The 56,639-nt window shown below is 29.4% G+C and carries 49 protein-coding genes; 17 read left to right on the forward strand and 32 right to left on the reverse strand.

Features of this window, described 5'->3' with window-relative positions:
• Nucleotides 1-600: 600 nt before the first annotated feature.
• From SOR60_RS05875 to SOR60_RS05890, 5 genes are all read right to left on the reverse strand, one after another.
• Complete coding sequence (locus SOR60_RS05875) at nt 601-1,110, reverse strand: stage II sporulation protein M (RefSeq protein ID WP_320595474.1); 510 nt, start codon at nt 1,108-1,110, stop codon at nt 601-603.
• A 76-nt stretch (nt 1,111-1,186) separates the two neighbouring features.
• Nucleotides 1,187-1,450, reverse strand: coding sequence for a class IIc cyclic bacteriocin (locus SOR60_RS05880; protein WP_176269591.1), 264 nt, complete (start codon nt 1,448-1,450; stop codon nt 1,187-1,189).
• Between the two features lie 57 nt (nt 1,451-1,507).
• Nucleotides 1,508-1,678 carry a hypothetical protein gene (locus SOR60_RS05885; RefSeq protein WP_176269592.1) on the reverse strand — a complete coding sequence of 57 codons (171 nt, stop codon included), beginning with the start codon at nt 1,676-1,678 and terminating at the stop codon, nt 1,508-1,510.
• Nucleotides 1,679-2,338: an ABC-2 transporter permease gene (locus tag SOR60_RS10500; protein ID WP_176269593.1), complete on the reverse strand. Its 660-nt coding sequence runs from the start codon at nt 2,336-2,338 to the stop codon at nt 1,679-1,681. It abuts the gene before it with no gap.
• Nucleotides 2,319-3,200 (reverse strand): ABC transporter ATP-binding protein, encoded by an 882-nt coding sequence (locus tag SOR60_RS05890; protein ID WP_320595475.1) that lies wholly within the window; start codon nt 3,198-3,200, stop codon nt 2,319-2,321. Before SOR60_RS05890 ends, SOR60_RS10500 begins: the two co-directional genes overlap by 20 nt.
• Before the next feature lie 234 nt (nt 3,201-3,434).
• Here SOR60_RS05890 and SOR60_RS05895 point away from each other — a divergent pair, with 234 nt between their 5' ends.
• Nucleotides 3,435-5,102: an FAD-dependent oxidoreductase gene (locus SOR60_RS05895; protein ID WP_320595476.1), complete on the forward strand. Its 1,668-nt coding sequence runs from the start codon at nt 3,435-3,437 to the stop codon at nt 5,100-5,102.
• Nucleotides 5,103-5,381: 279 nt separating this feature from the next.
• On the opposite strand, the gene SOR60_RS05900 is transcribed toward SOR60_RS05895, so the two are convergent.
• From SOR60_RS05900 to SOR60_RS05935, 8 genes are all read right to left on the reverse strand, one after another.
• Nucleotides 5,382-6,101, reverse strand: coding sequence for an ATP-binding cassette domain-containing protein (locus tag SOR60_RS05900; RefSeq protein ID WP_154539739.1), 720 nt, complete (start codon nt 6,099-6,101; stop codon nt 5,382-5,384).
• A 29-nt stretch (nt 6,102-6,130) separates the two neighbouring features.
• On the reverse strand, nt 6,131-6,652 hold the full coding sequence (locus SOR60_RS05905) for an ABC transporter ATP-binding protein (RefSeq protein ID WP_154539741.1): 522 nt from the start codon (nt 6,650-6,652) through the stop codon (nt 6,131-6,133).
• 292 nt (nt 6,653-6,944) lie between these two features.
• Entirely contained in the window at nt 6,945-8,132 is a 1,188-nt protein-coding gene (locus SOR60_RS05910) for an iron-containing alcohol dehydrogenase (RefSeq protein WP_320595477.1), read from the reverse strand.
• Nucleotides 8,133-8,792, reverse strand: a complete 660-nt coding sequence (locus SOR60_RS05915) for an L-fuculose-phosphate aldolase (protein ID WP_320595478.1) — start codon at nt 8,790-8,792, stop codon at nt 8,133-8,135.
• Between the two features lie 13 nt (nt 8,793-8,805).
• Nucleotides 8,806-10,233: an FGGY family carbohydrate kinase gene (locus SOR60_RS05920; RefSeq protein ID WP_320595479.1), complete on the reverse strand. Its 1,428-nt coding sequence runs from the start codon at nt 10,231-10,233 to the stop codon at nt 8,806-8,808.
• A complete protein-coding gene (locus SOR60_RS05925; protein ID WP_154539745.1) occupies nt 10,234-11,211 on the reverse strand; it encodes an NAD(P)-dependent oxidoreductase in 978 nt (325 codons plus the stop codon). It abuts the gene before it with no gap.
• Nucleotides 11,212-11,232: 21 nt separating this feature from the next.
• Nucleotides 11,233-12,408: an S-methyl-5-thioribose kinase gene (mtnK, locus tag SOR60_RS05930; protein WP_320595480.1), complete on the reverse strand. Its 1,176-nt coding sequence runs from the start codon at nt 12,406-12,408 to the stop codon at nt 11,233-11,235.
• A gap of 7 nt (nt 12,409-12,415) precedes the next feature.
• Entirely contained in the window at nt 12,416-13,741 is a 1,326-nt protein-coding gene (locus SOR60_RS05935; protein WP_176269602.1) for a Na+/H+ antiporter NhaC family protein, read from the reverse strand.
• A gap of 185 nt (nt 13,742-13,926) precedes the next feature.
• On the opposite strand from SOR60_RS05935, the gene SOR60_RS05940 reads away from it, so the two are divergent.
• Entirely contained in the window at nt 13,927-14,694 is a 768-nt protein-coding gene (locus SOR60_RS05940) for a DeoR/GlpR family DNA-binding transcription regulator (RefSeq protein WP_154539749.1), read from the forward strand.
• Nucleotides 14,695-15,280: 586 nt separating this feature from the next.
• On the opposite strand, the gene megL is transcribed toward SOR60_RS05940, so the two are convergent.
• Nucleotides 15,281-16,477, reverse strand: coding sequence for a methionine gamma-lyase (megL, locus tag SOR60_RS05945; RefSeq protein ID WP_320595481.1), 1,197 nt, complete (start codon nt 16,475-16,477; stop codon nt 15,281-15,283).
• Between the two features lie 74 nt (nt 16,478-16,551).
• On the opposite strand from megL, the gene SOR60_RS05950 reads away from it, so the two are divergent.
• A complete protein-coding gene (locus SOR60_RS05950; RefSeq protein WP_320595482.1) occupies nt 16,552-17,469 on the forward strand; it encodes a LysR family transcriptional regulator in 918 nt (305 codons plus the stop codon).
• On the opposite strand, the gene SOR60_RS05955 is transcribed toward SOR60_RS05950, so the two are convergent.
• Nucleotides 17,432-18,826, reverse strand: coding sequence for a Na+/H+ antiporter NhaC family protein (locus SOR60_RS05955; RefSeq protein ID WP_176269606.1), 1,395 nt, complete (start codon nt 18,824-18,826; stop codon nt 17,432-17,434). The two genes, SOR60_RS05950 and SOR60_RS05955, sit on opposite strands and share 38 nt — an antisense overlap.
• Nucleotides 18,827-19,229: 403 nt before the next feature.
• Here SOR60_RS05955 and SOR60_RS05960 point away from each other — a divergent pair, with 403 nt between their 5' ends.
• Nucleotides 19,230-19,940, forward strand: a complete 711-nt coding sequence (locus SOR60_RS05960) for an ABC transporter ATP-binding protein (protein ID WP_176269607.1) — start codon at nt 19,230-19,232, stop codon at nt 19,938-19,940.
• Nucleotides 19,912-20,820 carry an ABC transporter ATP-binding protein gene (locus tag SOR60_RS05965; RefSeq protein ID WP_320595483.1) on the forward strand — a complete coding sequence of 303 codons (909 nt, stop codon included), beginning with the start codon at nt 19,912-19,914 and terminating at the stop codon, nt 20,818-20,820. The genes SOR60_RS05960 and SOR60_RS05965 overlap by 29 nt, the downstream gene beginning before the upstream one ends.
• A 29-nt stretch (nt 20,821-20,849) precedes the next feature.
• Here the strand turns inward: SOR60_RS05965 and SOR60_RS05970 are convergent, their stop codons facing one another.
• The 11 genes from SOR60_RS05970 to glpX all read right to left on the reverse strand — a co-directional run bounded on the left by SOR60_RS05970 (nt 20,850) and on the right by glpX (nt 32,143).
• Entirely contained in the window at nt 20,850-22,193 is a 1,344-nt protein-coding gene (locus SOR60_RS05970; RefSeq protein WP_320595484.1) for a hemolysin family protein, read from the reverse strand.
• Nucleotides 22,194-22,282: 89 nt separating this feature from the next.
• Nucleotides 22,283-22,927, reverse strand: coding sequence for a V-type ATP synthase subunit D (locus SOR60_RS05975; protein WP_154539763.1), 645 nt, complete (start codon nt 22,925-22,927; stop codon nt 22,283-22,285).
• Nucleotides 22,928-22,930: 3 nt separating this feature from the next.
• Nucleotides 22,931-24,322 (reverse strand): V-type ATP synthase subunit B, encoded by a 1,392-nt coding sequence (locus SOR60_RS05980; RefSeq protein ID WP_154539765.1) that lies wholly within the window; start codon nt 24,320-24,322, stop codon nt 22,931-22,933.
• Nucleotides 24,322-26,088 (reverse strand): V-type ATP synthase subunit A, encoded by a 1,767-nt coding sequence (locus SOR60_RS05985; protein WP_154539767.1) that lies wholly within the window; start codon nt 26,086-26,088, stop codon nt 24,322-24,324. The genes SOR60_RS05980 and SOR60_RS05985 overlap by 1 nt, the downstream gene beginning before the upstream one ends.
• Nucleotides 26,089-26,100: 12 nt before the next feature.
• Entirely contained in the window at nt 26,101-26,412 is a 312-nt protein-coding gene (locus SOR60_RS05990) for a V-type ATP synthase subunit F (protein ID WP_320595485.1), read from the reverse strand.
• Entirely contained in the window at nt 26,405-27,403 is a 999-nt protein-coding gene (locus SOR60_RS05995) for a V-type ATP synthase subunit C (RefSeq protein WP_320595486.1), read from the reverse strand. Before SOR60_RS05995 ends, SOR60_RS05990 begins: the two co-directional genes overlap by 8 nt.
• 9 nt (nt 27,404-27,412) lie before the next feature.
• Nucleotides 27,413-27,964, reverse strand: a complete 552-nt coding sequence (locus SOR60_RS06000; protein ID WP_154539773.1) for a V-type ATP synthase subunit E — start codon at nt 27,962-27,964, stop codon at nt 27,413-27,415.
• 12 nt (nt 27,965-27,976) lie between these two features.
• Nucleotides 27,977-28,441 (reverse strand): V-type ATP synthase subunit K, encoded by a 465-nt coding sequence (locus tag SOR60_RS06005; protein WP_154539775.1) that lies wholly within the window; start codon nt 28,439-28,441, stop codon nt 27,977-27,979.
• Entirely contained in the window at nt 28,434-30,371 is a 1,938-nt protein-coding gene (locus tag SOR60_RS06010) for a V-type ATP synthase subunit I (RefSeq protein ID WP_154539777.1), read from the reverse strand. Before SOR60_RS06010 ends, SOR60_RS06005 begins: the two co-directional genes overlap by 8 nt.
• A complete protein-coding gene (locus SOR60_RS06015) occupies nt 30,358-30,684 on the reverse strand; it encodes a V-type ATP synthase subunit H (RefSeq protein WP_235942760.1) in 327 nt (108 codons plus the stop codon). The genes SOR60_RS06010 and SOR60_RS06015 overlap by 14 nt, the downstream gene beginning before the upstream one ends.
• Before the next feature lie 496 nt (nt 30,685-31,180).
• Entirely contained in the window at nt 31,181-32,143 is a 963-nt protein-coding gene (gene glpX, locus SOR60_RS06020) for a class II fructose-bisphosphatase (RefSeq protein WP_320595487.1), read from the reverse strand.
• A gap of 159 nt (nt 32,144-32,302) precedes the next feature.
• On the opposite strand from glpX, the gene SOR60_RS06025 reads away from it, so the two are divergent.
• Nucleotides 32,303-33,535 (forward strand): hypothetical protein, encoded by a 1,233-nt coding sequence (locus SOR60_RS06025; protein WP_320595488.1) that lies wholly within the window; start codon nt 32,303-32,305, stop codon nt 33,533-33,535.
• Between the two features lie 69 nt (nt 33,536-33,604).
• Here the strand turns inward: SOR60_RS06025 and SOR60_RS06030 are convergent, their stop codons facing one another.
• Nucleotides 33,605-37,285 carry a SpaA isopeptide-forming pilin-related protein gene (locus tag SOR60_RS06030; protein ID WP_320595489.1) on the reverse strand — a complete coding sequence of 1,227 codons (3,681 nt, stop codon included), beginning with the start codon at nt 37,283-37,285 and terminating at the stop codon, nt 33,605-33,607.
• A complete protein-coding gene (locus SOR60_RS06035; RefSeq protein WP_320595490.1) occupies nt 37,278-38,078 on the reverse strand; it encodes a hypothetical protein in 801 nt (266 codons plus the stop codon). Before SOR60_RS06035 ends, SOR60_RS06030 begins: the two co-directional genes overlap by 8 nt.
• Nucleotides 38,079-38,713: 635 nt before the next feature.
• Between SOR60_RS06035 and SOR60_RS06040 the strand changes: the two genes are divergently transcribed.
• The 11 genes from SOR60_RS06040 (at nt 38,714) to SOR60_RS06090 (ending at nt 50,358) form a co-directional block, all read left to right on the forward strand.
• On the forward strand, nt 38,714-39,478 hold the full coding sequence (locus tag SOR60_RS06040; protein WP_320595491.1) for an ABC transporter permease: 765 nt from the start codon (nt 38,714-38,716) through the stop codon (nt 39,476-39,478).
• Nucleotides 39,468-40,154: an ABC transporter ATP-binding protein gene (locus SOR60_RS06045; RefSeq protein WP_320595492.1), complete on the forward strand. Its 687-nt coding sequence runs from the start codon at nt 39,468-39,470 to the stop codon at nt 40,152-40,154. The genes SOR60_RS06040 and SOR60_RS06045 overlap by 11 nt, the downstream gene beginning before the upstream one ends.
• Nucleotides 40,144-41,124, forward strand: coding sequence for an ABC transporter substrate-binding protein (locus tag SOR60_RS06050; protein ID WP_320595493.1), 981 nt, complete (start codon nt 40,144-40,146; stop codon nt 41,122-41,124). The genes SOR60_RS06045 and SOR60_RS06050 overlap by 11 nt, the downstream gene beginning before the upstream one ends.
• Nucleotides 41,125-41,286: 162 nt before the next feature.
• Nucleotides 41,287-42,018, forward strand: a complete 732-nt coding sequence (locus SOR60_RS06055) for an ABC transporter ATP-binding protein (protein ID WP_320595494.1) — start codon at nt 41,287-41,289, stop codon at nt 42,016-42,018.
• On the forward strand, nt 41,993-42,988 hold the full coding sequence (locus SOR60_RS06060) for a COG1361 S-layer family protein (protein ID WP_154539793.1): 996 nt from the start codon (nt 41,993-41,995) through the stop codon (nt 42,986-42,988). Before SOR60_RS06055 ends, SOR60_RS06060 begins: the two co-directional genes overlap by 26 nt.
• Nucleotides 42,978-44,297 (forward strand): ABC transporter permease, encoded by a 1,320-nt coding sequence (locus tag SOR60_RS06065; protein WP_320595495.1) that lies wholly within the window; start codon nt 42,978-42,980, stop codon nt 44,295-44,297. The genes SOR60_RS06060 and SOR60_RS06065 overlap by 11 nt, the downstream gene beginning before the upstream one ends.
• 659 nt (nt 44,298-44,956) lie before the next feature.
• On the forward strand, nt 44,957-45,832 hold the full coding sequence (locus SOR60_RS06070; protein WP_320595496.1) for a metallophosphoesterase: 876 nt from the start codon (nt 44,957-44,959) through the stop codon (nt 45,830-45,832).
• 42 nt (nt 45,833-45,874) lie between these two features.
• Nucleotides 45,875-47,221 carry an MFS transporter gene (locus tag SOR60_RS06075; RefSeq protein WP_216629208.1) on the forward strand — a complete coding sequence of 449 codons (1,347 nt, stop codon included), beginning with the start codon at nt 45,875-45,877 and terminating at the stop codon, nt 47,219-47,221.
• Between the two features lie 7 nt (nt 47,222-47,228).
• On the forward strand, nt 47,229-48,047 hold the full coding sequence (locus SOR60_RS06080; protein WP_176269625.1) for an HAD-IIA family hydrolase: 819 nt from the start codon (nt 47,229-47,231) through the stop codon (nt 48,045-48,047).
• A gap of 807 nt (nt 48,048-48,854) precedes the next feature.
• A complete protein-coding gene (locus tag SOR60_RS06085; protein WP_320595497.1) occupies nt 48,855-49,376 on the forward strand; it encodes a sigma-70 family RNA polymerase sigma factor in 522 nt (173 codons plus the stop codon).
• The gene (locus SOR60_RS06090) at nt 49,369-50,358 is read left to right on the forward strand and encodes a hypothetical protein (RefSeq protein WP_320595498.1); all 990 of its coding nucleotides are present in this window, start codon (nt 49,369-49,371) and stop codon (nt 50,356-50,358) included. The genes SOR60_RS06085 and SOR60_RS06090 overlap by 8 nt, the downstream gene beginning before the upstream one ends.
• A 288-nt stretch (nt 50,359-50,646) precedes the next feature.
• On the opposite strand, the gene SOR60_RS06095 is transcribed toward SOR60_RS06090, so the two are convergent.
• From SOR60_RS06095 to sppA, 4 genes are all read right to left on the reverse strand, one after another.
• Nucleotides 50,647-51,705 carry a ribonucleotide-diphosphate reductase subunit beta gene (locus tag SOR60_RS06095; RefSeq protein WP_176269626.1) on the reverse strand — a complete coding sequence of 353 codons (1,059 nt, stop codon included), beginning with the start codon at nt 51,703-51,705 and terminating at the stop codon, nt 50,647-50,649.
• Nucleotides 51,706-51,999: 294 nt separating this feature from the next.
• Nucleotides 52,000-54,528 (reverse strand): ribonucleoside-diphosphate reductase subunit alpha, encoded by a 2,529-nt coding sequence (locus SOR60_RS06100; RefSeq protein ID WP_154539807.1) that lies wholly within the window; start codon nt 54,526-54,528, stop codon nt 52,000-52,002.
• A gap of 263 nt (nt 54,529-54,791) precedes the next feature.
• Nucleotides 54,792-55,265, reverse strand: a complete 474-nt coding sequence (locus SOR60_RS06105; RefSeq protein WP_154539809.1) for an RDD family protein — start codon at nt 55,263-55,265, stop codon at nt 54,792-54,794.
• 6 nt (nt 55,266-55,271) lie between these two features.
• Nucleotides 55,272-56,273: a signal peptide peptidase SppA gene (gene sppA / locus SOR60_RS06110; RefSeq protein WP_154539811.1), complete on the reverse strand. Its 1,002-nt coding sequence runs from the start codon at nt 56,271-56,273 to the stop codon at nt 55,272-55,274.
• Nucleotides 56,274-56,639: the final 366 nt, after the last annotated feature.

Raw genomic sequence — 56,639 nt, forward strand, 5'->3', positions numbered from 1 at the left:
TTTATTTTTATCTCTTATCATAAGAAAAGCTCTTAAAATCACTATAATTAAAACTATTTCATTTCAAACATTATCAAGAGCATACTTATATCTTCCTTATCTTGATTTGCTTAGTAGAGTTTATACTATAAATTTGAAATTCAGCTGTGGCTGTCATTCTAACTCCACCTCTAATAGACCCTACTTCTGTCCTTTTTTTATATCATCGTATTCCTCGTTATCTATATTGTAGGTCTCCACATACTTGTTTTGCAAATCATAATTATTCAACTCATCCTCTCTAAACTTACCAAACTAAATATTAACTATAGCCTTAGATACAAATATAACTAAAAATAAATTTTAAACTCTATGATTTCTCTTTGTTATACAATTATACCTTTAATATTATAATACTTGCACAATGTATTCGATAAACAAGTATAATATCTATATATTCTTAATTTATAGGCTTATAAATTCTTTTATAAATTTTTATTATCAGGGTAATATATTGTTATATAAATAAAATAATAAGTTTTCAAATGTATAGATTATATACTAAGTTTAAATGAAATATAAATAGATTATTTGCAAAATTATTAACCTAGTATAAATAACCTATAGAAGAAATCTAACTGCTAAAGTTGGTGTTATTAAAACTTCTATTGTTGCAGCTAATATTAACAATATATATAAATAGATGAGTTTCTTTTTATTTTCTTGAAAAAAAACACTTATCTTATTTCCATTATTGTTTTTCCAGCTTGAAATAATAGTACATAAATATATATAAGAAAACATCTCAAATATACCGTGTGGAAGAATAAGAATCATATAAGAAAAATGAGCAAACTTTGATATCAGTGATCCTAATATAATTCCATTTCCAACTAACCAACTATATATAATATATTTATTATTCATTGAACCATAGATTAAAAATAAAAAAGAAAAAGTATTTTTTAGAATTATACTTAATAAAGAATATAAGATATTATAATTTTCCATAGTTTGAATGATATTCTTTTCAACATAAAGACTTGAAATAAAAAATGTAAATATAACAGATCCAACATAAATTAAAGAATATTTTATAAATATTTTTTTTATAGTTCTTGTTTTTTTCATTTAATCTCCATAAAATACGGGGATACTTTAAGCATCCCCATTATATATCTATACCAATTCAACCGAAATAATTACTTTATGCTGAGTAAGTTGATGCACCAGCAACAACACCAACTATCCATGTAGGCATTGTTATTCCCATAATAATAGCAAACGCACTAGCTAATGTTCCACCATTACTTACTACTTCAGCAAGGTCATCTGCTAGAGAATGAGATATATCAAATCCCATTAGTCTACCAGCCCAAATGATTTCATTTCCAAATACTCCAATCACTAGTAAAAGTGAAGCTATAAAAATTACACAATTAATATATTTTTTTGTCTTTTTATTTTCCATTATTTCCTCTTTCTTTATATTAAATCCTTCATTTATTGAATTGATATAGAAACCAAATTAATTATTGTCTTTATACTTTTTTAAGAAATATGAACCTAAAGCAATAGGTATAAATGGTAAAAATGCAAATTCCTTGTTTTTTCCGATTTTTACTAAATAGCTCCACAAAATTATTGCTAAAATAGCTAATATTATACTCAAGTATCTGTATATTTTTTTGTTTGACATTTAACACTCCTGTTTATTTTTATTTAAACATTTTATAGATATAAATATTGATATTATAATCAGTAATATAGTGCTTATAGTTATTAAAAATATCAATAAAATTTTATTACTTATAAATATATTAAAAATATTTTTTATTTTTTTTGAGTCCAATCTTTTAATTAAGTACAAAGTAAAACTAGCAATTACTATAATAATAAACGATACAATTCTTTTATTATTGCTTGATAAGAAAAAGTTTAGTGGATTTACAATCGATAAATATATTAATGATGCTATTAAACCAATTATAGGAAAAATAAGCATATAACTTAACATAACTTTGCTATCTAAATAAAATTTTATTATACTTATTACTGAAGTAAATAAAAAACTAATTGTCAATATTAAAATATTTGATAAATATCTGGATACAACTATATCTTTTGATCTAACAGGTAAAGTCATAATATATTCTCTCCATCTGTCTTTATTATCTTCTTCAAATAATTCTAACGAATAACTTAAGGCAAAAAATTGAATTGATATACTAATTAGAGGAAGAATACTTGTTTCTATAATTATTGAAACTATACAAATAGCTGATATAAATACTAGTAATTTTTTTTTTGTAATTTTACTTAGTAATATTATAAAATCTTTATAAATCAGTCCCTTCATACCTCTTTCCTTTCTTTAACATATAAATTAAATTTTCAATTTCTAAACCATTTTCACTTAACGAATCATCTTCGTCAATGTTTTCGTTCAAATTACATGCTAATATAGTTAATTTATCGTTAGTTTCTAATACTGATAAAGGTCTAAAATTAGGATATCTAGTGTAAAAATTTATGTAACTATCAGTCTTTACAATTCTATATTTGTTTTTAATAATATCTATATTCTCATCTAAAACTATTTTTCCTTTATCCAACAATATTATTCTATCTACATTTTTTTCAAGCTCATTTACTATATGTGATGAGAATAAAACTGTATTATCATTATTAACATAATCTCTTAAAATCAAGTTAAAATCTTTTCTTGCAACGGGATCAAGATTACTAGTTGCTTCATCTAAAATAAGTAACTTTGGTGAATGACTTAATGAAGTTATTAACTCTAGATTAGCTTGCATACCTCTAGAAAACGTGCCTATTTTTTTATAATTAGAAATACCAAGATTATCACATTTAGTAAAGAAATAATTTTCATCCCATGTTGACTTGTAAATATTTTTTAATATTGTATTTATATCTTTTATACACAAATAATCTGAAAAACTTTTTGAATCAAATACAACTGACAAATCTTTCTTTACAGTAATATCATTTTTATATTTTTTTTTATTAAAAAGTTCTATTGTGCCTTCATAATCACTAACTATATTTAAAATCAATTTTATTAAGGTGCTTTTTCCCGATCCATTTTCACCTATTAGACCAACAAACTCACCTTGTTTTAATTCTAAATTATCTATATTTAATTTAAAATCATTATATGATTTTTTTAAATTATTTATTTTTATAAAACTTTTCATTTTAAAAATATGTTTTTCTCCTATTAATTCTTTGTTTATAATAACATATATATATATATCAAATCAAACTAATTTAATTAAATTAAATTAGTTATATATTCGATTAAATAATATCAAATCTGATATTTCACTTTTTACTTTTATAAATTTTATTTTATTGTATATAAAATAAATTTAAACCCATTATTAAATTATATTTAAGTAAATAGGGTATAAATGTGTATGAGGTGACTTATGAAAATAGTTATAATAGGGGCAGTTGCAGCAGGAGCAACTGCTGCAACCAATATAAGAAAAATTTCTAAAGACAGTGAGATAATATTACTTGAAAAAGGAAGAGATACTTCCTTTAAAAACTGTGAGATTCCTTATTATCTTTCAGAAATGGTTAAAGATAGCAAAGATTTAATAGCAAGAAATCCTGAAGCTTTTAAGAAAAAGAATGATATAGATGCAAGAAACTTTAATGAAGCAATCTCTATAGATAGGGATAAAAAGGAAGTTTTAGTAAAAGATATTAAAAATGATAAAACTTATACTGAATCTTACGATAAGCTTATAATTTCAACAGGAGCTTCTCCTTTTATTCCAGATTCTATAAAAGGACTTGATAAGGATAGAGAAAATGTCTTTAAGGTAGAAAATGTAGTAGATGTTGAAAACATAAGAGCTTATATAAAAGAGAAAAATGCCAAAAAAATCATAGTAAATGGGGCAGGTTTTATAGGTATAGAGGCAGCTGAGAACTTAAACGAACTTGATGAAGTAGATATTTACCTTATAGTAAGGTCAAGAGTTCTAGAGGCAAATATTGATGAAGAACTTGCAGGATTTGTAGAAGAGAATATAAGAAAACATATAAACATGATAAAAAATGATGAGATTATAAAGGTAGAAGATGATGAGCTTATTTTAAAAAGTGGCAAAAAATTAGACTACGATGTGCTCATAAATGCTATAGGTATAAAGCCAAATTCAGAAATTGCAAAAAAGGCTGGTCTTAAACTTACCGAGTCTGGAGCTATTGATACTGATCGAAATTTCTTAACAAATGACCCAGATATCTATGCCATAGGTGATGTTATAGAAGTATATAACCCACTTACAAGAAAAAATAGCAAACTAAATCTAGCATGGCCTGCTCACAGAGAAGCTAAATTTGTAGCAAAACATATCTTTAATATGGCAGGAAAGTCTCCTTCATTTATAGGGTCATTTTCCCTAAGGTCTTTTGATATGAACATTGCATCAACTGGTCTTTCAAGAAAAGTTCTTGAAAGTGAAAATATTGCTTTTGAATCAACTCTTATAAGACACAATGACTCAGTAGATATCCTACCTTACTCTAAACCTATGAACATGAAAATACTTTTCGACTCACACACTGGCCTTATCTACGGTATCCAAGCTGTAGGAGAAGGTGATGTAGTTAAAAGAGTAGATATAGTAGCAGGACTTGTTGGAATGGGTGCTGATATTTATGATCTTTATGATACAGAGCTATCATATCAACCAATCTTCTCAACTCCAGAAGATGCCCTAAATACATTAGCAAGTCAGGCTATAGATATATTCGAAGGTGATTTAAAGCATGTGAACTTATATGAACTTAAAGATAAAATTAATGACTTTAGGATTATTGATATAAGAAGTAAAGAAGCTTTTGATAAATCTCACATAAGGGGTGCAGAAAATATTGAAAGTTCAAAAATCAGAGAAAATCTTGATTTAATTAATAAGGATGAAAAGACACTTTTATATTGCAACTCAAGTAATATCGCAAAGTCTTTGACTAAGTTTCTAATAAGCCAAGGTTTTAACAAGGTCTATATGCTTGAAGGCTCCATGGTCTTTTTGGAAAAATATGTGGATGTTTTGGGACTTGATTTATTGGAAAGATAAAAGAAGGACTGTTTCAAGTGTAATTGGAACAGTCCCTTTTATTTTAGACAAAATTAAGATGCATTCTTATCTTATTTTATTTAGAAAGATTTATTACATTATAATTACCATTTTCCTTAAATATATTATCGTGACTTATTACGATTACAATACCATCTTTTTCTAATAAACTTTCTATCAAATTAAGAACATGAATTTTTACTTTTTCATCTAAGAAATTTGTTGGCTCATCAAATATATAAGCACTTCTTCTTGTTTTTGATACTAGCTCTAATTGGGCTAGTTTTTTTGACCAGAAGATCCATTATACACTTTATTTAAAATTCCATATTGGCTTATTATTGGCTCTGAAGGTATGTAAACTATATCTTTATATAATATATCAATTTGTTTATTTAAAATGTTACCATTTATTAATATTTGTCCTTCATATCTATTTGATAGGTTTAAAATTGATTCCGCTAATGTTGTTTTTCCGACACCATTAGAGCCAACTATTAAATTTACTCTATCTTTATCAAATTTAATATTTAAAGGTTTGTGAAGTTTTTTTCCATCACTTCCAAGTCCAACATAATCTTTAAGAATAATTCCTCTTATTTTCTCATTATTAAAATTCATAGAATCAATATTTAAAAATTTATTATATGATTTCAATGCTGGCTTACTACTTACGTATTCTCTTCTTATATTAAATAAATCTAACATAGGACTCCACAGATTGCTTATATATAAAGATACTGCAGTATAATCACCTGCTGTCATTTCTCCTTTAGCAATTAAAATTATTGAAATTATAGTAGTAAGTGTTATGGAAAAATTTAAAGTCCCGTATACAAATATGTTATATATGACACTTTCATACTTAACCTTTCTAATCAAATCATTTCTAAATTTTTCATAAAAAGTTTCTATATTAAGCAGCTGTTTCTCTTCTAAAAACTTCTCCTCTTTACTAATACTTTTTTGATCTATTAAATATCCCTTGATTTTTTTCATATTTCCCAAATGATCTGAAGATGCATTACTTATATTGACCTCACTTTATAGGAAACTATTGCAGAAATAGGTATTATTATAAGAAAAGCCAGCAAAATCCATTTAGATATAAAGTAAACTATAAAGCAAGTAACTATAAACTTACTTATATTTATAATAATCTCTAATATATTTCTATATATAAAAGGCTGAACTATTTCAAAGTTTTGCCCTAACTCTTGTGTCATTCTTGCCTTATCCAAGTTGTTCTTTTTATTATCATAAACTTTAAGTAAATTATTTATTTGAGAAAATTGATTTATATATGCTTCTAAATCATTAATCCCAAAATAATAATCTTCTAACACATAAAAAAAGTGAACGAAAATACTTATTAATAACATTGATAAAATATATATAATAGCATATTTTATGTTTTTATTAATTGCACTATCTATAGCTTTTGATATTATCAAAGGATTTAAAAGAGTTAAAGATATTACTATAACCCTTATTAATAATAGTTTAATAAATTCTTTCTTATTCGTGTATTTCCAAAATTTCAACATCATCGATAAGCTCCATTAACTTAGTATAGTCATTTAATATAATTATTTTTTCTTTAATATAAGGTGAAAATGAGTCAAGTCCAAAATTTTGTGTAAAATTTACTAATCCAATATTTGCTATTTCAACCTAGTATATAATTTAGAAGACATAATCCACTCCTCATTAATATCAATGAGGAGTGTTAAAACTTTCTATATATAATTTATATTAGAGTGTAACAAAATGAGGTATTGTAATAAATAAACCTAAACAATATTATGGTCTTGACTTAATATTTTATGAAATAAATTAAATTCAAATATTATCTAAGTTATTAATAGATGCTATCTTATAAATTTCTCTAATATCATCCTCATTCAGAGAATAAAACCCACCTGTTTTTTTCCCATTTAGATTATTTAAACTTACTAATTCATCTATATCATAATCATTGATACCCAACTCTTTAAAATTAATAGGCATGTTTATTTTCTTAATAAATTTTTTAAACTTTTCAATACCAATATTAGCAGTTTCAAGATAATTTTCATCATTAATTTCAACTTTAAATACTCTATTTGCAAATTGAACAAATTTATCTAATCCATGTCTTGAAACTACATATTGCATCCAAGCAGGAAAGATCACAGCCATTCCAACACCATGATTACAATTATATTTAGCAGACAAAACATGTTCTAAATGATGAGAATTCCAGTCTTGTTCTCTATCACATCCAATAATATTATTATGAGCCATTGTGCCAGCCCACATTATATTTTCTCTCGAACTTAAGTCCTCGCTATTTTGTATAGCCATTGGTCCAATTTCTACTAAAGTTTTCATTATACCCTCTAACAACCTATCAGATAATTGGACACTTTCTGTATTAGTAAAATATCTTTCTAAACAATGTGTAAAAATATCAATTATACCAGAAGCTGTTTGAAATTTATTTAATGTTAATGTAAGCTCTGGATTCATTATTGAAAAAACTGGTCTAATCAAATCAGATTCTATGGCGATTTTTTCAAAAGTTTTCTTGTTAGTTATTATTGCATTTGGTGAACTTTCACTTCCAGAAGAAGCTATGGTTAATATAACACCTACATCGATTGCTTCTTTGATTTCCTTACCACAATAAAAATCCCAGAAATCTCCATCATACTCTACTCCGATAGCGATAGACTTTGCTAAATCTATAGAGCTACCTCCACCTATTGCTAATATAAAATCAGTTTTTGAACTTTTTGCTATATTAATACCCTGATATACTAAGTCTGATGTAGGATTAGGCTCTACCTTATTAAATAAGCTATATTTTAATTCTTCTTTTTTTAAGGATTCTTCTATACTAGCAATTAATCCATTAGATTCAAATATTTCTGGGTAAACTATTAGAACATTATTTTTATTAATTCTTTTTATCTCTTCTCCAACTTTTATATGACTTTCTTTGCCAAAGATATATTTTGTTGGACTATAATATGTGAAATTTTGCACTTACTTATCCTCCTTCTTTGGCTGACCATAATTTTTAAATCCTTCTGCAACTTCCTTCATTTCATCATCAGTCAATAAAATAGGTTTACCTATACTCATTGCTCTATATTGAATTTCAGCAACATATTCCATCTCTTTAGCAAGACTATAAGCAGAACTTATATCTTTTCCACATACAACTATGCCATGATTAGCAAGTAGTACCGCATCGGATTTTCCAGCAGCTTTAACAGCTGCTTTTGCTAATTCCTCTGTACCATATCTTTTATACTCTGCACAAGGTACTTCTATTGAATTAGCATCAGCAATAACATAATGGACTGGCTTTATTGGCATTCTTAAAGCCGAAATAGTTGTACAAAAAACAGAATGAGTGTGAACAACAGCTCTAGCATCCGGTTTATTCTTATAAAACAGTGTGTGTAAATGCCATTCACTTGAAGGTTTTTTATCCCCATCTATTATATTTCCTTCTAAATCCATAACAACTATATCTTTTGAAGTTGTCTTTTGATAATCTACACCTGATGGAGTTATAAATACAAGTCCACTTTCTTTATTAAATATGCTTAAATTACCACTAGTACCAGAGCTTAAACCTTCTGTACTCATTTTTTTTCCATAATTTACTAAAGCTTGTTTTTCCTCATTATAATTCATGTGTTCTCCTTAATTATTTTTTAAAAATATTATGTTCTATCCATTTATTATAATAATTTTTTATTAATTTATAATTACTAGGATTATATTCTTCATTTTCATTATTAAAATTGTTATTACTATGATTGAAATATTCATTGCATATCTCAAGTAAGCCAAATAAAGTTGCATCATTAAAATGTTTTGGTAATATAATTGATTTTCGACTTAAATTTGACAGCATCTTTATTAATAGTTTAGATTTAAATCCATTTCCCATTCCAATAATGTTAATATATTTTCTTTTATTAATTTTTTCCATTTCTATTAAGTTTATATATATAGAACATGCTATATCAGCAAGTATCGCTAATGCGAAATCTATATCTTCTATTTTACTGTCAAGTGGTGTCTTTAATATAAAAGATCCTGATTTCTTCTTTAAACTTCTAATTCTCGAAGTTGATGTTAGATTTGCAATTACTTTTATATCTTTTATATTATCACAAAGTTTTTCAATTTCTTCATATGTTAAACTTTCAAAATATATATCTTTAAAATTCTGATAATTTAACCCTGTTATACCAGGGTTCAATTCTGAAATATAACCATCACCTTTTAAAAAAGAATTTATCCAAGTCTCTTTAGAATCCATATTTGGAAGATTTTTTGAAAAGCTAATAATAGGTGTAGTTGTACCAGAAATTACATACAATGAATTGTATTGATTTGGATAAATCTTCATAGCAACTTGCGTATCAGCTCCTCCTACAATAAATATGGCATCTGATAATTGACTGAATTTTTTTACCCATTCTCTTTTTATTTTTCCTAAACTAAAGCCAGAATTAACTTTTTTAGGTGGTGACAAACTTTCTAATTCAAAAATTTTAGCTATATCATATGAATAATCTAAATCATTTAAATCATATAATTGAGTATCAGTTGCTTGACTAGGTTCTATGGTCAGCTTTCCGGTAAATTCAAATGCTATCCACTCACTAACACTTGTGAAACTATAAATATCATTATACTCAGTTTTATATACATTTTTATAACCTAAGATTTTTGCTGCAGGAAAATCTTCAGTTAACTTTTTCCCAGTTCTTTCATATATATTTTTATATTCAATATTAGATATATATTCCCTACCTCTATTATCAATATTTGGTAAACCGATTACAGCTTTGTTATCATTATTAATCAACACTACAGATTGTCTTGTACTTGAAGAAGAAATGGCTGATATTTTTTTATCAAAATTTGACAATAACTTTAATAATGCTCCCTCAAATTTTTTCATATATTCATTTGGTAAAAAATAGATTGAATCATTGTAATTGTAGTCAATTCGATAATGATTTTTAAACTTTTCAGACTTTACAACTTTACCATCATCTTCTATAATGGACAATTTACTATTTCCAGTTCCTATATCAATTAGAAGATAAAAATTTTTCACTTAAATAATCTCCTTATTATAAATTATTTTTAATAAATCTTCTCCTTTAAACCATTTGAATATTCTTTCATTTAATATTTTAGATTGATGTGATGTAACCTGAAAAGTAGCACCTCCAATATGAGGAGTCAATATTACATTATTATTTTTTAGAAAATCCAGTTCACTATACTTAGGAGGTTCTTTAGGTAAAACATCTAGTATTACAGTTATTTTTTTATTTTTTATAATATTTATTAAATCGTTGTTATTTATTACTTGTGATCTGGAACTATTAATTAAAATGCCTCCTTCTTTTATATAATTTAAGAGCTTATAATCTATCATATTATTTGTTTCTGAATTCACTGGTAAATGTATACTAATTATATCTGACTCTTTAAAAATATCTTCTAAGTTCTTTTCTTTGTATTTTTCTATATCTTTAACATATGGATCATAATAAGAAATATTTGCTCCAAAACTAGTTAATAAATTTGCTAAACTTTTTCCAACCGCTCCAAGTCCAACTATCCCTACTTCTTTGTTATATATTTCTTGACCCATCCAAGTGTAATATGGTGTAGTGCCTTCCTTCCATTCACCATCTTTTATCCATTCTATAGAAGGTAAAATATTTCTATAGCTCATTATTATCATACCTACTATATATTCTGCAACGGCAATAGAGTTTCTACCCGGCGTACATATTACTGGTAGTTTATGCATATTGCATGCATTTATATCAATATTTGCTGGATTTGACCTACAATCTCCTATTAGCTTAAGATTTTTGTATGAGTCTAATACTTTATTTGTAACCCTATCTAATTCTGTTATTAGGACATCTGGATTTACTCTATTTAAATTGTCTATCATTTCATTTTCATAAAATCTCTCTCCAGTGAGTGTCCAGGGTTCATATATAACTTCATCAAAAATATTTTTCAAATCTATTAGATTATTTTCAGAATAAGGTGCTCTAACATAAACTTTCATAATTATATCTCCTTATATCTTTTATAAATTATTTATATAATCAACTACTTCTTTACCATATTTTATTTTGTACCTATTTAATATTAAGTATTTACCAAAATTAATTAGCAATATGTCTAATTTTTTTCTTTTATCTCTATCTTTCAAAGAAGTTATTTCTTCCACTTTAGAATCTCCTATATCCCTTCTAATAATTTCAGTTCCTGCATATCCAAATGAATCTGCTATAACCTCACTAATATAGGTTTGCTTAAATAATTCGTTTTTAAAGTATTCATTTTTAATATACTTATCATATGCATCATATAACTTAAATATGGTCATATCTATTGTTTCTTCTAATAATTTATTCAACGCGTTTTTTCTTTTATCTTTTAGTATCAAACTATTTGCTAAAGCAAAAGAAATATTTCCCCAAACATTTCCAATGTCATAGCCCATAGGTCCGTAGAAAGAAAACTCTGGATCAATAACTTTTATGCCATTTTCATTAACAAATATACTACCAGTATGTAGATCACCATGAATTAAAGCTTGGGAATTACTTTGAAAATTATCCTTAAGTTTCAATACTTCACATATCAATTTTTTATCTTCATAAATATTTTGTTCTACATATTTAATCAAATCCTTATTAATAATATTTCTATCTTTATAATTAAAATAGGGTTCTGTCAATACAAGATCTTCAGTTATATCACATAAATCAGGATTTATAAATTTCTTGACATTTAACTTTTTCTCTTTTCTAGATAAAACATAATCTGTCGTTGGAATTAAAGTTCTTTTTAAAAATTCAGACAAAGAATCTGATAAGTGATTATATATATTTCCCTTTTTTAATTCTTTTCTTAGGTTTTTATAAGAAGAGATATCTTCCATTATTATCACTGATTTTTCTTTATCATAAAAATAAACCTTAGGTACAGATCCTGGATAATTTTTATATTGAGATATTAAAGCATTATATTCTATTTCACTCCTATTTATATCTAGAGGTCTACCTGATGATCTCAAATATACATCAGACTGTTTTACAATTATTGATTTTCCAGAATTATTATCACTTACTTTAAAAACATAATTTATATTCCCATCACCTATTTCTATACATTTTAAGTTATCACTATCTTTAAAAAAGTTATGATTGCGAACATAATCCAATATTTCTAAATTGCTTAATAATTTTGATTTCATAGCTATCTCACTTCCTGTTTATATTATCTCGAGTTTTTATTTTAGGAAAACCTACAAATATAAATGCTATACCAAATATTGCCATCAAAATACTATACCATGAATAAGGCACAATAGATAAAGTTGATATCTCTGCTATTCCTGCTGCTAATAAAATTTGTCCTGCCCATGGAGTAATTCCATTACCTATGCTCGCAAATAAATCAAGAATACTTGCTGTTCTTACTCTATCTACACCAAATTCATCTGAAATATCTCTTGCTATAGGGCCTACAGTTATTATTGCAATCGTATTATTAGTTGTTGCTACATCTACTAAAAATACTAAAAAAGCGATAGCTAGTTCTGCACCACTTCTACCTTTAACATTTCTAGTCAATCTATAAAGCAACCAGTCTATGCCTCCTAAATAATGCATTAACGCAACCAATCCACCTACCATTACAGCAATTACAGCCATGTCCTCCATCGCAATTATTCCTTCTCCTAAAATTCCAAATGCTTCTATCAATGTAAAAGTGCCTTGGAATATCCCAATAATTACTCCAACTAATATTGCAGATCCCATAGCTAACATCACATGAACTCCAATTAATGATAATCCTATAACTAATATGTAAGGCAATAACTGGATAAAATCCCAAGAAAGATTTTCATTAGATATGTTAGATGAACTTGACATAAAACCGAGTAATAGCAGAGTTATAATCACTGCTGGTAATACCATTAGAAAGTTAGCCCTAAATTTATCTTTCATTTCAACTTCTTGAGTTCTTGTTGCTGCTATAGTAGTATCAGAAATAAAAGATAAATTATCTCCAAACATTGCTGAGCCTACTACAGTACCACACATCAATGGCATCGATATCCCTGTAGAGTTTGCTAGTGCAACACCTATTGGCATTAAAGCCGTTACAGTACCCATAGAAGTTCCCATAGAAAAACTTAAGATACAACCTATTATAAATACACCTGGTAAAATCATACTCTGAGGTAACAAACTCAAGCCTAAGTTTGTAACTGATTTAACAGCTCCCATTCTATCAGCAACAAGATAGAACATCCCAGCTTCTAAGAAAATTAGAAACATTAATATTAATGTATCATCACCACCACCTTTACAAAACATGGTTACTAACTCATCAAAACTTAAATTTCCTTTAGATTTTTTTATAGAAAATATAAAAGCAAATATACAAGCTATTAATATTCCTACATTTAGAGGTAAGGAACTAGCACTACCTGTCATTATTGTTATTAATATGTACAAAAATATAAATATTAATAATGGAACTAAACCAAAAAAACTACCTTTTTTTCTTTCTTCTTTCATTTTTTTCTCCTTTCGTTTTTTTTTCTTCATAAAAACGTTTGCTTCTTTCAATCATAATACCACATTATTAAATAAAAGTAAACAATATATTGGAGATTTTTTTGGTATTTTGTGGTTTTTTGTTTGAGATAATTATGATACAATTTATACTATGATAGTTAAAATATAAAAATTTAAGGATTAATATGTTAAAGATAGATAGGCAAAATAAAATTTTAGATTTATTAAAAAGAAATGATAGTGTATTAGTAACTGAATTAAGTGATTTTTTTAATTGCTCTGATGAAACAATTAGAAGAGATTTAAAAGAATTAGAAAAATCTAATTTACTTACAAGGACGCATGGAGGTGCTTTTTTAACTCAAAAGAATGATAAAACATATCCTACGAAAATAAGAAATATCTTATTATTAAAAGAGAAAATTAGAATATGTAAAAAAGCTCTAGAAATTATTGATAATAACGACTTTATTTTTCTAGATTCTAGTACAACCTGTTATCAACTAGCTAAATTCATACTTGAATCTGGTTTAAGTGTAACAATTGCTACAAACTCTTTTATAATATCACAATTATGTACTCAGAAAAAAAACGATATAAATCTTATAGTTTTAGGAGGTTATTTAAGGAATAATAATATGTCTACTGTTGGCGTAGAAGCTGTAGAGCAAATAAATAATTATTTTGCAGACAAGTGTTTTATTTCTCCGCCAAAAGTAAATTTAGAAAAAGGTATTTTTGATAATAATATTTTAGAATCAAAAGTAAGAGAAGCTATGATAACAAATTCAAATAAAAAGATTATTTTAGCTGATAATACAAAATTTCAATCAATAACTAATTACAAAATTACGAATACTAGTAATTTCGATTTATTAATTTCAGATATAGAATTATCAACAAATAAAAATGATATTTTAAAAAAATATAACGTTAAATTTATTCAAGCTTAGTTATTATATTAAAGAATTGTAGATTATTCAATGAATAAATTAAAAAAATTTTTAATTTATTAAAAATAATTAAACCAAGTCTAATTAATTTTAGAATGTGTGAAATCTTGTATACAGTAATAGAATATTTAAAGCTACAAAAAGAACATTTATTTAGTGATAGTAGAGGTAACAAGTGGACAATCCATATATAGTATTACATACTGAAATCAAACGCTATTCTACTTATCAGTATTCTTTAAATAAAGATGATTTGATATTAGAAAAAATTAGAAAATATTAAAATTTATTTAAGTTAATGTGTCTTTTTGTGGAAAAGTTAGGTTTTGTATATAATCAACTTACAAGTTTTTTCAAATATAATACAAAAACATATTGATTTTATTAATAAATATAAAATAGTAAAAATCGAATAATAATAGATAATGTAAATCTAATAAGCCAAGGTTTTAACAAGGTCTATATGCTTGAAGGCTCCATGGTCTTTTTGGAAAAATATGTGGATGTTTTGGGACTTGATTTATTGGAAAGATAAAAGAAAAACTCGATTAAGCCAAATTTGCTATAATCGAGTTTTTTAATATTTTTATTTAATTTTATCTAAGGCTTGTAATAAATCTTCTATTATATCTTCACTATCTTCAAGTCCTACTGAAAGTCTTATAAGTCCTGGTGCAATTCCAGCTTCTTTTAATGCTTCTTCTGTATAGGTTGAATGAGTCATGCTTGCAGGGTGTTCTATTAATGTTTCACAATCTCCAAGACTTACTGCAAGTGAGCATAGTTTAACATTGTTCATAACAATCCTACCAGATTCTATACCTCCCTTTACTTCAAAGGCAATCATAGCACCAAAGTCTTTCATTTGTTTTTTAGCTATGTCATGATTTTTAAAATCAGAAAGTCCTGGATAGTATATTTTTTCTATATTTTTATTTCCTTTTAGAGCTTCTACTATTTTTTTAGCATTCTCCACGTGTTTTTTCATACGAACTTCTAAAGTCTTCATACCTCTAAAGATTAAAAAGGCATCATGAGCTGAAAGTACTGAACCTGTAAAGTCTTTTTGACCAACAAATCTTACTTGGGTCATTAATTCTTTGCTTCCTGCAGAAAATCCCGCAACAACATCTCCATGTCCATTTAGGTATTTGGTGGCGGAGTGAACTACTATATCTGCCCCAAGTTTTAATGGATTTTGTAGGTAAGGGGTTGCGAAAGTATTATCTACTATAACCAAAGTATCAGAACTATTTTGCTTGGCTAAGTTCGCTACAGCTTCTATGTCAATAATATCAAGAGTAGGGTTTGCCGGTGTTTCAAGATAGATTATTCTTGTGTTATCTTTTACAGACTTTTTAAGCTCATTAATGTCTGTCATATCTATAAAATCAACATCTACATTGAATTTTTTTATTTCATTTAAAAAGGCAAAGGTACATCCATAAAGGGTTTTACAAGCTAATATATGATCTCCAGCCTTAATAAATGGCCAAATTGATGATGTTATTGCACCCATTCCTGATGATGTGGATACAGCAGCTTCTGCTCCTTCTAGGGCGGCAAGTTTTTCTTCTAGGGCATTGTTCGTTGGATTTCCAAGTCTTGAGTATATATATCCACCCTCTTCTAGGGCAAATCTTCTTCCTCCTTGTTCGGCATTATCAAATATAAAAGTTGAAGTTTGATATATAGGAAGTCCTAAAGAACCAAACCCATCTTTATATGATCCTTTATGTATTGTATTAGTTGCAAATCCTCTTTCTTTTTTAATATCTGTCATTTTTTTATCCTTTCTTATTTTTACAAAACAAATTACATATAATATAATAAATTCAAAATATATTAGGAGGTATTATGAATTTAACTAAAATTTATTACGCTATTGAAGTTTCTAAAACTGGTTCTATTTCAAAGGCTGCTAAAAAGCTTTACACATCTCAACCTGCAATCTCTATGGCCATAAATGATTTGGAAAGAGAATTGGGATTTAAGATTTTCAAAAGATCTAATGCAGGCACTCAAACTACAGCCAAGGGCCTTGAATATCTGATTAAATGCCAAGACTTAATCAAAAAATACAAGGAAATTCAAAGACAATATGCTCCTATCAATAAAGATGCTAATGAACTTAGTGTTTCAAGCCAACATTTTAACTTTGCAGTATCTGCCTTTATGAAACTAATAAGCCTTCATAAGGAGCAAGTCTTTAAATTCTACCTTAAGGAAACCACCTCTCTCGATGCTATTAGAAATGTTGAAAACGATTATTCTGAAATTGCCTTTATTTATATAAATGACTCATATAAGAAGGCAATATTTGATCTTTTTAGGGAAAAATCCCTAAATTATACTTCTATAGCCCAAGTTATACCTCACGTTTTCTTAAATAAAGACCACCCTCTTGCAAATAAGGAAGTTATAAGTATAGAAAGTCTATATGACTACCCTATGATAATCTATGAACAAGACGAATCCGAGATTTTGCCTGAGGAGTTTATAACTCTTCCAAATCATAAGCAGATAATCTATACCCAGGATAGGGGAACATCTCTTGGACTTATTTCTAACACAAAGGCATTCAATATTGGTACTGGATGCATACACCCTAATAGCGGTTATGATAATATAAAAACTATAAGGCTTGAAAATCCTGATAATCTTTCTATGGATATAGGTTATGTATATAAGGCTCAAAGAAGACTTTCACCTCTTTGTAAACAGTACCTATCTTTGATTAAGAAAGAGCTTGTTCTGTGTCTTCCAGATTTTTAAGATGATTGGCAATCTTTGATTCCGGCATATCATATTCAAAGTTCCACTTATCCTTAGCCTTAGTAAATGGTATATAGATTGATATTATGGAAATTATAGCTAGGATAAATTGATACCAGAAAAATGGTATAAGCTCAAAAGGTGCAACAAGTCCCTTAGTAAAACCTGCTGCTATAAGAACTTGGGCTCCATATGGCACAAAACCTTGAAGTACACATGAAAATGTATCTAAGAGAGAGGCTGATCTTCTTGGATCAATCTTATATTCATTGCACATCTTCTTTGCTATAGGACCTGAAATAATTATGGCTACAGTATTGTTTGCTACTGCAATATCCGCTAAAGATACAAGCGATGCAATCCCCAATTCTCCAGATTTTTCATCCTTGGCAAATTTTCTAATCTTTGCAATTATCCAATTAATTCCTCCCTCTTTGGAAACCATATTAGAAAGACCTCCTATAAGCATGGATAAGAGAAATATCTCAAACATTCCTGTAAAACCTTCCCACATGGTTTGAGATAGGGCCAAAAGATTAAAACCATTGTTTATAAGAAGAACAATGCCTGATAAAACTATGCCACCTGTAAGCACTAAAAATACATTAACACCCATAAGTGCAACTACTAGTACAAATATGTAAGGTATAATCTCAATAATATTATAAGTTAAGTCAGATGCTTGAGCTTGTGTTTCAGGTTTACCGAAGATTAATAACAAGATAAAAGTTATTATTCCAGATGGTAAAGCCATTTTCATATTCATCCTAAACTTATCTTTCATATCACAATTTTGAGTTCTTGTAGCTGCTATGGTCGTATCGGATATAACTGAAAGATTGTCACCAAACATAGACCCACCTACCAAAGAACCCAACATTAAAGCAAGGTTTATTCCTCCTGATGTTGCAAGTCCAACCGCTATTGGACCTAAAGCTGTAATTGTGCCAACCGATGAGCCTGTAGCAATAGAGATAAAACAAGCTATCAAAAATACACCAGCTGTCAAAAACCTAGCGGGTATAAATGATAGTCCCAAACCTACTACTGAATCTACACCACCAGAGGCATTGGCTACAGTAGAAAAGGCTCCAGCCAATAAGTAAATCAAACACATTATAATTATGTTTGAATCTCCACAACCTTCAATCAGATTATCAAACTTTTCATCAATACTTCCCTTAAATAATAAAAATGCACTTATAATACCAACAAAGGCTGCAATTGGTGCTGGTAGTTGGTAAAAAGCCATCTCAACATTATTTAAATGTAGAATGATGCCAGTAGATAGATAGATTAGCACAAAAACTAAAAATGGTATCAAGGCTTTGCCCGATATTTTATCATTGTTTTTCAAAACACATCTCCTTTCTAATGATTACGTTTTCATAAATATGATATATCCGAATTTACTTTTTGTAAAATATATGATTGTTATAAGGTCTATAAGAAAAATTTATATACTAAAAAAATACACCTTTTGTTATATATTATTTTATTGTTATATTTTTTTATCAAAAAATTGACAATTTTTTTAGGCATGATATTATTAAAATATAAATATTATTATATATAATCTTAGAAACAAAAAATCTTCTAATTTAGGAATTAATGAACCTATATTCATTGTCACTAATTGTCTAAGCTATGAGATAATTTATATAGATGAAAATTTTGAAACTATGGAATATGAAGAATTCGAAAATGATAACACCGAAAGATTTTTTGTAGAAGAAAATAATAAAAAGTGGAGTTTTAAAATGAAAAAATACATATACAAATACAAATCAAATCTACTCTTATCTACTTTTTTTGGCATATTAGAAGTATATTTTATCTATCTTTATAGTCTAAAGTCTGCTGAATTTGTTGATATTATAATAAAAAATGATAATCCTAATATAGGAAAAGTTTGTATTACTACAATAATTTATATAGCTTTTTCTTATATTTCATTTTATATTTCAGAATTAAATTGCCAAAAATTTGCTAATAGTATAAGTTTTGAATTAAGACATGATTATTTTGAAGGTTTGTATGAAAATAAAATTTCTTCTTTTTATTTAAGTAAAAAAGAAAATTATATTACGGATATAGACCAAAATATCGATCAACTTAGGCTAGATTATTTAATGAATTTGCCTAATTCTATAAAGGGTATTGGTCAAGTTCTTGTGTATTTGATTGCCTTATATAAGATACATATAATTATTTTGACTCTTACTATAGTATTTGTAATTTTTCCTGCTATGATTAGCAAAATCTTTTCTAAGAAGATTTCAAATTTAAGAATACTAAGATCAAACAAACATTCAATATATCTAAGTAGACTAAATGAATTATTGGATGGTTTTTTGCTTATAAAGGAATCTAATAGCAAAAAGTTTTTTATAAAAAGATTTGATGAATCTAATAAAAATTTGCTAGATGCAAGAAAAAAAATTGAATTTATCAACTTCTATCTTGTATGAATCTATGTTTGCTCTAAATTTATTATCAGCAATGCTTATTATTTTATTTGCATCTATTCTTGTAAGTAAGGGACATATATCTTTAAAAGAACTTATTGCATCTATTACTTTGGTTTCTATTTCAACAAATGCTATAGCTGAAGCTTTTAGATATACAAGCAATGTTTTTTCAACAAAAGAGATAAAAAATTTGGTTTTAGAAAAACTTCCTAAAAAAGATTTTATCAAAAAAGATAAGCTTAAGCCAAAACTTGATTTAAATATTAAAAATCTTGATTTCTCCTATGATAATAATAAGATTTTTTCTAATTTGAGTATTGATATTAAGGAAAATAAATCTTATGCAATAATAGGAAAATCAGGTTCTGGAAAATCATCTCTTGCTAAAATCCTTATGAAAATAAATGAAAATTATAAAGGGGATATTAGTTTTGATAATGGTGATTTTAGAGATTTTAGTGAGTTAGAAATATATTCTCTAATCTACTATATTCCACAAAATCCAATAGTTTTCAATATGAACTTGTTGGAAAATATTGTTTTAGGAAGTAGTGATTATGATAAAAATGAAGTTTTGGATATAATAAAAAAAGTAGATTTAGATTATTTGCTTTCACAAAAAAAAGATGAGAAACTTGATAGTAATTCTCTTTCTGGTGGGGAGAAAAAGAAGTTAGAGATTGCAAGGGCAATTTATAAAAATGCTAAATTAATTATATTTGATGAACCTCAAACAGGTCTTGATCCTAAATCATCCCAAACTATCGACAATCTAATTTTTTCTATGGATAATATAACAAGAATTGTTATAACTCACAAGCAAGATTGTGATTATTTGAATAAGTTTGATAGGATTATCAATATAGAAGATTATAAGTAGATTATTGTAAACAAAAGCACTACCATGTATTATGCGGTAGTGCTTTCTTCTTTTTCTTTATTGATTTTTTTTATTCTTACTATTTTTATTCTAGTTTCTTCAATATAGAGAATTTTAAATTCATATCCCTTATAGATTACTTTTTTATCGCTGCTATCATCATCCGGTATATATCCCAATTTATCGATTAAAAATCCAGCTACCGTATCATATTGATCATCATCTTCATCTATGTCTATATCAAGTATTTCGTTTAAATCTCTTATTGATGTTGAACCTTTTACTATATAAGAGCCCTTTGTTGATGTTCTTATATCAGGTAGGTCCTTATCATAAGTATCATCCATATCTCCTACTATCTCTTCTACCAAGTCCTCCATGGTAACAATTCCTGAAAATCCACCATACTCATCTATAAGAATTGCCATATGTATATGGTCTTTTTGCATCTGTTGGAAGAGTTTGTCAGTTTCTATCTTTTCTGGAACAAAAAAAGCTGGTTTTATAAGTTTTCTTATATCTACGCTTTTTATACCAACATCTATTGCCTCAAGCAGATAGTCTTTGGTATATATTATACCTAATACATTATCAAGATCTTCATCATAGACAGGTATTCTTGAATGTTTAAGTTTTATAAATTCATCTAGATATTTTCTTTGCCTATCTTTTATATCTATCATGAATACTTCAGGTCTTGCTGTCATTATCTCTTCTGCCCATACATCATCAAATTCCATGATTGAGTTAATCATCTTAGACTCTAGGGGTCTTAGGACTCCTTGGTCTTCTCCAACTTGGACAATAGATTTAATTTGTTCAGTTGTAACTTCCTTTTCTATGGCTTTGCTTTCTATGCCAAAAATTGCCATAATTAGGTTAGTTACTTTATTTACAATACCTACAAAGGCTTTGTTTATAAAAAGAATAAAGCTTGCCAATAGCCTAGTGCTTTTAGCTATCTGATATGGGTTTCTTATACCTATCCTTTGTGGAATCATGTTAGCAAATATTCTTTTTATAACTACAAATACAACTACCATTATTAGCATTATGACAATTTGCATAAAGTCTGATTCCCTATTAAGAAATATCTTTAAAGATGTATTGATATTTAATAAAAGATATGCCATAGTTATAATTGATAGTACTGCATCTTGAAAATTTTGGGTTTGCATTAGTCTTTGTTGGTCTTGAGATAATTTTAAGATGTCTTTCGCCTCATCATCTCCATCTTCCGCCATATCTCTTAGTCTTTGGTGGTTTAGACTTGTAAATGCCGAAAACATCATATTAATTGTTGCATTTATAAAAATAAGGGCCAAAACAACTATGAAAATTTTTATATTCGCGTAGGGTCCTTCTGTATCCATTACATTCTCCTTGTTTTATGTATTTTATAAAAGGACGTTTTTAAACGTCCCATTATTCTACTAAACTACGAATTTTCCTATATTCAAGACTAAGCTTGATCTGATATTATATCTTTTACTTTCATAAGCCTTGATATAGTTGCTCTTTCGTTTTCTTCTAGTTTAGCTCTTATATATTTTATAGTTTCTTCAAGATCAGGTATAGTTCTATATTCTAGGGCATTTACCCTTCTTCTTGTTCCTTCTATCTCGTCTGCCATAAGCTGAGTTGTCTTTTCAAGCTCTGCTAATTTCAAAAGCTTATCCATAACCTCATTTAGACCCTCTATAGCCGTATCAAGTTCTGCTGATGTTTGGGCAAGACCATATGGGTAGATGGATGCATTTTCATTGTCACCCTTTTTTATCTTAAATTCCATAGCAGGAATCCTTACGCTCATGACATTTTTTGTCTTTATATCTACCCCCACTTTTTGGGTCGGAAAGCTAACTGCCTCTTCAAGAAATTCTGGACTCATAAGTGATGAGGCTACTAGAAAGTCCTTTGATGAGTTTTTTAAGAGTTTTTCAACTTCTTCACGAAGTTTTTTATTTTCCCTAATCTTTTCTAGGAATTGTCTCATAAGCTCATCTTGCTTGTCTTTTAAAAGCTTGTATCCCCTAGTCGAAGTAGCCAATCTCTTCTTTAAGGTATTTAAGTTCATCCTTGTAGGAGTTACATTAAGCCTAGCCATGATCTAATTCTCCTCTTTTGTCTTATCAGTGTCCAGATATTTTTCGATAAGTTCGTCATCAATTCTCTTAAGTTCAGATTTTGGTATGATTTTGAGAAGTTGCCAACCAAGATCTAAAGTTTCTTCTATTGTTCTATTTGTATAGAAACCTTGGTTTATATACCTATTTTCAAATTCCTTGGCAAATTCTGCAAAGGCTAAGTCTGCCTTTGATAGGGCTGAATCACCTAAGATTTTTTGAAGCTCTCTTGCATCAACACCTGATGCGTATGCCGCATAGATTTGGTTCATAGTATCAGCATGATCTTCACGAGTTTTTCCCTCACCTATACCCTTATCCTTAAGTCTTGATAGGGATGGTAGGATTGATACTGGTGGTTGGATACCCTGATTGTATAACTCATTTGATAAAATGATTTGCCCTTCTGTTATATATCCAGTCAAGTCTGGGATTGGGTGGGTTATATCATTTTCTGGCATAGTTAAGATTGGAATTTGGGTAATGGTACCTGGTTTTCCCTTTAGTTTTCCTGCTCTTTCATATAAAGTTGCAAGGTCTGTATAAAGGTAACCTGGATATCCGCGACGTCCTGGAACTTCTTTTCTTGCTGCTGATACCTCACGAAGAGCTTCTGCATAGTTGGTCATATCTGTCATTATAACTAATACTTGCATATCTTTTTCAAAAGCAAGGTATTCTGCTGCTGTAAGAGCCATCTTTGGTGTAGAAAGACGTTCTATGGCAGGATCGTCTGCAAGGTTTATAAACATTACTGACCTATCTAAGGCACCTGTTTTTTCAAAGTCTTTTCTAAAAAATTGTGCCTCTTCGAAAGTTATACCAATAGCTGCAAATACTACAGCGAAATCTTCACTATCATTTAATACTCTAGCTTGTCTTGCAATTTGGGCTGCAAACTTGTTGTGTGGAAGTCCTGAAGCTGAGAATATTGGAAGCTTTTGTCCACGAACAAGGGTGTTAAGTCCGTCTATGGTTGATACACCTGTTTGAATAAATTCTGATGGATAGTCACGACTTACAGGATTTATTGCTACCCCGTTTACGTCTCTTTTTTCCTCAGGAATTATAGATGGACCGTCATCTATTGGTCTGCCTAAACCATTGAAAGTCCTTCCTATCATATCTTCACTTACTCCAAGTTCAAGTGGCCTACCTAGAAATCTTACTGATGTTGATTTAAGGTTAATTCCAGAAGAGCCTTCAAAAAGTTGAACCATAGCGTTTTTTTCATCAACTTCTATAACCCTTCCTCTTCTTCTTTCTCCTGTTTGAAGTTCTATATCTACTAGTTCTTCGTAGTCAACCCCTTCTACATCTTCTACAAGCATTAGGGGTCCTACAACTTCTGATACACTTTTATATTCTTTAAGCATTATTCATCATCCCCCTTAGCTTCAGCTTCTTTGCATTGTTTATCTATCTCTTCTTTGATTTGGTCAAACTCTTCTAGATTTTCATCTTTTATAAGTTTAAGTCTTGTAATTTTCTCTTTTACATCCAAATTTTCTAATTGTTCAAGATTTGCTCCATTTGATAGAGCTTCTAGAGATTTGTCATAGAAATATAGGATTGTATCAAGCATAAGATCTTGCTTTTGCATAGGACAGAAAGCATCTGTATCATGGAAAGCATTTTGTTGAAGAAAGTCTTCTCTTAGTGATTTTGTTGTATTAAGCTTTAGTTTATCATCATCACTTAATCCATCACGACCTATAAGTCTTACTATCTCTTGAAGAGATGATTCTTGTTGTAGAAGGCTCATAGCCCTCATCCTATTTTTAGAAAATCCTTCATTTATAGTCTTGTCTATATGGTTATCCATCTCATCTTGGTATAGAGAATATGAATTTAGCCAATTGATAGCTGGAAAGTGTCTTTGGTATGAAAGGTCATAGTCAAGTCCCCAGAATACCTTTACTATACGGAGGGTTGCTTGGGTTACTGGCTCTGATAGGTCTCCTCCTGGAGGAGATACAGCTCCTATTACTGATAGAGAGCCCTCAATATCATCTTTTCCATTTATTATAACTTTTCCACTTCTTTCATAAAAGTCTGCTATACGGCTAGCAAGATATGCTGGGAAACCTTCATCTCCTGGCATCTCTTCCAAACGACCACTCATCTCACGAAGTGCCTCAGCCCATCTTGATGTTGAATCTGCCATTAAGGCTACTGAGTAGCCCATATCTCTGTAGTACTCAGCTAGTGTTATACCTGTATAGACACTAGCCTCTCTTGCTGCTACTGGCATGTTTGATGTATTTGCTATAAGTACTGTCCTTTTCATGATAGATTCACCTGTTTTTGGATCCTCTAGTTCTGGAAATTCATCCAATACATCAGTCATCTCATTGCCACGTTCTCCACAACCTACATAAACTACAACATCAGCATCTGCATATTTTGCAATTTGGTGTTGGATTACAGTCTTTCCTGATCCGAATGGTCCAGGTATAGCAGCAGCTCCTCCTTTTGCAACGGGGAAGAAAGTGTCTATAACTCTTTGTCCTGTTATAAGTGGTGTGTCTGGGTCAAGTTTCCTCTTAAATGGTCTAGCTTTTCTTACTGGCCATTTTTGGATCATGTTAAGTTCCTTATCCCCATCTTCAGTTTCAATAATAGCAATGGTGCTATCTACTGTAAATTCACCTTCTTTTATCTCTTTAACTTTTCCAAATACTCCATTTGGAACCATTATCTTGTGTTCTATTACAGTGGTTTCGTCTACTAAGCCTAGGACATAACCTGGTTTAACCTCATCGCCTACTTTTGCTACTGGTCTAAATTCCCATAGTTTTTCCCTATCTAGTGGTGGTGCTGTAACTCCTCTTTTGAGGAATTCTCCTGCCAAAAGCTCAAGTTTTTCTAGAGGTCTTTGGATTCCATCATACATTCTTTCAAGAAGCCCTGGTCCAAGCTCAACTGAAAGGGGTGCTCCAGTAGAAACCACCTCATCTCCTGGTCCTATTCCTGTTGTTTCCTCATAAACTTGGATGTTTGCAACATCTCCCCTCATCTCTATTATTTCTCCGATGAGCTTATCTTTTGAAACCTCGACCACATCATAGATATTGGCATCAGTAAGTCCTTTCGCTTCTATAAGTGGACCTGATACTCTTGTTATTTTACCTTTATTCAAATTGGTCTCCTTCTAGTTCAAAATGTTAGCTCCAACAGCTTTTTCTACACTTTTATTGATATCTGCCAATCCAAGTCCAAGATTTTCCTTGTTGGATGGAATAAGTATAATTGCTGGAGTCATTTCTTCTCTGTACTTATCTATAGTTTCTGGAATTTCTTTTGCAAAGTCTTCTGTTATGAATATAACTCCAACATCTTCTTTGGAAAGTTCATTCACAAGTTTTTTTGCACTATCTCCATCAACTGCTGTATATACATCAACTCCCAATGCTTTAAACATTAGGACTGAATCTTTATCTCCTATAACGGCTACCCTATACATATAAATTACGCAACCTTTCTTCTATAAATTCTCTAGAAAGCATATTTTGCTTAGCCACAAGAATTATCCTAAGATTTTTAATCTCCATTTCACGATTTATCAAATATCCTAGTATAACCTCTGGTCCATAGCTAACTTTCTTAGAGTCTTTGGCAAAGTCTAGTAAATAATCATCTATAGCCTTTTCTATCATTCTTGTAGCCTCTTTTAGATCCTTGCTATCAAGGGCCTTTTTTACTAGAGGATAAGTTTTTTCATTTATAAAAAAGTTTGCTAAAAGACCCATATCTTGGTTAAAGCCAAGAATAAAATTATTCTTATTAATAAATCCACCGTCTATTAAGGCTTTTTTTAATAAGTCTATAGACTGATTTTGACCCTTAATCCTCAAAAGTGACTTAAGATTGACAAGGTCAATTCTTTGTCTAGTAAAGTCTACTAATGAATCAAAAGCTAAATTTTTAGCATCTATAAGAAGCTTTTGATAAAAGTTCCTATCAAGAGATAAGTCTATATCTTGTGGATCTTTTGTATCTTCATATAAGTCTAGGGCATTTTGAGCATATGTTATATACACATCATCAAAAGTCTTAAAATCGCTTTTTATAGCCTTTTTTATAGCTGATAAATCAATTGTACCTATATCCATGTAGGCAGTAGAATAATCGGCATCTTGGATTAGCTCTTTAACTAAGACTTTGAGGTTGTGAAAGTTGTATTTTTCTTCTAAAAATACTATAAGATTTTTATCTGGGCTTATTTTTCTTATTTTTTTGTAAGATTCTTTAAGCATAGATAAAAGTGCCTTCTCATATTCTTCATTCCTATTTATATCCTTCATAAACTCCCCATAACTTGAGTCATTTAAAAGGGAAATTGCTTCAGAAAGATTTGAGCTATCTACTAGTCTTTGAATATTATTTGAAGTAAGGAGATTTTTTTCATATACTCTTGTTGTTACAGAAGCACGGATAAACTGTTCTCTATCCATCTAATCACCTCACTTAAATATTCTATCTGCTATAATTTTTTCCAAATTATCCCTATCATAGTTAAGTAGGGAAGAATACCTATTGTCATAAGATATTTTTCCACTTCTCACTACAAAGCCTTCATCTACGCTTTCTTTAGATAATTTTAAACCATTAAAGCTATTTTCATCAAAGTGATATTTCATATCCTTTTGTAGGAGAATTTCTCCATTATTAACATCAATTTCTTTAAGCCTATTTTCTACAAATTTTTTGTAGTCATTAGGACCAAGTTTTCTAAGTTTTTCTAAAAGCTTATCTAAAATATCATCTACTAGCTCATTTTTAGCCCTGATTTTTATATCACGAGCCTCTCTTTCACTAGTTACCTTTGAGTTTTCTATAATTCTTTTTGCATCTTTTTCGGCATTATCTATTATTTTTTTAACTTCTTTATCAGAATCAGCTTTTGATTCTTTTTTTATTTCTTCACTTCTTTTATTAGCGTTAGCTAGTATATGATCTGCTTCCTTTTTGGAATCCTCTCTTATACCATCTAATAATAAATCAAGCTTACTCATAATAAACCCTTACTATTTATTTATTAGAAGTAGTGAAATTACGAAACCTAAAATTGCATATAACTCTACCATTACGGCGTATACTATACCTTGTACGAAGTTGTCCTCATTCTTGGCTAAGATATTCATACCACTTATTGCAACCTTAGCTTGAGCTATAGCTGAGAAATATCCAACCATACCTATAGGAAGTGCTGCAAATATATAATAAAGTCCTTGTTCAAATGAAACATCTCCACCTAGTTTTCCTAAAATCATAAATCCAATTACAAATCCATAAAGTCCTTGTGTACCTGGTAAAAGTTGAAGTACAAGTGCCTTACCAAACTTTCCTGGTTCTTCTACTGTAAGTCCTGCTGCAGCCTCACCTGTCATACCAGTTCCTTTAGCAGATCCCATACCTGATAAAAATACTGCTATTGCAACACCTACAGCACCCATAATTTTCCCACCATTTTGAATTAAAAAATCAACCATTGTATCCTCCTCTGATTATATTTATAAATTTACTATCTTCTATCATTTGTCTAAATTTCTTACCTCCACCCTCATAGAACTTGTTAAACATTTCCACATATATAAGTCTAAGTGAGTGAACATAGGCTGAAAGAGTTGATAAAAATAGGTTAAATAATTGGAATCCAACAAATATTATAACTCCAGCAACCTTACCTATAATTCCAGCTGACCATACCATTGCTACAATTAGGTTTACTGAGTAGGCTACGAATCCACCTGAAAGAACAAGGGCCATAAGTCTTAGAAAAGAAACAAAATCTCCAATCCATGAACTTATACCATATAGAGAATAAAGACCTCCAGCAGCTTTACCAGCTACCGTTTTATTCTCACGCCCTCCAGTTAGTACTATACCTACCATACCTACTACCATTACTATCATAGCAATCTTTTTTGCTTCATTTTCTAGTAAAAACCATGCTATTGCTCCACCTACTGCCATATACCAAAATAATACATCAAATATAGCACCTAGTGGATCTCCATCTCTAATTAGCATATAGGCCTTTACTCCAAGAGCAGTAAATAAGGAAATACCACCTATGATAAGTGAAATTATCATAAGAGTGTTAAAGTCTTTTTGTGTATCTATAAGTCCTGGTATTGGTATAATTCCACCAAAAAAGGAACCAAATATTAATCCAAACACACAAGCTGAAAGTCCTACTCTTTTAAAAAGTCTTACCATTTTAAGGGTTGATTTTGGAAGGTCAACTACTTTTGGTAAAATCAAGGTTCCCAAAAATAATAAAAGTCCATAACCAAAGTCCCCAAGCATGAAACCTGTAAAAATAGTATAGAAGATTGAAACCAAAAGAGTTGGGTCAACTTCGTTGTACTTAGGTAGGGAGTAGGTTTCTACTATAGACTCGTATGGATCAATTAACTTAGGATTATCCAAAATTATTGGTACATCAGAGTCATCCCTTTCTGCTTCATTTATTTCTAGTAAGTATCCATCTCCTAAGGCTTGATCTAGATCGTCTTTAAACTTTTTATTTAAGTTTCTTGGTATATAACCTTCAATCATATCAACTCTTTTAGTCTTTAGAAAATACTCACTTGAAGCTTCTTTTCTTCTTAAGTTTTCAAGATAGGTTTTATAAAGGTAAAGATCAGGCAAAAGCTCTATAAAATCTTTAATCCTTTTCTCATTATCTCTTAATTTTTTTTCTTCTTCCTCAATTTTTTTATTATTTAAATAAATTTGTTCATTTGCTTTTTTTCTAGTCTTAATAATAGACTTAGAAAAACCATGATCTCTAAGAAAGAGTTTAAATCTATCACTTTCTTCAAGGCTTGATATTGCATATAAGAAATTTACATTATCCCTTTTTAAAATTTCGACTACAAAGGATTGAGAAAAATTCTCTTTAACTAGGTCTTTATCAAAGTCCTTATAAAATTGATCTGTAATTGTACCAATTTCTACATAAAACCTATGAGAGTGTTCTATCTCTTCTACACTAAGGTCAAGGTTTTTAAAAGGTTCTAATTCAACATTATTCGCCCTAAGTTCTTTAATCTTATCCTTAGCCTTATCCCTTAAATCAAGGTCTTCTTTAAGCTTTGGATAGATTTGATCAAACCTAAAATTTAAACCTTCCTTGTTGAGATTTTCAATACTCATATCCTTTTTATTTAATTTGACTTTACCATCTTCAAGATATTCTTCTAAAGAATAGATAGCATAATCAAGTTTTGAAATATTCTCATCAATTTCAAGTAGCCTATTAGAGTTATCTACCTCTTTTAAGTAGTCCTCATCATCATCGACTTTAAGATCATTAAAATGAACATAGTTAAACTTTTGCAATATATCAAGAAGCAGGCTTCTATCATATTCAAAGGAAAAAAGATTAAACTTATCCATTTTAACTATTGCCATTTGCTACTATCCTTTCTACCAAAATTTCTAGAAGGTCATCAATTTCTCCTTGATCCCTATTTTTAATTTCTTCACTATCTTCATTGGCCTTAGCTATAACTGGCTTTTTATCATCTTCTGCCTTAGCCTTAGCCTTATCTTTTATATCTTTAGCATGGGTTTTGGCAGCTTCAATTGCCTTTAAAGATTCAATCTCCGACTCCTTTTTGGCAGCATCAATTATATCTTTGGCTTTTTTCTTGGCATCGTCTACAAGTTTATCAGCCTTAATTTCAGCTTCTTTAACTTGATTTAAAACTTCACTTGCCATCATTCACCTCCTAATATGTACAGTAATATTATAACATACTGACACTATAAATATATATTACCCCATTATTATGATTTTATAGATATTTTTTTCTTAAAATGATGAGTTTAGATTGTTAGACAAGCATAATAAATATCTATAAAATTTTATTTACAAATTAACATCTTCTACCACTTGACATTAGGAAAGAAGCAGGTTATAATTTAATTGATAATAGCTATCATTTACTAAATACCTAAAATAATACCCTCCTAAGGAAGCAGTTATGAAATCTTTTAAATTACAAATTAACATAATAATAGGAATATTACTTATATACATAGCCATTATCAGTATGAATTTTATTTTTGAGAAAAATCTCCTAACAAAGTCTGTGAGCATAGGACTTATGCTCCTATCTTTAATGCTTGTCAAAAGATCTGAGCTAATTTATAAAAAATCAGCCCAGACAGTCTTTATTATTTCTTTCTTTCTTATATTTATAAGTTTTCTTACTTAACTATTTTTGGTCAAGCTTTTGGTTAAGCTTGTGAACTGAGTTTATAAATCTAATAGTTCCTGAAGGTAGCCTAAGTAGGAGAGATTCAGTCTTTGCCATATTATTTTTCATGTAAGATACTCCCTTAAGGAAGGTTCCGTCTGTAATTCCTGTGGCTGCAAAGAGCACATCATCTCCTTTTACTAAATCTTCTATCTTATATACCTTGTCAAAGTCTACGCCCATTTTTATACATCTTTTAACTTGCTTTGAATCAGATGGGGCAAAGACTCCTTGGAAGTCTCCTCCTAAACACTTAAGAGCTGCTGCTGCTATTACTCCTTCTGGAGCACCTCCTATTCCCATAATCAAATCAATCTTTCCATAAGATAGTTCTGTTGCAATAGCTGTAAGAACATCCCCATCTTCTACCATGGAAATTCTTGCTCCTGTGGCTCTTATTTCTTCTACTAATTTTTCATGCCTTGGTCTATTCAAGACTGATACAGTTATATCGGAAATCTTTTTATCAAGAGCTTTGGCAACATTTTCTATATTTTCCTTAACGGACTTGTTAATATCTATAAATCCCTTAGCCTTAGATCCAGTTGCAATCTTATTCATATATACATCAGGTGCATTTAAAATACAACCTTTTGGTGCAACTGCTATTACCGAAATGGAGTTAGAGGCACCATTGGCAAGTGATGAAGTTCCATCTATAGGATCTACTGCAATGTCTACCACATCATCTTCATGCATATTGCCTATTTCTTCTCCTATGTATAACATAGGTGCTTCATCTATCTCACCTTCTCCTATAACAACTTTTCCATTAATACCAAGATAGGTAAACATAGCCCTCATTTGATCTACTGCTATATTATCAGATTCATTTTTCCTACCTTGACCCAAATATTTAGCAGAGCCTAGGGCTGCGGCTTCTGTTACCCTACATAAGTTAATACCTAAATCTCTATTCATTTTTTCTCCTTTTAAGATTATAGAAACGTTTGCTACAAATACATTTTACCAAAATCTATAACAAAATTAAAGAAATTTACAAGAAATAGAAAAGCATTTAAACTTTGATTTTTTCAAATTTATGATATAATCATTAGGTATAAAATAAAAGGTGGTTTTATGAAAAAAATATTTATAATTCTTTCTCTTGTTTTTCTGGTATCTTGCACTGGTAAAACAAAGGAGAATTCTTACAGCAATAACTTATCTAAAAATCCTGTAAGTTCAATAAAAAGCTCTGATGATAAGAAAAATAAGAAGAATAAAAAAAACAACAAGCTCGAATATGCCTATGATTATATGGATGGATATAAAAGAGATAAATCTCTTTATGTAGATAGGATGCTTGGAGATTACCCATCTGATGTAAATTCAAATAAAGATATGGCTTATGAGAAAGAAGAACTTAAAAATCTTGATTATAACAAAAATCTTTTTATCTCAATGTATAATATAAGAATACCTAATAGAGCCTTAGTTTTTTCAAATGATGATTCTTATGTAATAGACTTTCCTGAGTCAGATGACTATGAGATATCTATAAAAATAGATAAGCTTTTTAAGGATGGAGATTACTCAGAAAATGAACTAAAAGAAAAGTTACTTGAATTTTCTTCAAAAAATACAATGGATAAGGCAAAAGACGGGAAAAATATTACCCAGCCTGTAGTAAATCTTTATAGTGATTATAAAAATGCAGCCTATTCTATAATAGAAGACAATAAATTTTCCTATACCAACATGTATGTAGCTACTCCTGCAAATATTATTAATTTTGAAATAATAGAAAATAAGGAAAAATCAGACGATTCTTCTTTCATAATGTCAGATCTTCTTTCAACATCCTATCCAGAAAGTGAAGATGTTCCTATAGTAAGTAAGTCCTTTAAAGACTATGGAGATAAAATAAATCTATATGCTACAAAAAAAATAAATATGGGAAATTTCTCTTTTAAAATCCCAGCCGATATGGAGAATACCCAAAAATCAGACCTTTTGACAGTTTTTGAAAAACAAGTTTCAGGAAAAACTATAAATCAAGTCATTGTTTCAAAGATTAAAAAAGAGGAAAATATGACAATTAAAGATGCTTTTAACAAAAGCCAGGGTACATCAATTCCTCCTTCCTATATAACTTCTATGGGAAAGATTACTGAAGAGAAGATTAATGATAAGACCTTCCTCAGATCAAAAGCTAGAATCTATACAGAGCAATTCTCTCTTGAAGGAGAAAAGGTGGTCTTTGAAGAAGGTGACTATTTTGTTTCTATGATTCTTACAGGACCTTTAAAAAATACAGCTAAAACCATCCTTTTAAACTCAAATATAATAAACTCTCTTACATTTAAATAGGTGTATAGATAAAATAAAAGTGGCTATTGCAAAATAATAAATTGACTTTTGCAACAGCCACTTTTTATATTACTTTATAGGTTTTTTTCTAATAGTATAAGAACTTACTGCAAAAAGCATAACTATAAGTCCAACTATACTAAATAATATTGTTCCCTTTCCACCAGTAAATGGATATTCTTCTCTGTTATTTTTTATAATTATAGTGTTATTATCATCATTTACTAATGCCTTTTCAGATACTTTATTTTCTTTTAAATCTATAGGATATATCTTTGCTTTCTCAACTTTAAATTCATATAAGTATGCATCTTCTGGTAACTTGTAACCAAATTTAGCCTTTACTTCTTTAATTCTATAAATGCCATCATCTAGTTCTCGAAATCCAAATCTACCAGAACTGTCACTTTCTACCTTATACGCATCTTCTTGTTTTTCTACAAAATCTCCATTCTCATTTATAGGATGGAATTTGCTATTTTCATCTTGTTTTTCAAGGATAAACTCTGCTCCTTTTAATTTATTCTCTATATTATCACTATCAACTTTTTCAAATAATATATTTGCTTTAAGTTTTTTATTTACTATGACTGTTGTGTTATCCTTGATATTTATGATATTGCCTTCACTATCTACATCAAAGCTTGATACAGCTTCTTTTGGTAGTGCATATCCATCTAAACTTTCTGTCTCCCACAGCTCATAGGAACCACTAGCTAATTTCTCATAAGAGAAGTTTCCATTTTTATCTGATACTCTTTTAGAATCTGATAGCACTTCTCCATCTTTTCTAAGTTCAAATGAAACACCTTCTAGTGTATTGTTCGTAGGTTGGTTTTGAGGATTTTCTTCATCTGAAGTTTTTTGTGTATCAGATACCTTGGTAAATACAATTTTATTTACATTATTTTCTAACTCAAGTGAAACTATTCCTCCACCCTCTGCAGATGATTCATGGAATATTGAGTAGGTATAGGATTGATCTATTATTTCATCTTTAGGATCATAATATGCGTAATAGTTGTAATTATCATAATAATACCTTTTATTTGAGAACCTATTGTATTCAACAGTAGTTTTTAATTGTTTAGCATTTTCACTTGTAACTTTTCCCTTTACTTCAATAAGATATGTTTCATTACTTTGGTAATCATTGTAATCATTTTGATCTCCAAGTATCATCTTTATAAATTTTACTCCACCTGGACTTGCTCCATTATAAAATTTACTATTTAAGTAGGTGAAATTTCTATCATTAGCTAAATTATCAAAATCTATTCCATAAGAGTCTGGTAAGGCATTGATATTATTTACCCTATATTTTCTAACGCTTGTAATATCTATATCTGCATCTTCACTATAAAAATATAAAGTCTTATTAAATGTATTTTCCTTTTGCCAGTTAACATATATAACCGATGTAAATTCCTTATTTGAAATATTTAGCTTGGTCATATAATTTTTTACCTTTACAGATGGATCATAGCCAGATTCATAACTTACATTTATATAATCAGAAAATACTTGATTTGCTATTGAAGCACTTATTCCAACATTTGATGTATCATTTTTGATTTTTAGCCTATCTATATACATATGTGTATTTATACTTATATAATCAACACTATAATATTTTACATAATCGGTAAAGGTAAAGGTAATAGACTTTCTATCTTCATTTATCTTTGCACTTGCAAGTTTACCAGCTTGAGAATAAATATCTAGTTGATCATCTCCTAAGTAACCAATCCCATCTATATCTACATTATCTGAGTACTTTAATGTAAAAGTATCTCCTGGATTGATTTTAGTTCTTTGATCTAATTTATAATAAAGATTTATTGATATTCCTTCTCCCATATTAGGCTTTACAATATTTTCATCATTTTCTGTTGATATCATAGAAGACTTACTCTTATCTAATATAAATAAATCTGAAACATCTTTAGGTACATATCCTTCTTCAATTTTGGTAGAGAATTCAGTACCTATGTTGATTGGTATAGGTTTCTTATCTACAATATAGCCAGGAAGTGATTGTATTTCTTTTAGCCAATACCTACCATAGGCTAAATTTTTAAAGATAATTTCTCCATTTTCACCTGTTTTCTCTTCCCTTTTGACATTGCCTTTTTCATCCATCAATTGAAATTTGACACCGGCTAAGAGATTACCTTTTTTGTCCTTTTTTATTACTTTAAATTCGCCTATTTGTTTTTTATTTGGAACCTTTAAAATTGGTTTTTCATAATCACCACTACCACTAGCAGATGAACCTTGTACCAAGATTGCATTTGTTTTACCTATTACATCTTTAGGACTTGTAGCATCCCCACCTTTGCTAAAAACTATAGTTTGTATTGGACCTTGAGGTTTTCTATCTGGATTTTGGACATCTAAATCCAGCTCACTTTCTACTCTTAAAAGATAAGTAGATGTTCCTATATTGTTTTTAATGTCAATTATTGCTGTTGGGGTAGCAAAAGAATAATCGTATCTAACAGTATAGCTACTAGGATTTACTTCTTCAAATTGACTATGGTGCATTATTACCGCATCTGGCAGAGAATTTCCTACAAATTTGTATAATTTTATAGTTGTCTTTTCATCAGATAAGTTAGCAGTATTTATATATTGAGAATTAGAACTTGCAGGATATACTTGTATTTGAGCTTGTCCACTTATATTCCTTGAAAGAGGATTAATATAAGCTAGTTGTACATACCTTCCATTTTGATCATTAACATATTCATATGCAGCCTTGATATTTGATATATTATTTTTACCTACAGAAACATTGGTGTGTACAACAGAAACTCTCTTTGATAATGTTTGATCCCCTATGCCTACATAAAAGTCATAGTCCCTATTATAATATGCCACATTCACATTTACTGAATGCTCTAAATGCAGTTTCATATCGACAGATTGAAGTCCCTCTATAGCATTTGTAAATACATAACTTATTTTTTTATTGGTTCCTCTTTCTATATCAAAAGATGGATTAATAACTGGATAAGCTAAAATCACTCCATCAGCTGTAAGAATATTAGGATAATTAAGCTTATCTGGCTGAATCATATTATAATGAAGGGTGTCTGATACATCTAGTGTAAAGTAATCTCCTTCCTTTGCACTTGTGTTTAATTGCAAATCCAAATCTATAGTAAATTTATTCGTATCATTAGATGTGTTTACTGGATTCGTACTTTTGATTTCAGAGCTATTTAATATCTTTATATTATCAGTCAAGTTGCTTCTATATTGGATTTGTGGATCTTCTGCAAGCTCTCCTAGTTCACTTATAAACACCTTTCCTTGACTATTAACAAATACAGTCCATTTTTTGCTTATCTTTTGATAGCCTAAAGGAGCTGTTTTCTCTACTAGGCTATATGTTCCAGATTTTAAGTTATCTATAAAAACTTTACCATTAGAATCTGAACTATATATATTTTTAAAATTCCCATCTGTTGATTGTAATTCAAATTCTGCACCTTCAAGTGGGCTATTATCTTCTTCATCATATTTATAAATTTCAAATTTATAATTTTCATTACTATATAAACTAAACAGACTTCTTTTTGCTCTTTTTTTAACATCAGGATTGCTACTTGTACGGTTTAAAGATGAATAAGTATCAGAATCATTTTCAAATTTTATAACTTCTTTACTTGGAGTAGATGTAGAATTTTCTTTGTCTGTGTTCTCCTTAGTTTCATTGCTGCTATTGTTGTCTTCTTTAAACAACTTCTGTCTTACTTTCTTCTTTATTTTCTTTTTCTAATTGGTATTGCTTAAGCTTATCATAGTCATTTTTTAGGGAATTTGTATCATAAATATATAACTTATTATCGCTTATAGTTGCAAATATTTGACCATCATTTTTTATATTTATACTTGCATCTTCACCCATTTGGAAAAGGTTAAAACTAGGATCTAATGACTCATACCTTGCAAATTCTAGGTTGAAAGCTAATTTATTTTTATCTTTTTCATATTGGCTATATCCATTTTTAGAAAAATCAAAGTCATCTAAAACTTTAAAGTCTATATATGAATAATAAGGTCCATAGGGTTTTTCCTCTTTACCATCTACAATCTCTTCATAAGCACTATCATTAACTATCCTATATCCATTCTCATCTTTTATTACTGATATTGATATATCAAGTCCTTGACTATTAAGATTTTCTTTTACCCTATTATATTCTTCTTGTGCTTGACTTTCATTTTCAAAATATCCATCTTCGTATAATTTTAGTTCATCTCTTATAATAAGCCTAAATTCACGTGTGTTCTTATCAATTCCTAGTCCTATATTAAATTTATTATTATCACTTTCCTTATTACTTAAATCATAAAGCTGTTGAGCTTTTTCAATAGAAAGATAAGTAAGATCATCTTTTTTTAGGCTATCATCTAATTTTATGGTGTTTACATCTATCTTGTCAGCACTTGCAGTAAAATCAGGTTTGATTGTTTGTATTATTATAAAGAGTGCTAGTAAAAATGATATTGATTTTTTTATTGACTTTGACATATATACTCCCTTTAATTGTAAAGAATACATTATTATAATCTCTTTGCATGAGTTTTATAATATAGAGATAGGTGGTTATTTCATTGTGACATGCTATTTGCTTTAAATTTCATTAACTTTCTACATCTTGTAAAATATCTTATTAATATATACTCTAACTATAAAAACCGTAAGCATAGCAAAAAATAAAATTTTATTTTTTTGGTTTATATAAATTTAAGTTTGGCTTTTTATTTTATAGAATTATTCAATTAAATAAATATGAGTATATACTCTTTTATAATAAATTCCAGCATATTCACACAAATAAAAACAAAAAAATCGGCTTTGCTTCCTTTACATTTGCAAAGTCGGATATTATAGCTTTTTACTCATATACAAATGAAAAAGTTTGTATATTTACTCTTATATTATCCTTTTTTGACTTTCCATAGTCAATATTTTTATCATTAAAATTTTAATATTTTGATGATTTTTTTTACCTTCCTTTATTTTAAAAAATATACATAATTTTTCACACTAAGTTTAATCGTTATAAATAATATAAAAATGGCTTGGAGATTAAAATGAAAGTAATTCTAATACTTATTTATTGATAAAGTATATCACTTGTTATAAAATAAAAGAGGGATTTTATGAAAAATAAAAATACAATTTATAAAAACTTAATAGTTTTTACCATAATATTAGTTATTTGGGAATTTGTCTTTAGGATTAAGATTTTTTCACCAATCTACCTTCCAGGACCTTATATGGTATTAAAAAGTTTCCTAGAAATGCTTGCAGATGGTTCGCTTATTGTCAATATCTATATGAGCCTATTTAGGATAGGACTTGGCTTTATCTTAGCCTTTATTACTGCCTTAGGCTTATCTTTAGGCTATTTTCTAAATGCTAAGGTCTTTTCCTACCTCGATGGAATCTTAAATTTCTTAAAAAATATCCCACCATTGGGGCTTGTTCCCTTACTTATACTCTGGCTTGGTATAGGAGAAGGGACAAAAATCACCATGGTCTTTATGGCATCTTTCTTTCCCTTGTTTTTAAATATGAAAAAGGGTTTTTTAGGATTTGATAAAGAACTTGTAGAGATGGCTTTAAGCTTTTCTTATAATAAAATGGATATATTTAAGAAGGTAATTCTTCCACAAAGCCTTCCTGATATCTATACAGGGATTAGAATCTCTTTAGGATATGCCTACAGGTCAATTATCGCAGCAGAAATGATAGCAGCAAGTTCAGGTCTTGGCTATCTTTTAAACTTTTCTAGGCAGATGTCAAGAACAGATAAAGTCTTAGTATCCCTAATTGTAATAGGATTTTTAGGACTTTTTACAGACTATTTATTGGCTAAGCTTTCAAAAATAGTATTGAAAGGGGATTTAAGAAATGAAACTTAAAGATGTCAGAAAAAACTATTATCTAGATAAAAAGATAATAAGAGCCCTTGATGGTATTACACTTGACATAGATATATGTAAAAGAAATGTCCTTATAGGTCAATCTGCTTGTGGAAAGTCTACTCTACTTAAAGCTATAGGGGGACTTATTCCCATAGATAAAGGGAAAATTTTAAAGGATACTCTTAAAACATCTTTTGTTTTCCAGAATCCAAGACTCTTACCTTGGCTTAATGTAAGAGAAAATATAGCCTTTTCTATGAAAGATAAACCTTTATATGAGAAGATTGATAGCTGGATATCTATAATGGGACTTGACGATTTTAAAAATGCCTATCCAAGTGAACTTTCGGGAGGAATGAAGGCAAGGGTAAACCTTGCAAGAGCCTTTGTCTATCCAAATGATTTTCTTTTGATGGATGAACCTTTTGCCTCCCTTGACCAGATAAAAAAGGAAGAACTTGAAATTGAGCTTCTTTCTTATATAAAAAAGGCAAATACTGGTTTTTTATTTGTAAGTCACGATTTAAATGAAGCCCTTAACTTAGGTGAGATAATTTTTATTATGAAAAAGGGAAAGATTGTTTTAAAACTTAACTTAGCTGAAAAAAGCTGGAACTATGAAGGGCTAAAATCATATTTTAAAAAGATAATAGGAGGAGAAAATGAAAAATAAAATATTAAAAATATTATCTATTTTTGTACTTATACTAAGTGTTTCAGCTTGTTCAAAGCAAAACACTAATGACAATACCACATCAAATGATGTTTCACGTGAAACAAAAAATGAATTTTCCATTGATGAGCTAAATATCAGCTATGTAACTGCACCACTCAATGTCCCATCAATTGTAGAAAAAAACAAGGCTTTTTTCCAAAAACACCTTCCAGGAGTTAAAATTAACTACAAGGAGATAACGAGCGGTGCAGACCAAACCCAAGCCTTAGCAAGTGGAGATGTAGACATACTTTTTGGTCTAGGGGGATCATCTGCTGTTCTTGCCAAGTCAAATGGTCAAGATTTAAAAGTCATAAATATGTATTCAAGAGCTCCTGAAGCCTTCTCTATATTTTCTAAGGATAATTCTATCAAAAACCAAGATGATTTAAGGGGCAAAAAAATCGGAGGCCCTGTTGGAACCAACCTTCATCAACTTCTTTTATCCTACCTTTGGCTTAATGGTATGACTGATAAGGATGTAGAGTTTTCTAATATGTCTATTCCTGATGCAGGCTCCGCCCTTGAATCTGGCAACTTGGATGTAGCACTTTTAGGTGGAGTTGCAGCTTACAAGGCAAAAGAAGCTGGCTTAAATGAAGTAGTAAATGGTAAGGGCTTAATTGATGCTATAATCTGTGTAGCTTCCAGCGATAAGTTTATAAATAATCACCCAGATGTTATAAATGCTCTAAAAGAAGCCCACGATGAAACTCTTGGTTTTATGGAAGAAGAGCCTGAAAAAACTCGTGAAATTGTCAAAAAAGAACTTGACCTTGATGATAAGGCATATGATTATATGTATCCTATGTATGACTTTTCAAATGAAATAAAAGAAGAAGATAAAAAGGGATTTGAAAGAACTAGGGACTTCATGCTAGATAATGGTATGATAGAAAATAAATTTAATATTGATGACTTGTTTTAAGTCTTATCTTTTATATATAAATAAATTATTTTTAAATCTTTTAAGGGATTTTTACAAGATATTATTTTTATATACTTTTGCCATTTAAAACAAATTGCATTTTTAGGAAAATTTATGTATAATTAATTAAGATTTATATTAAATTAGGCAATGGAGGGGACTATGGCTTTTATAAATATAAAAAATGTTAAAAAAAATTATAAAATTGGAGACAATCTAATAGGAGCCCTAGATGGGGTCAGCCTTTCTATAGAAAGGGGAGAGTTTATTGCTCTTTTGGGTGCATCAGGATCTGGTAAGTCAACCTTTCTAAATTGCCTTGCAGGACTTGAAAGACCAACAAGCGGTGAAATTTCTTTTGGAAATATTTCCCTCAACAATTTAAATGAAGAGGAAGTAACCAAGTTTAGAAACTTAAATATAGGATTCGTCTTTCAATCCTACAACCTTCTTCCCCATCTTACAGCTTTAGAGAATGTATCTCTTCCCCTTATTTTTATGGGAATAGGGAAAAAAGAGCGAGATGAGAAAGCCTTTAAGATTTTAAGGGATTTAGGACTTTCTAAAAGAATTTATAATAAGCCAAATGAACTTTCTGGCGGTCAACAACAAAGAGTTTCCATAGCAAGAGCCTTTGTATCAAATCCAAAAATAATTTTTGCAGATGAACCTACAGGAAACCTTGATACTAAAACAAGCTTTGAAATAATGGATATGATTAAAGAGATGATAACTAAGAATAAACAAACCCTCATCATGGTAACCCACGATGAGGAAATGACAGAGTTTGCAGATAGGACTTTTTTTATGAGAGATGGTCAAATAGAAAAAGTTCACGAAAAACTAAGCATAGATGAGGTACTAAATAATGCAAGAGAACAAGGAAATAAATAATCAAGTAAGCAATACAGACAACTCTCAACCCCAAGAGCAAAACCCTATTAAAAACAAACCGAAATTAATTATTTCATCCTATGAAATAAAACCAAAAATGGTAGAAGCTGGAAAAAATTTCACCCTGAATCTTAGCCTATACAATACAAATGCGGAAAATACCATCTACAACCTAAAGGTTAATATTGATCAAGGAAATAGTCAAAATACAGGTACTCCTAGTGGAGGTGAAAACAATACTATTACAGATGCAGCTGTATTTTCTCCTGTAGGAAGGTCTAATACTTTTTATCGCTCTGCAATTTATCCTTGGAACTATACATCAGAGTCTTTAACTATGAATGTTCTTCCCAACGCCAAGGCTGGAAACTATCTTATGAATGTAAACTTTGAATATGAGGACTATTTGGGTAACCAATATCAAAGCACTGAAACTATTGGTATTCCTGTAGTTCAAACCGCATCTATATCAACATCTGATATAAGCATGGATGATATTTTTCAAGGTGAACCATCAAATATTTCCCTAAATATTTACAATACTGGAAAAGACAATTTAACAAATCTTATGTGTAAGGTTGAAGGTGATGGTTTCTCAGTAGATGAAAAAAGCCACTTTATAGGAAATTTTGCCCAAGGAGCAAGTGACACCTACTCTTTTAATGTAACTGCTAATGAGGGAAAAATTCTCAAAGGAAAAGTTGTAATAAGCTATGAAGACTCAACAGGACAGACCCATACAGAAGAGAAGGAATTCTCCAAAGAAATTAGTGAAAATACTCCTTTAGATAGCCAAGGAAACCCAATTGATAAGAATGGAGAACAAATTCCTGTAAGTGAAGAAAGACCAATTTATAAATCACCTATAGCTTGGGGAACTTTCCTAGTTTTAATTTTCTTAATAGTATTTTTTATAAGAAGAAAAAGAAAAAAGAAGAGGGAAAAGGAGCTTAATATAGATGAAGATTAGTGATAGATTGTCCCTTTCATTTAGAAATCTACTAAGAAGAAAATCAAGGACTATTCTTACAATTCTTTCTGTTCTTATAGGAACAGTTTCTATAATAATGCTCCTAACACTTGCTATTGCCATGGACAAAGAACAAAAAGATATGATTGAGTCTTTTGGTGGCATAGAAAATATTGAAGTAACTAGCTCTGGCATGGGAAATAAAATCAATAAATCAACTTTCTCTAAACTAAAAAAAATAAATCATGTAAAATATGTAATCCCTTACAAGGACTTCTACTTTGATATAAAACTTAAAAGTGATAATAAAGCTATATTACAAGCAAACTCAGGCATTAAGCTTATACCTGATGATATATTTAAGAAAATAAAACCAGATATGATAGAACAGGGAAGAGCCTTAAACTCATCCGATGATTTATCCATGCTTATAGGAAGTGATGTAAAAATATCAAAATTTAAAAAAATGGGACAATACTACCAAAAAGTTCCTGTAGATAAGCTTGAGCCTTTAAGTCAAAAATATAAGCTTACTTTAGGATATAGGGGTGAAGCTTTGCCATCACCTTCCATAAACAATGGATCAAAGCCTCAAAATATAGATGTTGATATAAAGCTTGTTGGAATACTAAATGATAAATCTTTCCTAGATAAAAACACTGTCTATATAAATGAAAAAACTTTCAAGTCACTTGAAAAAGAAGATCAAAAACTTGAATTAAAAAGTCTTGATTCAGATAATGGCCAAAGAAATAATAAAGAACTCTTTACATCAGTAAGCTTAGTTTGTGATAAGTATGAGAATGTAAGTAGTGTAGAGGATGAAGTTAAATCTATGGGTTATGAAACATCATCATCTATACAGATGATAGAAGATATAAATAAGGCGAGCAAAAATATCATGCTTATCCTTGGTGGTATTGGTTCAATTGCCTTTTTTGTATCAGCAATAGGAATAATCAATACCATGCTTATGTCAATCTATGAAAGGCAAAAGGAAATTGGAGTAATGAAAGTAATTGGAGCAAGTGTCTCTGACATAAAGTCTATGTTTTTGATAGAAGCGGGATTTATAGGTTTTTTTGGTGGACTTTTGGGTCTTTTAACATCTCTTTTAATAACCCTTATTATAAACCATTTTATAGGAAATATGGCTGATCCATCAGGTGAAAATTTTAAACTTCTAATTCCGATTTGGCTTGCTATTCTGGGAGTTTCCTTCTCATCTTTGGTAGGAATCCTTGCAGGCTACCTACCAGCCATAAAGGCAACAAAGCTTTCTGCCATAGAAACTTTACGAAGTAACTAATTTAAGACTTAATAAAATGTGAATTAAAAACTGACCCAAAAGTTGGACTAAAAACAACTTTTGGGTCAGTTTTTAATTGCAAATATATTATAAAATTCAAAATAAAAATGGTAAAAGAATTTTAAATTATGGAATTTAAGGATTAAAGTGATAGAAAACTTTTAAAATTCCTAATACTCCTAAAAAATGAGAACAAAAGATAATTTCTTAGCTATATCATGAGTGGAAGACTTATTTGAAAAATAAAATAAGAAATGTTTAATTGCAGAAAATTCTATATTTTAGATTTAATAAATAAACAATGAGAAAATTTACAAAAAAAGTCTGATATTATAAAGCATAACTTTTTTATAAAAATATGAAATTATTTATGAAATTATTTGACTTTAGTTTTATCTTATGTATAATATAGTATAAGAAAAATAAATTATTGTGGAGAAGCGAGTAGAGTTAATAACCTGCTCGCTTTGTGTTTTTATGACCTTTTAAAATTAAAAGGCAGAAAATATTTAATGGTCAATAAAAAAACGATCCCAATGCAAAGGAGGTGTAATTTATAAATTGAGGGTCAATCATTGCATATTTTGTTGATAATAATAATAAGCTAAGTAATTAATTTAAATTCATTTAAAAATTATAAAATTTAAGGAGAAAAAATAATGCGTATTTTTCAAATTTCTGATACACATGTAAGGGGTGATGGAAAACTATCATTCCAAAAAGCTGATACTATTAAGCTTTTGACTAAAACAGTTGAGTATTTTCAAAAATTAGAAGATTTTAAACTTCCTGAATTTTTTGTGGTGTCTGGGGATTTATCGGAAGGTGGAAAAAGAGATGGTTATGAGTATGTGAAAAAAGCATTGGACGCTTTACCAAGACCTTCTTACATACTTCCTGGCAATCATGATAAAAGAGATTTCTTTTTAGACATATTTAGAAATGAAGCCCCTGTTAAAGAGGATATCAAACCTTATATTTGTTACTCTCTTGAAGATTATCCAGTTAGAATAATTGTAGTAGATACCTCTATTCCTGAAACTCATTTTGGTGGTTTATCAAAAGAGGTCGAAAAGTGGCTAGAGACTCGAGCCAATGAGGATGAAGGAAAACCAACATTAGTATTCACTCACCATCCTCCGTTTGATACTGGTATGACAGCAATGGACGAAGGTTTTATAAATAGTGATAAATTCGCTAAATTATTAAAGAGATTTAAAAAATGTAAATTATGTCTTGGACATTTACATGTATCTATGTCAACAGTATGGGAAGGTATACCTTGTGTTGTCGCTCCTTCTATAGCTATGCAAATGGAAGTTGATTTTCGTGATAAAGATGGTAAAGATGTAAGCAAAGAAGAAAAAGAAGATAACTTCAAAGGTGGAGGAGATCGCTTTTATTTAGGAAATCCAGGCTATTTAATACATGAATTAGTTAATGGAAATCAAATAAATAGTTATGTATCAACTATACCAGCTGGTGCTGATTATTCTGGTCCTTTTCCATTTAAATATTATGAAGGTGAACATTAATTTACTAAAGAATATAAATATTAATAAATTTAAGGAAGTGTTATGAATAGTATTGATAAAGAAGAAAGTAAAAAAACAGAAGAAGAATTGATGAAACGATTTCGTAAGTCAGCAGGTATAACTTTATATGAAAGTTCTGTACAATGGTATTGTTTCTTGATTTATGCTACTGGTGCTGCTTTGGTTTTCGATAAGGTATTTTTCTCAAATTTTAGTCCATCAATGGCTAAAATATTTTCTTTCCTATCATTCGGAATAGGTTATATAGCTGGTCCTTTTGGTGCAATATTTTTTGGACATATAGGTGATAAAAAAGGACGTAAATTTACAATGTATACATCCTTATTAATGATGGGAATTGCCACATCTGTAATAGGAATTCTACCTCCAGCACAAAAGATTGGAGGCTGGGTAGGATTAGTATTGGCTGGAATGAGGATGCTGGTATGTTTTGCACGTGGAGGAACTTGGGGTGGAAGTATACTTATGGCTTATGAAAATGTGCCTGAGAATAAGAGAAACCTTGTTTCTGCTCTTCCTCAAATAGGTATGCCTATAGGTCTTCTCTTGGCTTCAATATTCTTGCTAATTCCTTATTATTTAATGGACTCAGCAAGTTATCTAGCATATGGATGGCGTTTCGCATTCTTATTAGCTATTGTATTGAGTATTATCGTTGTACTACTAAAGGGTCATATGATGGAAACAGATGACTTTAAGAAAGCTCAAGCAAAACTTGAAAGTAAGGAAGAAGAAGACAAGGAAAAACAAATTGGCCTTGGTTACATGCTTAGGAATTATTGGAGAACTTTACTTTTAGGTTGTGGTACTCGTTGGATAGATGGCACTTGGTATAATGTTTGTATAGTATGGATTTTAAGTTATTGTGAAGAATATCTCAATATGTCTACAGGACATACTCTTTGGATACCAGTATTAGCTTGTGCATTCAGTATTCCATTTACCATGTTGGGAGGACATGTAAATTCTAAGATTGGAAATACAAAGACATACAGTTTGGGTTGCCTTCTTGTGATTATAGCATCTATCCCTTGCTTAAAATTGGTGGAAAATAGTGGTGGAAATCTTATATGGATACTATTTGCAATTGTAGTTGCATGGAGTATTATTTACCAATTAATTTGGGCCGTTTTGGGTTCTTTATGGTCTTCATATTTTCCTACAGAATTAAGATATTCAGGTATATCTTTTGTTTATCATGTGCCTAGTTTTTTAGTTGCAGGTTTGGCACCTACTATTAGTCAATATTTAATTAGATTAGGAAATGGAAACACTGTTTATGTAAGTCTATACATTATTTTAGCTGCAACTGTCGGCATATTTTGTGCATACAAATTAGAAAGTAATTATAAAAAAGGTAAAAGTTAATTAAGATATGAAAAGAGAGAGCATAAATAAAAAGACATTTAAAAATTTGCAAGAGTGTGAACTTTTCATTTTAGATTTAGATGGAACTATTTATATTGGTGATGAGCTTATTTATGGCGCTATAGATTTTGTCGAACACTTAAAAAATTTAGGTAAGAAATTTGTTTATTTAACAAATAACTCTTCAAGGGCATCATCAGATTATGTTAAGATTCTTAAATCTATGGGGTTTTCTTGTGAAAAAGAGAATGTATTTACATCAGGAATGGCAACAGGTATGTATCTTATAAAAAGATATCCTAAAAAAAAGGTATATCTTGTTGGAACTGAAGCATTAAAAATAGAATTGAATTCTTACGGCATAGAAATAAACAATGAGGATGCTGATGTAGTTGTTGTTGGCTATGATAATGAGCTTACGTATGCTAAGCTTCTTAAAGCCACACATTTTATAAGAAAAGGAGTACCTTATATAGCCACACACCCAGATTTAGTATGTCCTCTACCTCATGGTGAGCTAGCACCTGATTGTGGTAGCATTTGTTCTTTATTAGAAAAATCTACAAGTAGGCAGCCTGATATTATAATTGGCAAGCCAAATCCTTTTATGATTAAACTTTTGTCTAATAAATTAAATATTAATGTCGATAAGATTTGCTCAATCGGTGATCGTTTATATACAGATATTTTGGCTACAAAAAATTCTGGTGCTATATCTATATTAGTATTATCTGGAGAAAGCACTATAAGTATGGTTGATAAATCTGAATTTAAACCTGATTTTATTTATAATAGTGTATATGATTTAATAAATATCATCAGCTAATATGAATATATTTTATTGAAAAAAGTTTTTATTCTAATATAGATTAGAATTTAAAAGCTGTATTTGTCAAATAGTAAAAATAAAAAACAATAATAAGCTTATCCAACCTTTATTAAGTTACTATTATAGATAGTATACTTATAGCCGATAATTCATCACTATTACTAGTGATTAAAATGTACATTTTTAGCTAAATAAGAATGTACATTTTAATCATTAATTACAGTAATTTTTAAGTTATAAAAATAATTACCTACAATTTAGACCTTTCCTAAATAATTTAAATTTTATCTAAAATAGCTTTTTCTATTCTTATATTATAAATAATATCCAATGATTTAGGAAAGTTAATATCATTAAAGGTAGAATGCTTTTTGTGTTTGTATTATGCCTTGATTTCGATAAATAAACTGAAAATTTATCTTCAAAATACTTTTTATCTTTTAATTCAAATTGATTATATATAATCCTTTAATATATTATCAAAGCTGTAATTTTATTTAACTACCCCTATACTTTCTTATTTTAGTATTTACACACTATCTTCTCTTATAATACATATTTTTAAATTAACTTTGAAACTTTCTTCCCTTATTTTCTCAATCCTTTAAACTATAATCTATAATACTTTTTTGTCTTTTCTTCCTATCCTTAACATCTATTAATATTTAATTGTCTTTATTTTTAATATGTAAGTAATATAATATAGAATATAATTTGTCAAAATATCAGAGTGAACAATTTTTTAATATACTATAATGATAGAAAAGTTAAATTCCTTACGAATATATAGGTGAAGGAGGATATATGAATGAAGAAAAAATCATAAGAGGAATTAAAAAGAAAAATGAAGCCTCACTTAAGGAATTTATTAAAATTTATGGACCTATTCTTAAAGCAAGTATCTATAAGAGCCTTTCTCTCAATCAAGAGCTGAGAATGGAAGTTTTAAATGATTCCCTCCTAGCCATTTGGGATAATATCGACTCGTTTGACCCGTCTAGATCATCTTTTAAAAACTGGTGTGCAGGTATTGGAAAATATAAGGCAATAGATGCTCTAAGAAAAGAACTTAAACATAAGTCTATAAATATAGATACTCTTGCAAATGTTCTCGAGTCTGATGAAGAACTTAATTTTGATGAATCAGATAAAATACTTGCTATGCTCGATGAGGATGATAGGGAAATTTTTAGGAAGTTATTTATAGAAGGATACAGCTATGACGATATATCAAATATTTATGATATATCCAAGGATAAGCTTTATAACAAAATCTCACGAAAAAAGAAACTATTAAGAAAAAAAATAGGAGGAGATTATGAATAATATTTATGATAAGATTAATGATATAAAATTTGATGAAAGCAAAATGGACCTTGACCAAATAGAATATGAAAATATGTTAAAAATCGCTTCAAAATATAAGAAAAACTCATCAAGGAAAAAATTTGTAGCTCTTGCAGCTGCTTTAATACTTGTAGCTAGTCTTTCAATCAAACCTGTAAGAACTGAAGCTTCTAAATTTGCTACTGATATTAAGGTTACAATGATGGAAACAATCGGAGCAAGTCCAGATTCTTATAAGTATGTTACAGAGCTTCATAAGCCAATTAAGCTTGGTGGTAATGAATTAATTTTAGAAAACTTTGTTATTGAAGATAATAGAGTTTTTGCAAATATCCTATCTTCTTCAAATGGTAAAGCTATTGAAGAAATAGATAATGATATCTATATATATAAGATTAAGGTCAATGGAGAAAGCTTTAAATCTTGGGGTTCTAGTGGTTCAGCTAGAATGGCTGATGATGGAGAATCTATTGTAAATCAATCTATGATAACTTTTGATAAGGATTTTCCTAAACTTGATAATGCCGATATAGATATTTATATATCAAGTGGAACTTCAAGTGAAGTTGTCTCAATAAAAGCAAGTTCAAATATTGTTAATGAAGATAATAAAATATTTGCAGAAGATTATAAGCTTGAAAATGGAGCCTCTATAAATCTTATGAAGATAAATCCAATAACAATGACTGCTGTGGTTGATAATCTTGATCCAGCTTATTCATATGAGCTAATTGGTACTGATGAAAATGGTCATAAGGTTCAATTAGATCAAAGAACAAGTGAAGATGGTAAAGTAACCTTCTTATATAATAGTTCCTTCTCTGACCTAAAGTTAGATGAATTAAAGGATGGTAGACTTATAAATTTCACCCTAACATCTTCAAAAAGAAATGTAGAATCTGGAAAAGAAACAGATGGAGTTTATGATAAGATAGCTGAATTTAGTCTTTCTGCCAAATAATAATCTTTTGTAAAGTGAAATCTAGTTTTGTTTTTAAGTATTTTTCTTACTTGTCTATAAGAATTCCCTTATATTTGTAATATATATTAGCTTTCTTATAGCTATTGGATATTTTGAATATATGAAGTCTTAGTCCACTTATTTTGTAAATCAAATATATGAATCGAATATTTTTTGACATAAATATTCCTCCTGATTGGCTTTTCTCTACCACAATCAGGAGGTTTATCTATACAAAATTTTAGACTATCTTAAAAACTTACATATTTTTTATTTAGGTATTATATTTTATAGATCATCTTCAATTACTGATGACTTAGAATATGCTGATACCTTTCCTTCAAAAAAGTCTGTCTTAACTTGGTTTGGATCAGAATATTCACTTACCCATTTCATAGATTGAGGCTCCTCATCATATCCTTCATATAATCTATCAAGACCAAGTCCCTTGGCCCTTAAATTTCCTAAATATTTGATATAATCCTCAATCATGGTAGAATTAAGTCCTGCTATATCATTTCCTATAGCATAATTACCCCATGCTATTTCTTGCTCAACCCCTTCTTTTAATAAATCTCTATAAAAATTCTTAAGCTCTTCTGTAAATAAGTCAGGTCTTTCTAATTTTAAGTCATTAATCATAGACCTAAATAGCCAAAGATGAGTATTCTCATCCCTATTTATGTATCTTATCTCTTGCACAGTACCTGGCATCTTTCCGTTACGACCTAGATTATAAAAGAAAGAAAATCCTGAATAAAAATATATCCCCTCAAGAATATAATTTGCAATTAAAACCCTCATAAGATTAAATTCACTGTCATCTTTGATAAACTCATTATATTGATCACCTATAAATGTATTTCTCTTTAGAAGATGCTCATCTTCTTTCCATAGATACAAAATTCTAGTTCTCTCCTCAGGTGAGCAAATAGAATCAAGTATATAAGAATAAGATTGAGAATGGATAGCCTCTTGATAGGTTTGGATGGCAAGGCAAAGATTAATCTCATTTGCAGTAATATAGGTTTGTAAATTAGGCAAATTAGCTGTTTGGATAGAGTCAAGATAGGTTAAAAAAGACAAAATCCTATCATAAGCCTTCTTTTCATTCTTAGTCAAATTCCTATAATCCTTAATATCTTGATTTAAATTAATCTCTTCTGGAATCCAGAAATTATTCATAGCTTGCCTATACCAATCACTAGTCCAAGTATACTTAACATTATTAAAATCATTTAAATTGGTAGTATTACCATTTATAATCCTTCTTTTAGAAAGTTCAATATCACCATCTTCATTGAAAATCCCTCTTTTAGACACCTCTTCATTATACTTATCTTCCATAATATCCTCCTAAATTCCTAAACTCTCATATACCTTTTACCCCAATATTATAAAAACAAATTAAAGCTTGTAACTATATTAAATTTGCAATTTTACAAAAATGAAAGAAACAAAATTTCTTACTAAAGCTTTCTTGTGCAAAAGTCGTTTCTAATAGGTAAAAATGTGGACTCTTAGGGAAGGAGAAACGAGGAAGAATAGTCCCCTTACTCCACCCTAAAAGCAAAGAATTAATTTTAAAATCTTATTATTCTTATACCAAAATATGTTTTTCTATATTTTTCTAAAATATATTTATGATGCACAGGACTCACAATCTTCAACCTCAAGAGACTTACCCCTTACATAATATAAAGACTTAACACCAGCCTCATAGGCTGTTAGATAAATATTTAAGATTTGTCTCATAGTATAGTCTGTAGTTATATAAATATTTACAGATTGACCTTGGTCAATATGTCTTTGCCTTATTCCACAAGCCTTCATAGATATATTTTGGTCTATGTTGTAGGCATTTTCATAAAGCCAAAAAGTCTTGGTGTTTAGTCCCGGAGCAACCCTAGGCACTATAGCGCCTTTTTTTTCTTCTAAGAAATACTTGTTCATAATTGGATCAACTCCTGGTGAAGTACCTGAAATAATAGAGGTTGAACCAGTTGGAGCTATGGCTAATAGATAGCCATTTCTTAAACCTGTTTCATGAACTTCTTTTTTAAGCTTTATCCATCTATCAGAATCATATCCTCTTGATGTAAAATAATCTCCATTATCCCAATCAGAACCTTTAAAAACCTTGTATGGTCCTTTTTCCTTAGCTATCTCATTACTTGCCTTTATAGCAAAATAATTAATATCCTCATAAACCCTATCTACAAAATCAAGGTGGGCTTCTTCCTCAGACCATTTAATATCATTTTTGACTAGCATATGATGGTAGCCACTTGTGCCAAGACCAATAGCCCTATATTTTTTGTTAGTAACTTTGGCATATGGGGTTGGGTAATAATTAAGGTCAATAACATTATCTAAAGCCCTAACTATAGTTGAAACAACTTCTTCAAGCTCAAGCTTATTATTTACATCAATATTTCCTAAAGTTAAACTTGCAAGGTTACACTCAACAAAGTCTCCAGGCTTTGTTTTATTAACAATTACAATTTCTCCTTCTTCTGTAATAATTTCTTCAGAAACAGTCTCGGATGGACTCATATTTTGGGCAATCTCTGTACATAAGTTTGATGAATAAATCATACCTTGATGCTTATTTGGATTAGCCTTATTTACTGCATCCCTATTAAAGACAAAGGGGGTTCCTGTTTCAGTCCATGACTTGATTAATAATCTTATCATATCCTTTATAGATATAACTCTTTTAGAAATATCCTTATCTTCTACTAAGATTTTATAAAATTGCTCAAAGTCATCTCCATAGCTATCTTCTATAGATCTTCCATACTTTGTTAAAACTTCATGAGGATCAAACATATACCAGTCCCCATCTATATTATCCCTGCACTCTTTCCAGAATAAATCTGGTACACAAACTGCTGGAAAAATATCATGGGCTTTCATTCTATCATCCCCGTTATTTGTCCTAAGATTTAGAAATTCAGGTACATCCTTGTGCCATATATCTAAATAGCAAGCCACAGCCCCTTGCCTTACACCTAATTGATCAACGGCTACTGCAGTATCATTGGCAAGCTTTATCCACCTTATAACTCCACCTGCAACATTTTTAATACCTCTAATATCAGAACCTTGGGCCCTCACCTTACCAAAGTAAAGTCCCATACCACCACCGTGTTTAGAAACTTGGGCAAAATTTGTTATAGAGCGGTATATACCTTTTAAAGTATCTGGAACTGTATCTATAAAGCAGGATGAAAGTTGGTTAAAAGGCTTCCTAGCATTAGTCATAGTTGGAGTTGCCATAGTTGCTTTTAAGCTTGATAGGATATCATAAAGCTTTTTAGCAAAATGAACCTTGTTTTTTTCTCCGATAGCTAAGTGCATAGAAATCCCCATAAACATCTCTTGAACATTTTCTATATGCTCATCATCATAAGTCTTAATCAGATATCTTTTTAAAACCAAGTCAAGACCTGAATAAGTAAAGAGTTTATTTCTTTCATAATTCAAATACTCTCCTAACTCCTCAAGCTCCTTATTAGTATAATTTTCTATTATATATTTACCATAAAGACCTTCTGCTGTTAGGAATTGGATTTTAGATCTGAAATCAACAATGCCATACTTTTCTTCAGATAATTTAATCTTTTCATCTAAAAGGTGAATCATAAAGCGGGCTGCTATAAACTCCCAATCTGGACTTTCCTTACTTGTAAGCTCACTTGCAGCCTTAATTAGGGCATTTAAAAGACTTTCCTTGGTCATATTAGCTTTAGTAAAGGACTCAAACTTCATAAATAAAGAGTCAATTGGGTATCTTTGATTATCAAATTCTTTATTAATACTTTTTATTATTTTTAAAGTATAATCATCATCTATATATTTTTCAAAGTCAGAAATAACTTTCCTATCCATGGTATGCTTGGCTCTATAAAGAATATAGGACTTAACTTCCTTATAGAAGTTATTTTCAATAAGTTCAAGCTCAACCAAATCTTGAATTTCTTCAACTGTCACTATATGATCTGTTGGATACTTATCTTTAACAATTTTTCTAATATTTGAAGAAATCTTCTTTAACTTTTCATCACTTATGCTAGTACCCACAGACCTAAAAGACTTAAAAATCGCCCTTTGGATTTTCTCCTCTTCAAATTCTACAAGTGTACCATCTCTTTTTTTAACTTCCATATCTACCCCTAAATATTGTTATTTTTATGTTAATTCCACTATATATTGTGGTTTTCATTTTCATACTAATAAATCATACCACAAGAAGTGTCTTAAAAAAAGGGTGAAACATAATTATATTATTATTAGAAATTTTTAAATTTGAGCAAAAAAATAAGACCCTCTTTCCATATACATTGAAAGATAAGGCCTAATTCTTTATTTCTTAGTCGCTTTTTACGCTTACTTATTTTATTATATTAAATCAAAAAACTTAACTTATCTTAATATTCAAATAAATAATCTACCACATCATCCTTGATAACAACAGTATCAGCCATTATATCAGCTAGAGATTGCTTATTTTGGTTAAATCCTATTATAAGATATAAAATCTTAAGGAAATTTTGGATATACCTTACAAAAACCTCCCTAATAAGGCAATCAAAAAAGCTTAACTTTTCATCATAAAGTGATATAACCCTTATCCCTACAACCATTTTACCCAAGGTTTGGCCATTATTAAGGTAAGTTAGGATAAAAAAGTAAAAAAGACTAATTACTGTTGTCATAAGTAATCTTACCTCAAGACCCATAAGGGTATACTCACTACTTACAGAAAAAATAGTAATGATAATACTTGCTATAGAGCTTGTTATAATTGAGTCGATAGTGAAGGCAACAAGTCTTATAAAAAAGCCTGCATAGGCAAATTTAGGTATAGAAATGGTCTTTTGAGTTTTTTCTACATTTTCCATAAAAGCCTACTTTCCATAATAATACATAGGTACAGGGGAATCTTTATCCATAAGGTCCTTTAAAATTGCAAGATCAGACTTGGAATCTTTTCCTATTAGTGCTTGTCCCTTTGATAAGAGTTTAGAAAATGGAGCCATCTCATCAGAATATTCATAGACTTGTGGATTATCAAGCTTATATTCTTTCTTCATATCAGCTAAGGCTGTATCAAAATTACCAATCTTATCAACTAGTCCATTTTCTAAGGCTTGTGCTCCATCATAAACCCTTCCATCAGCAAGCTTTCTTACATCATCCTCTTTCATAGACCTGCCTTGAGATACTAGCTTAATAAATCTATCAAAAGAAGAATTAATAAGATCTTGGAAATATTTCTTTTGCTCATCAGTCATATCTTTTCCAGAACTTCCAGCATCTTTCATCTTACCAGTAGTAATATTTTGTTGCTTAATACCATACTTTTCAAAAAGTCCTTGAAAAGACATAGATGACATAATTACACCAATAGAGCCTGTAAGAGTTTCATTAGATGCGTATATTCTGTCAGTTGGAGCTGAAATATAATAACCTCCACTTGCAGCCATTGTTTCCATAACTGTGAAAACTGGTATCTTCTTATCTTTTTGGATTTCCTTTATCTTATTTGCAACTTGCTCTGAGTTATAAACTGCTCCTCCTGGAGAGTTAACCTTTAAGATGACCCCCCTTACAGTATCATCTTCCTTTACTTCTTTTAATCGCTCCATAACAGCATCATATACTGGACCATCTCCAATAGCACCCTTATAAGTTATTACTGCAATTTTTTTGGATGTATCAGAGCCCTCTATTATATTTTTGTTAGCAGTTGATGAAAATGGATTAAAAGATCCTAAATATTTTTGGGCTATCTTTTCACTTTCTTTTTCTGTTACTTCATTACTTTTAGTTTTAACAAGACTAGAAGCTACGAATAACAAAATAGCTATTGCTATTGCTATCCATTTTTTACCATTACTTTTTTTCATAAAATCTCCTTATTATAAAATATGAAATTCTTCCATTATAAGTATAATACACTAATATCAAAGATTCAAGGAAAATCAAAAAGCCTTTGCTTTTTGTATTAATATTGAGTACAATGAAAGAGCAAGACAATTATCGTTAACACTATGAGAAATTGTTTTTGTATAGTCTCTTAATTGAGACTATTTACATAGAGGATTTTTACCCAAAACTTAATTGTATATGGTAAAAGTCCATTTTTTATATTAATTTCTTCTATCAAGCTTTCTTTTAGTTTCTAAAATATTATTTGCAAGAAGGGCAATTACCACAAAATAAAATTTATCATTTATATATCCTAAAAGTAGGAAATTAATTCCCAAAGCCAG

It is taken from the genome of Anaerococcus porci (assembly GCF_034090325.1).
Taxonomy (GTDB): domain Bacteria; phylum Bacillota; class Clostridia; order Tissierellales; family Peptoniphilaceae; genus Anaerococcus; species Anaerococcus porci.

What these genes read in the sequence shown, in the direction of transcription:
- SOR60_RS05875 (WP_320595474.1), bottom strand. Translation starts at nt 1,110, where the DNA reads ATGAAAAAAACAAGAACTATAAAAAAAATATTTATAAAATATTCTTTA.
- SOR60_RS05880 (WP_176269591.1), bottom strand. Translation starts at nt 1,450, where the DNA reads ATGGAAAATAAAAAGACAAAAAAATATATTAATTGTGTAATTTTTATA.
- SOR60_RS05885 (WP_176269592.1), bottom strand. Translation starts at nt 1,678, where the DNA reads ATGTCAAACAAAAAAATATACAGATACTTGAGTATAATATTAGCTATT.
- SOR60_RS10500 (WP_176269593.1), bottom strand. Translation starts at nt 2,338, where the DNA reads ATGAAGGGACTGATTTATAAAGATTTTATAATATTACTAAGTAAAATT.
- SOR60_RS05890 (WP_320595475.1), bottom strand. Translation starts at nt 3,200, where the DNA reads ATGAAAAGTTTTATAAAAATAAATAATTTAAAAAAATCATATAATGAT.
- SOR60_RS05895 (WP_320595476.1), top strand. Translation starts at nt 3,435, where the DNA reads ATGAAAATAGTTATAATAGGGGCAGTTGCAGCAGGAGCAACTGCTGCA.
- SOR60_RS05900 (WP_154539739.1), bottom strand. Translation starts at nt 6,101, where the DNA reads ATGAAAAAAATCAAGGGATATTTAATAGATCAAAAAAGTATTAGTAAA.
- SOR60_RS05905 (WP_154539741.1), bottom strand. Translation starts at nt 6,652, where the DNA reads ATGATGTTGAAATTTTGGAAATACACGAATAAGAAAGAATTTATTAAA.
- SOR60_RS05915 (WP_320595478.1), bottom strand. Translation starts at nt 8,792, where the DNA reads ATGAATTATAATGAGGAAAAACAAGCTTTAGTAAATTATGGAAAAAAA.
- SOR60_RS05925 (WP_154539745.1), bottom strand. Translation starts at nt 11,211, where the DNA reads ATGAAAGTTTATGTTAGAGCACCTTATTCTGAAAATAATCTAATAGAT.
- mtnK (WP_320595480.1), bottom strand. Translation starts at nt 12,408, where the DNA reads ATGAAATCAAAATTATTAAGCAATTTAGAAATATTGGATTATGTTCGC.
- SOR60_RS05935 (WP_176269602.1), bottom strand. Translation starts at nt 13,741, where the DNA reads ATGAAAGAAGAAAGAAAAAAAGGTAGTTTTTTTGGTTTAGTTCCATTA.
- SOR60_RS05940 (WP_154539749.1), top strand. Translation starts at nt 13,927, where the DNA reads ATGTTAAAGATAGATAGGCAAAATAAAATTTTAGATTTATTAAAAAGA.
- megL (WP_320595481.1), bottom strand. Translation starts at nt 16,477, where the DNA reads ATGACAGATATTAAAAAAGAAAGAGGATTTGCAACTAATACAATACAT.
- SOR60_RS05950 (WP_320595482.1), top strand. Translation starts at nt 16,552, where the DNA reads ATGAATTTAACTAAAATTTATTACGCTATTGAAGTTTCTAAAACTGGT.
- SOR60_RS05960 (WP_176269607.1), top strand. Translation starts at nt 19,230, where the DNA reads ATGAAAAAATACATATACAAATACAAATCAAATCTACTCTTATCTACT.
- SOR60_RS05970 (WP_320595484.1), bottom strand. Translation starts at nt 22,193, where the DNA reads ATGGATACAGAAGGACCCTACGCGAATATAAAAATTTTCATAGTTGTT.
- SOR60_RS05975 (WP_154539763.1), bottom strand. Translation starts at nt 22,927, where the DNA reads ATGGCTAGGCTTAATGTAACTCCTACAAGGATGAACTTAAATACCTTA.
- SOR60_RS05980 (WP_154539765.1), bottom strand. Translation starts at nt 24,322, where the DNA reads ATGCTTAAAGAATATAAAAGTGTATCAGAAGTTGTAGGACCCCTAATG.
- SOR60_RS05990 (WP_320595485.1), bottom strand. Translation starts at nt 26,412, where the DNA reads ATGTATAGGGTAGCCGTTATAGGAGATAAAGATTCAGTCCTAATGTTT.
- SOR60_RS05995 (WP_320595486.1), bottom strand. Translation starts at nt 27,403, where the DNA reads ATGGATAGAGAACAGTTTATCCGTGCTTCTGTAACAACAAGAGTATAT.
- SOR60_RS06000 (WP_154539773.1), bottom strand. Translation starts at nt 27,964, where the DNA reads ATGAGTAAGCTTGATTTATTATTAGATGGTATAAGAGAGGATTCCAAA.
- SOR60_RS06005 (WP_154539775.1), bottom strand. Translation starts at nt 28,441, where the DNA reads ATGGTTGATTTTTTAATTCAAAATGGTGGGAAAATTATGGGTGCTGTA.
- SOR60_RS06010 (WP_154539777.1), bottom strand. Translation starts at nt 30,371, where the DNA reads ATGGCAATAGTTAAAATGGATAAGTTTAATCTTTTTTCCTTTGAATAT.
- SOR60_RS06015 (WP_235942760.1), bottom strand. Translation starts at nt 30,684, where the DNA reads ATGATGGCAAGTGAAGTTTTAAATCAAGTTAAAGAAGCTGAAATTAAG.
- glpX (WP_320595487.1), bottom strand. Translation starts at nt 32,143, where the DNA reads ATGAATAGAGATTTAGGTATTAACTTATGTAGGGTAACAGAAGCCGCA.
- SOR60_RS06025 (WP_320595488.1), top strand. Translation starts at nt 32,303, where the DNA reads ATGAAAAAAATATTTATAATTCTTTCTCTTGTTTTTCTGGTATCTTGC.
- SOR60_RS06035 (WP_320595490.1), bottom strand. Translation starts at nt 38,078, where the DNA reads ATGTCAAAGTCAATAAAAAAATCAATATCATTTTTACTAGCACTCTTT.
- SOR60_RS06040 (WP_320595491.1), top strand. Translation starts at nt 38,714, where the DNA reads ATGAAAAATAAAAATACAATTTATAAAAACTTAATAGTTTTTACCATA.
- SOR60_RS06045 (WP_320595492.1), top strand. Translation starts at nt 39,468, where the DNA reads ATGAAACTTAAAGATGTCAGAAAAAACTATTATCTAGATAAAAAGATA.
- SOR60_RS06050 (WP_320595493.1), top strand. Translation starts at nt 40,144, where the DNA reads ATGAAAAATAAAATATTAAAAATATTATCTATTTTTGTACTTATACTA.
- SOR60_RS06055 (WP_320595494.1), top strand. Translation starts at nt 41,287, where the DNA reads ATGGCTTTTATAAATATAAAAAATGTTAAAAAAAATTATAAAATTGGA.
- SOR60_RS06060 (WP_154539793.1), top strand. Translation starts at nt 41,993, where the DNA reads ATGCAAGAGAACAAGGAAATAAATAATCAAGTAAGCAATACAGACAAC.
- SOR60_RS06065 (WP_320595495.1), top strand. Translation starts at nt 42,978, where the DNA reads ATGAAGATTAGTGATAGATTGTCCCTTTCATTTAGAAATCTACTAAGA.
- SOR60_RS06070 (WP_320595496.1), top strand. Translation starts at nt 44,957, where the DNA reads ATGCGTATTTTTCAAATTTCTGATACACATGTAAGGGGTGATGGAAAA.
- SOR60_RS06075 (WP_216629208.1), top strand. Translation starts at nt 45,875, where the DNA reads ATGAATAGTATTGATAAAGAAGAAAGTAAAAAAACAGAAGAAGAATTG.
- SOR60_RS06080 (WP_176269625.1), top strand. Translation starts at nt 47,229, where the DNA reads ATGAAAAGAGAGAGCATAAATAAAAAGACATTTAAAAATTTGCAAGAG.
- SOR60_RS06085 (WP_320595497.1), top strand. Translation starts at nt 48,855, where the DNA reads ATGAATGAAGAAAAAATCATAAGAGGAATTAAAAAGAAAAATGAAGCC.
- SOR60_RS06090 (WP_320595498.1), top strand. Translation starts at nt 49,369, where the DNA reads ATGAATAATATTTATGATAAGATTAATGATATAAAATTTGATGAAAGC.
- SOR60_RS06095 (WP_176269626.1), bottom strand. Translation starts at nt 51,705, where the DNA reads ATGGAAGATAAGTATAATGAAGAGGTGTCTAAAAGAGGGATTTTCAAT.
- SOR60_RS06100 (WP_154539807.1), bottom strand. Translation starts at nt 54,528, where the DNA reads ATGGAAGTTAAAAAAAGAGATGGTACACTTGTAGAATTTGAAGAGGAG.
- SOR60_RS06105 (WP_154539809.1), bottom strand. Translation starts at nt 55,265, where the DNA reads ATGGAAAATGTAGAAAAAACTCAAAAGACCATTTCTATACCTAAATTT.
- sppA (WP_154539811.1), bottom strand. Translation starts at nt 56,273, where the DNA reads ATGAAAAAAAGTAATGGTAAAAAATGGATAGCAATAGCAATAGCTATT.